Here is a 56,942-nt window from a genome sequence, read left to right on the forward strand (position 1 = left end):
GGATCATCACCCGATCACCGTAGGGCCGCCGAACCTGCCCGGCAACGCTGTTCAGCGGCATCGAAGCACCCTGCAACGCCCCGCCCGGCCAACTCCATCCAGGAGACGATGAACCGCGATCAGACGTTGAAGCGGAACTCGACGACGTCGCCGTCGCGCATCACGTAGTCCTTGCCCTCGATCCGCGCCTTGCCGACGGCGCGCGCGGCGGCGACCGAGCCGGCCTCGACGAGGTCGCCGTACGAGATGACCTCGGCCTTGATGAAGCCGCGCTGGAAGTCGGTGTGGATGACGCCGGCGGCCTCGGGCGCGGTCGCGCCCTTGCGGATCGTCCAGGCGCGGGTCTCCTTCGGGCCCGCCGTGAGGTACGTCTGCAGGCCGAGCGTCTCGAACCCGACCCGGGCGAGCTGCGACAGCCCGGACTCCTCCTGGCCGACCGACTGCAGCAGCTCGAGCGCCTCGTCGTCGGGCAGCTCGACCAGCTCAGACTCGATCTTCGCGTCGAGGAACACGGCCTCGGCGGGCGCGACGAGCGCCGACAGCTTCGCGCGCAGCTCGGTGTCGATCAGCTCGTCGGCGTCGAGGTTGAAGACGTACAGGAACGGCTTGGCCGTGAGCAGGTGCAGCTCGCGCAGGTCGGCGGGGTCGATCCCGGCCCCCTTGGCGCCGGCGTACAGCGTCGTGCCGGTGTCGAGCAGCTTCGCGGCGGCCTCGGCGGCCTCCAGGAGGACCTTGCGGTCCTTGTTGTTCCTGGACTCCTTCTGCAGGCGCGGCAGCGCCTTCTCGATCGTCTGGAGGTCGGCGAGGATCAGCTCGGTGTTGATCGTCTCGATGTCGCGCTCGGGCGAGACGGCGCCGTCGACGTGGGTCACGTCGGGGTCGGAGAACACCCGGATGACCTGGCAGATCGCGTCGGTCTCCCGGATGTTGGCGAGGAACTGGTTGCCCCGGCCCTGCCCCTCGGACGCCCCCTTGACCAGGCCGGCGATGTCGACGAACTCCACCTTCGCGGGGAGGACGCGGGCCGAGCCGTAGATCTCCGCGAGCGTCGCCAGCCGCGCGTCCGGCACGCCGACGATGCCCACGTTCGGCTCGATCGTGGCGAACGGGTAGTTCGCGGCAAGCGCGTTCCCGCTCTTGGTCAGGGCGTTGAAAAGCGTGGACTTGCCCACGTTGGGCAGACCGACGATGCCGATGCTCAGGCTCACGTAGGCCGAGTTTACGGGCCCGGGCGGGTGTAAGGGACATCGGCGGGCGGCCCGGCTCACGTCCCCCGATGAGCGCGCCTCCCCCTGCGCGCGGTGAATGCCTGAAATGATCCGGAGCGTGGATGTGACGGCCCTCGCTCTGTGGCTCGCCGTGGGTCTCGCCGCCGGGATCGTGATCGGTTTCGCCCTGGCCCGGACCCGTACGGCGAGCGACGCGGCGCGGTCCGCCGTCCGCGTGGCGGAGGCCGAGGCGAGGGCGCGGGCGGCCGAGGAGAAGGTCGCCTACATGGAGAACCAGCTGTCGGAGCGGTTCCAGGCCATCTCCGCGCACGCCCTCGACGTCAACAACCTCCGCTTCCTCGAACTCGCCGAGAACCGGCTCAACACCACCCGGGCCGAGGCCGCGGGCGACCTGGAGCAGCGCAGGCAGGCCGTCGAGAACCTGGTCACCCCGCTCAGGGAGACGCTGGCGAAGGTCGAGGCCCAGCTCAGGGAGAGCGAGTCCGGAGCCCGCGCCGCCCGCGCCGAGCTGAGCAAGCAGATGGAGTTCGTCCGGCAGAGCTCGGAACAGCTCAAGGGCCAGACGGCGGCCCTCGTACGGGCCCTGCAGCGGCCCGAGGCCCGCGGACGCTGGGGGGAGCTCCAGCTGCGCCGGGTGGCCGAGATCGCCGGCATGGCCCGCTACTGCGACTTCGACGAGCAGACGACCGCCTTCACCCGCGACGGCCTGGTCCGCCCCGACATGGTGGTGCGGCTGACCGGCGGCAAGAACATCGTCGTCGACTCGAAGGTGTCGCTGGCCGCGTACCTGGAGGCGGCGGAGGCGGGCGACCCCGACTACGGGTCGGCCCGGCTCGACGCGCACGCCCGGCACCTGCGCGAGCACGTCGACCGGTTGGCGGCCAAGGCGTACTGGCAGGCGTTCAGCCCGTCGCCCGAGTTCGTCGTGCTCTTCATTCCCGGCGAGGCGTTCCTCGCCCCGGCTTTGGAGCGCGACCCCGGGCTGCTGGAGTACGCCATGCGCCGGCGCGTCCACATCGCCACGCCGACGACGCTGATCACGATGCTCCGCACCGCGGGGTACGCCTGGCAGCAGGCCGCCCTCAGTGAGAACGCCAAGGCCGTCTTCGACCTCGGCAAGGAGCTGTACGAACGGCTCGGCGGCCTGGGCCGCCACATGGACGGCCTCGGCAAGGCCCTGTCCCGGGCCGTCGCCGCGTACAACCAGACGGTCGGCTCGCTGGAGAGCCGCGTGCTGGTCAGCGCGCGCAAGATGAACGACCTCGGGTTCGTGGACGACCCCCTCGACGGGCCGGACCCCGTCGAGGAGGTCCCCCGGCAGGTGGCGATGCCCGAACTCGAAGGTGAAGAGCAGGTAAGCCCCCCTCCTGTCCATCGTCAGAACGGTAAATTGACGCGAGACTTGTCGTAAGGGGGCTCGATGACAGGCGCGGATCGAGCACAGATCAGGCTGACCGCCCGGGGAGCCATCGTCGTGCTCTTCGCCGTCACGCTGCTGGGGCAGCTGCTCCGCCTCCCCGGCCCGGCGTTCGTCGCCGGATGCCTCGCGGCGGTCCTGCTCGTGCAGCCGCGTGACCTGCTCCCGCTGGTGGTCACGCCCCCGCTGGTCTTCTTCGCCGCCACCCTGCTCGTGGAGGCCGTACGGTCGCTGGGGTCCGGCTCGATGGTGCAGACCCTGGGACTTGGGCTGTTCACGGCGCTGTCGTCCGGCGCGCCGTGGCTGTTCGCCGGGTCGGCGCTGGCGCTGGCCGTCGGCTGGTTCCGGGGGCTGCCGGACAACATCCGCGAGCTGCGGCAGGACACCCCGGGGGACGCTCCCGTACCGGCCGCCGCCGCGCCCGCGTCACGGGGACGGCGGGCCCGCCGGTCGGGCTTCGACCCCGAGCCCGAGGGCTACTTCGAGCCCCGCGTGTACGGCACGACCGCGGACGAGTGACGACAGCCGCCGACCGGGCCGCCTGCCTGCCCGCAGGTCGCGGCCTCAGGCGGCGGCGTCAGGCGGAGTCGGCGGTGCGCAGGTCGCGGCGCAGCTCGTGGGGCAGCGCGAAGCGCATGCTCTCCTTGACCGACTCGACCTCCTGGACGTCGGTGAAGCCACGCTCGGCGAGCGCCCGCAGCACCCCGTCCACCAGTTCCTCGGGCACCGACGCGCCGCTGGTCAGGCCGACCGTCGTCACGCCCTCCAGCCACTCGTCACGGAGGTGCGAGGCGTCGTCGACGAGGTGGGCGTCGTCGGCGCCGTAGTCCTTGGCCACCTCCACCAGCCGCTTGGAGTTGGAGGAGTTCGTCGAGCCGACGACGATGACGAGCTCAGACTCGGCCGCGATCTGCTTGACGGCCGTCTGCCGGTTGGACGTGGCGTAGCAGATGTCGTCGCTCGGCGGGTCGATCAGGTTGGGGAAGCGGGTGCGCAGCCGGGCGACCGTCTCGGTGGTCTCGTCGACCGACAGCGTGGTCTGGGAGAGCCAGACGACCTTGTCCGGGTCGCGCACGGTGACGCCGTCGACGCCCTCGAGGCCGTCCACGAGCTGGATGTGCGCCGGGGCCTCGCCCGCGGTGCCCTCGACCTCCTCGTGGCCCTCGTGGCCGATCAGCAGGATGTCGTAGTCCTTGGCCGCGAACCGCTTGGCCTCGTTGTGCACCTTCGTCACGAGCGGACAGGTCGCGTCGATCGTCCTGAGCCCCCGGGCGGCCGCCTCCTCGTGGACGCTCGGCGCCACGCCGTGCGCCGAGAAGATCACGATGGCGCCCTCGGGCACCTGCTCGGTCTCGTCGACGAATATCGCGCCGCGGGCCTCCAGCCCCTTCACCACGTGGGTGTTGTGCACGATCTGCTTGCGCACGTAGACGGGCGCGCCGTACCGGTCCAGTGCCCGCTCGACCGTCTCGACGGCGCGGTCCACTCCCGCGCAGTAACCGCGCGGCTTGGCGACCAGGACACGGCGAGGCGTCTGGGTGTGCTCGTCCATGTTCCTATGCTATGGGGAACGCCACCTGCCTCTTGACCCCGGTCTTGCGAGACTGGATGTCTGAGAACAGATCTCCCCGGGAGCTGTCATGTCCGTCCTTAGAGCCATTACGAAGCCACTGCGCGACGCCTTGGAGAACCGCGACCAGCTACGGGAGAAGGCCAAGGATCTGCCTGTCTTCGTGCTCCAGACGGCGCTGAACGGGGTCGGGCAGGCACTGCTGCTCGGCGACCGGGTCCGCTCGTCCATCAAGCGCCTCTCGGGCGGCGAGGAGCGGGAGGAGGAGAGCCGGGAGGAGGCCGCCGAGCCGCGCGCCGAGCGCCGTGAGCCCGTCATCTTCGCGCCCCGCCCGTCGGCGAAGGCCGAGGAGCCTCCGGCCGCGAAGGCCGCCGAGACCCCGGCTCCCGCCCCGTCCGACGTCGCGGAGGCCGCCGCCGTCTCCGCGCCCACGGAGAAGGCCGAAAGCGCGGAGAAGGCCGAAAGCGCGGAGAAGGCCGAAAGCGCGGAGAAGCCCGAAGGCGCGGAGGAGGCCGAGGTCGCGGCCCCGGCTGAGACGGAGAAGCTCGACCTGCCCGCCGTGCCGGTCGAGGCCGAGCCGCCGGCCGTCGCCGCGGTCCTGGACCGCCAGGCCGAGCTCCAGGAGGCCGGGGAGCGCGAGCCGCAGGCCGCCGAACCGGTCGCGCCGCAGACGCCCGCCGCGAAGGAGACGCAGCCCGCCGACGAGCCGGCCGCGAAGGAGACACCCGCGGAGACGCCGGCCAAGCCGGCGCGCGCCACCCGTACGACCCGTACGACGCGGACGAGCAGGACGCGCGGGACCACCGCCGCCGCCTCCACCGCTGCCGCCGCCGCGCCCGCCGAGGCGGCCCCCGCCGCAGGCGAGACAGCTACCGAGGCCTCCGCGACCGCGGCTGAGAGCGGCGCGAAGCGTACGAGAAGCACCGCCGGCCGCGGCACGGCCGCGCGCACGACCCGCGCGAAGGCCGCCGCGACGGCCGCGGAGGACAAGGGCGCCGACGCCACGGCCACCGGGACGAAGGACACGGAGACCACGGCCACGCCCACCAAGACGACCCGCAGCCGGAGCGGCACCGCGAAGGGCACCTCGGCCACGCCGTCGAGGAGCCGGGCCAAGGCGGCCGCCGCGGACGACGTCACCGGCACGGCCCCCGCCGCCGCGACGTCCGCGGGGACGGCCGCCGAGGGGCCGGTGACGGACGCGGGCGCCGCCACGCCGTCCGTCTCGGGCGCGAACGGGCAGGGCGAGCCGATGCCGGGCTACGCGGACCTGACCGTGGCCTCGCTGCGCGCGCGGCTGCGCGGCAAGTCCGTGGAGCAGGTGCACGACCTGCTCGACTACGAGCAGACGAACGCCAACCGGCCCGAGGTCGTCCGCCTGTTCCAGAACCGGCTGTCGAAGCTGCGGAGCGAGTCCTGACCTCGACCGGCCCGCGGAATGTCGGCGGCGACGGCTAACCTGCGGATGCGGGACGGCGAGCGGGCGGCGGGCGCCACGCCGCCCGCCGGCGAGGAGGGCCTGTGAGCGCGAAGACGTCCCCCGAGGCGCCGCTGCCGATCCGGTCGGTGCTCCAGCTGGTGGCCCAGTGGATCGGCAAACTGGGCACCGTCTGGGTGGAGGGGCAGATCACCGAGCTGACCGCGCGCGGCGGCACGGTGTTCCTCACCCTGCGCGACCCGGTGGCCAACGTCTCGGCCCGGATCACCTGCTCGCGCGGCGTCTACGAGGCGAGCGTGCCCCGTCCGGTGGACGGCGCGCGCGTGGTCATGCACGTCAAGCCGGACTTCTGGGTCAACAAGGGGTCGTTCGCGTTCACCGCGCTGGAGATACGGCCCGTCGGCGTGGGCGAGCTGCTGGCCCGGCTCGAACGGCTCCGGCAGGTGATGGCCGCCGAGGGCCTGTTCAACGTCGACCGCAAGAGGCGGCTGCCGTTCCTGCCGGGCACGATCGGGCTGATCTGCGGCCGCGACTCGGCCGCCGAGCGCGACGTGCTGGAGAACTCACGCCGCCGCTGGCCGGCCGTCCGGTTCAAGGTGGAGCAGGTGGCCGTCCAGGGGCCGTACGCCGTGGGCGAGGTGACCGAGGCGCTGCGCAGGCTCGACGCCGACCGCGAGGTGGACGTCATCATCGTCGCCAGGGGCGGCGGCTCCCTGGAGGACCTGCTGCCGTTCTCCGACGAGGCGCTGGTCCGGGCCGTCGCGGCCTGCCGCACGCCCGTGGTCAGCGCTATCGGCCACGAGCAGGACACCCCGCTGCTCGACCTCGTCTCCGACGTGCGGGCCTCGACGCCGACCGACGCGGCCAAGAAGGTCGTCCCCGACGTGGGCGAGCAACTGGCCCTCGTCCACCAGCTCAGGGACCGGGGCCGCCGGGTCGTGCGCGGCTGGGTCGAGCGCGAGCTGTCGTGGCTGGAGTCGGTGCGGTCCCGGCCGTCCCTGGCCGACCCGGTGCGCGAGCTCGACCGGCGGGCCGAGCAGATCGACGCCCTGCGTGACCGGTCCCGCAGGTGCCTGACCGCGTCCCTCGACCGTTCGTCCGACTCGCTGGAGCACCTGCGTGCCCGGCTCGTGGCGCTCTCGCCCGCCGCGACGCTGGAGCGCGGCTACGCCATCGCGCAGCGGCCCTCCGGGGAGGTCGTCCGGCTCGCGGCCGACGTCAAGCCCGGCGACGAGCTGACCATCCGCTTCTCCGACGATCGCGTCGGCGTGACGGCCCTCCCCGGCGAACAGCCCCTCTGACACATGCTGGAAACCCGGCTCACGCACACCGCCATGCCGGAGGCCCGGCTCCGGCGCACCGCCCCTCTGGCGCGTGCCGGAGGCCCGGCGCGGTGCCGGGCCTCGGGCGGCGCGGTGATCAGATGGAGACGCGGGCGCCGTAGTTCTCCAGCCAGGCGTTGAGCTGGAGCAGGCCCTCCAGCGAGGTCCGGGCGCCCTGGAAGCTCACGGTGCCGATGGGCTGGTCGAGCATGTCCCGCACCTTGCCCGCGTCCACGAGGCCGGCCGCGGCGAAGTCGCCGCCGTCCAGCAGCCGGGTCACCTCCGCCCGCAGCGCCCGCTCGTACGCCGGGTCCTGGGTGGAGGGGTAGGGCACCTTGCGCCGTTCGACGACCGAGCGCGGCAGCACGTCGGCCGCGGCGGCGCGCAGCAGGCTCTTCTCGTGGCCGTCGAACGTCTTCATGGCCCACGGGGCGTTGAAGACGTACTCGACCAGGCGGTGGTCGCAGAACGGGACGCGGACCTCGAGGCCGACGGCCATGCTCATCCGGTCCTTCCGGTCGAGCAGGATCTGGACGAACCGGGTGAGGTGGAGGTAGCTGATCTCCCTCATCCGGCGTTCCAGCCCGGTCTCGCCCGGCAGGCGCGGCACCTCGGCGAGGGCCCGCTGGTAGCTGTCGGCGCGGTACGCGGGGATGTCCAGCTTGCGCAGCAGGTGTTCCTCCAGGAACTCGCCGCGCGTCGCCAGGCCGGTGACGCCGGGGACGGCGAGCCACGGGAAGGTGTCGCCGTGGACGGCCTCCGGGTCGTGGAACCAGCGGTAGCCGCCGAAGACCTCGTCCGCCGACTCGCCCGACAGCGCCACCGTGGAGTGCCTGCGGATGGCCTTGAACAGCAGGTAGAGCGAGGTGTCCATGTCGCCGATGCCGAGCGGCAGGTCGCGGGCCCGCAGGACGGCCCGCCGGACGCCCGCGTCCATCAGGTCGGCCGAGTCGAGCACGATGTCCGTGTGCTCGGACCCCACGTGGCGGACCACGTCGTGGACGTAGGGGGTGTCGGGCGTGTCGCGGGTGTCGTCGGGCTGGAAGTTCTCGGCGTAGCCGGCGAAGTCGACGGAGAACGACCGGACCCTCCCCTGGCCCTCCAGGGCGCGCGCGGCGAGCGCGGTGACGGCGCTGGAGTCGAGGCCGCCGGACAGCAGCGTGCACAGCGGCACGTCGGAGATGAGCTGCCGGGCCACGATGTCGTCGAGCAGGTCGCGGATCGTCCGCACGGTCGTGCCCAGGTCGTCCGTGTGCTCGTGGGACTCCAGCTTCCAGTAGCGGCGCTTGCTCAGGCCCTCGCGGCGCACCTTCACGATCTGGCCGGGACGGACCTCGTACATGCCGCGGAAGACGGCGTTCTCCGGCGTCTTGACGAACGAGAGGATCTCGCGGAGGCCGTCGGCGTCGACGACGCGCTCGACGAGCGGGTTGGCCAGGATGGCCTTGGGCTCGGAGCCGAACAGGACGCCGTTCGAGGTCGGGTGGTAGTACAGGGGCTTGATGCCCATCCGGTCGCGGACGAGGAGGAGTTCCTCGGTGCGGGCGTCCCAGATGCCGAAGGCGTACATGCCGTTGAGCCGGTCGGCGAAGTCCTCGCCCCATTCCAGGTACGCCTCGAGGACGACCTCGGTGTCGCTCTGCGTGCGGAACCGGTGTCCCCGCTGGGCGAGCTCCGCCCTGAGCTCGCGGAAGTTGTAGACCTCGCCGCTGTAGGTGAGCGCGGCGACGAGGCGGCCGTCGGCCTCCGCGAGCATCGGCTGGCGTCCGCCCTCGATGTCGATGATGGCCAGCCGGCGGTGCCCGAACGCGACGTTCCGGTCGATCCACGCGCCCTCGGCGTCCGGTCCGCGGCACGCCATCGTGTCGGTCATGGCCTGCACGGTCCCCCGCTCCTGCCACAGGTCGCGTCCGTAGTCCACCCAGCCGGTTATGCCGCACATAGAGATGACCCCCCGGTTCATCTGTCGGTCATGGATTGGTACGTGATTAAAACGTTCAAATCACTACATATATGCCCAAATCGGACAGGTGTCGTCGACATCGCGCCGCACGGCTGTCGGGGGCGACCTCTAGGGTGGGGTCGTGGCTGAGGAGAAGCAGGCGCCGTCGTACGAGCAGGCTCGCGAGGAGCTGACCGAGGTGGTCCGGCGGCTGGAGACCGGCGGGCTCACGCTGGAGCAGTCGATCGAGCTGTGGGAGCGGGGCGAGCGGCTGGCCGCCGTCTGCGAGGAGTGGCTGCAGGGCGCCCGGGCCAAGCTGGCGGCCGCGATGGCCCAGCGTCAGGAGCCCCAGGCGGCCGGCTCCGACGAGGCCCCGTTCTGACAGACGACTCCTCGTCGCGCGATCGAGGCATGCGGGCCACCGAGGTCAGCCGGAGGGCGTGGCGGAGGGCTTGGCCTGCGGGGACAGGCTGGCCGCGAGCGCGCTGAGCTCGTCCCAGCCGGCGGTGCCGGTGACGACGACCGTGTGGTCGGGGAGGACCCGCACCAGCGACCGCTGGTTCTTGTCGGGGCGGACGCGCTCCTGCCAGGTGACCCCGCCGATCTGGAGACTGCCGCTGGCCGTCTCGGTGTTGGCCATGCGGTTCGCGAACGCGCCCGGCGGCCGCTCGTCGCTCTGCGCCACCATCGCGTGCTCCCGCTTCGCGGTGGCGAAGCCGAGCCGCCACGTCACGCCGCCGTCCTGGGTCAGCGTCGAGCTGTTCGGCACCCAGTCGGGCGGCACCTGGCGCGGGGCGACGACCTCGTACGGCGCGCTGCGCGCGGCGTTGACCTGGTCGATGGAGTAGTCCACCCGCGGGATGTGCTCCGTGCGGTCCTGCGGGGTGACGAGCAGGAAGAGCCCCACACCGGCGAGGACCACGAGCAGCGCGAACGCGTAGCCGAGAAAGCCCTGGGTGAACCGTCTCACGATCATGAGACTACCGGCCGGAAGGGCAGGTCCCCGACTCGGCCTCCACCGCCTGTGGACAACGTGCGGCCCGGCGGGCGCGCCCGGCCTCGGCTCGGGAGGGCCGTCGGCGGCCGGGGGAAGGCGCCGTCAGGTCCGGTGGATCCGGCCGATGATGGCGAGCGCCTCCTCGGCCATGCGGCGGGCGGCCTCGGGGTCGTCCGAGAGCGTCACCTCCTGGACGACGGCCGCGAGGGCGCCGGTGACCACGACGACCAGGGCGTCCTCGTGCTCGAAGAGGGCCGCGGTCCGCCTGGCCCACTGCCGCAGCCGGTCCCGCATGATGACCTCGAAGCCGGGGGGCGCGTCACCGCGCAGGAACAGCGCCGCGAGATCGCGTTCGGCGAGGCATCCGTCCAGGTAGGCGCCGGCGGCGGCGAGGAACTGCGGCATCGGGTCGGTCTCGCCGGCGGCCCGCGCGTCCTGGACGGCCTGCCGGGTCCGCTGGGTCTGCCGCTTCTGGAACTCCTCGAAGAGGGTGAGGTAGAGGTCGGCCTTGCCGGAGAAGTGATGGTAGAGGCTGCCGACACTGGCGCCGGCCCGCGCCACGACCTCCGTGACGCCCGCCTCGGCGAATCCGCTCGTGACGAAGATCTCCTTCGCCGCGTCGAGGAGCGCCCCACGCGTGGCCGCGCCGCGGTCCGACGTGCGCGCTGTAACCGTTCGCTCGGTGTCGCTGCTCATGCCGCGACGATATCCCCGGCCTGCCCGTCCTGGGGCGTCACGGGGCCAAATGGGCCCCCACCAGGGAGGACAGGTACAGACCAATCGGACAAGAAGCGCCCGGACAACTACGATCAGTGAGGACGGGAACCTTCCAGCTAAGGGGATCGATGTCTGATCACGTGCCGGCCGTGCTGGCCACGGGGGAACACGCGCCCGACCGGAATCTGGCTCTCGAGCTGGTGAGGGTGACGGAGGCGGCGGCGATGGCCGCGGCCCGCTGGGTGGGCCGCGGTGACAAGAACGGGGCGGACGGCGCGGCCGTCAACGCCATGCGCCAGCTGATCAACACCGTCTCCATGCAGGGCGTGGTGGTGATCGGCGAGGGCGAGAAGGACAACGCGCCGATGCTGTACAACGGCGAGGAGGTCGGCGACGGCACCGGTCCGGAGTGCGACGTGGCCGTGGACCCGATCGACGGCACCCGTCTGTGCGCGCTCGGCATGAACAACGCGGTGTCGGTGATCGCGGTGAGCGAGCGGGGCTCGATGTACGACCCCTCGGCGGTCTTCTACATGGAGAAGCTGGTGACCGGCCGGCAGGCCGCGGAGCACGTGGACATCGACGCCCCGGTCGCGGACAACATCAGGGCCGTGGCCAGGGCCAAGGGCGCCAAGCCGTCCGACGTGACGGTGGTCATCCTCGACCGGCCCCGGCACGAGCGGATCGTGAAGGAGATCAGGGAGACCGGCGCCCGGATCCGGTTCATCACGGACGGTGACGTGGCCGGCGCGATCATGGCGGCCCGCCCCGGCACCGGCGTGGATCTGATGCTCGGCATCGGCGGCACGCCGGAGGGCATCGTCGCGGCCTGCGCGATGAAGTGCATGGGCGGCGTCATCCAGGGCAAGCTCTGGCCCCGCGACGAGGACGAGCGCGCCCGCGCGCTCGACGCCGGGCTCGACCTCGGCCGGGTGCTCACCACCGACGACCTCGTCCGCTCCGACGACGTGTTCTTCGCCGCCACGGGGATCACCGACGGCGAGCTCATGTACGGCGTGCGCTTCCAGGGCGGCGCCGCCGTCACGCACTCGCTCGTCATGCGGGGTCGTTCCGGGACCATCCGGAAGATCGAGAGCGAGCACCAGCTCTGGAAGCTCGGCGCCTACAGCGCGATCAACTTCGACACCGCCGTCTGAGCCCGACCGCCGTCTGAGCCCGACCGCCGGGAAAGCCCGCCGCCGGGAAAGCCCCGGACCCGGGGATCAGCCGCGGCGGAACAGCCCCCGCCGGGGCCGCTTCGGCGACCGGGCGACGACCTTGCCGCCGACGACGAACCCGGCCAGCTCGATCACGGGCGCGTCCGGCGCGTGGCCGGTCGCGCCCGGCGGGAGCCGCACCTCGTTCCTGACCGTGCGGACCCGGGCGGAGGGCGCCGTGACGATGCGTACGCCCTCGGGGACGACGAGCGTGACCGTGCCGGCCATGACGGCGAGCTGGACGACCACCCGGCGCGACTGGAGCAGCGCCTCGCACAGGTCCATCGTGACCTTGCCGCCCAGCGAGGTGACGGGCACCTGGGACGGCACCACCCACCGGCCCGTACGGCTCTCGGACCGGAAGAAGGCCGTCACCGGCCGGTTGTCGACGCGGAACGGCTGGCTCTCGGGGGGCAGCAGGTCGGCCGTGAGCGCGGCCAGCTCGCCCAGCGTGCGGGCGGCGCACGCCTGGTCGACGCGCTCCTCGTGTTCGAGCGGGGTGAGCCGTCCGTCCGTGACCGCCTCGGCGAGGACGGCGAGCACGCGCTCCCGGTCGGCGTCGGACGCCCGGAGCAGCGACGGATCGGTGCCGTCCTGGACCCGCGGCGCGAGGAATGCGGAGATCCACTTGTTCGCTGACGACTCGCTGCTCACACATCGAGAGTAAGCGCTGAACGGTGTTCGCGCCGCCTTCCCTTCGGGCGGTTCCCCCGGCCCCGGCCGGGGGTCGCGTCCGGAACCGGCTCCGGGACCGTACGATCGCGCCCGGAACGCACCGGCGCCGAGTCCGTACGGTCGCGCGCGAGGGCGGGCACTCGCCGGGCGGACGCCGCCACGCGACCAAGGTCACCAGGTTTGACCTGGCACTTCGTCTCCGCCTAGCGTGGAAATGTGGCCATTCCGGCGGCGCTGGTCCGTCAGATCGGCAACCTTCCGGCCGACCTGACCAGCTTCGTGGGCCGCAGGCGCGAGCTTGCCGAGATCCGCCGGTTGCTCTCGGTCTCGCGTCTGGTGACCCTCACGGGAGTCGGCGGCGTCGGCAAGACCCGGCTCGCGCTGCGGGCGGCCGCCGAGCAGCACCGGGCGTTCGACGCCGTCTGGCTGGTGGACCTGACCGCCCTCGACGACCCGGCCCTGGTGGCCGAGACGGTCGCGGCGACCCTGGGGGTGCAGTCCGAGATCAACCCGGTCGACGCGCTGGCCAGGGTGCTCACCGGGCGGCGGACCCTGCTCGTCCTCGACAACTGCGAGCACCTGCGGGACGCGTGCGCGTCGTTCGCGAACCGCCTCCTGCGGGCCGTGCCCGACCTGCGCATCCTCGCGACCAGCAGGCAGTCCCTCGGGATCATCGGCGAGCACCAGATGCGGGTGGCACCGCTCGCGCTGCCCGAGCCCGGCCGGCCGCTCACGGGCAGGGCGCTGGAGCTGTACGACGGGGTGAGCCTCTTCCTGGAGCGGGCGTCCGCCGTGGTGCCCGGGTTCCGCCTCACCCCGGACATCGCGGCGGACGTGGTCGAGCTGTGCCGGCGGCTGGACGGCATCCCCCTGGCGATCGAGCTCGCGGCGGTCCGGTTGCGGGCGCTGTCGGTCGGCACGCTGGTCGAGCGCCTCACCGACCGGTACGCCTGCCTGACGAGCGGGAGCCGTACGGTCGCGCCGCGCCAGCGGACCCTGCACGCGCTGGTCGACTGGAGCTACCAGCTGCTGTCACCGGCGGAGCGGACGCTGTGGAGCCGCATGTCGGTCTTCCCCGGCCACTTCGACCTCAAGGCCGTGGAGGACGTCTGCGCCTGCGGCGACGTGGAGCCGGAGGACGTCCTCGACCTGATCGACGCGCTGCTGGACAAGTCGCTGCTGCTGCGCGAGGAGCATCACGGCGAGGTCCGCTTCCGCATGCTGGAGACGCTGCGGGAGTTCGGCCGGCTGCGGCTCGACGGGCCCGACGAGCGGCGGTCGCTGGCGCGCCGCCACCGCGACCACTATCTGGCGCTGCTGGAACGGGCGGCCGGCGAGTGGTTCGGCCCGGCCCAGGCCGGGTGGTTCGCCCGGCTGCGCCTGGAGCAGGCGCACCTGCGCGGCGCTCTGGAGTTCTGCCTGCACGAGCGGGGCGAGGCCGACGTGGGGCTGCTCATGGCGGCCCTGCTGTACGAGACCTACTGGCTGCCCAACGCGTTCTACAGCGAGGGACGCCACTGGTTCGACCTGCTGCTGAAGTCGGCCCCGGCGCCCACCGCCGTACGGGCCGAGGCGCTGTGCGCCGACGCGCAGATGGCGTTCATACAGGGCGACACCGCCGTGGCCGAGCTTCTCGTCGGCGAGGGCCTCGCGCTCGCGGAGAAGCTGGGCCACGCGAAGAGCCTGGCCCTGGGCTCGCTGGTCTCCGGCATCGCCGCCCACCAGCACGGAGACTACGCACGGGCGGCCGTCCTGCTGGAGGAGGCCGTGACCGGCCACACCGCGGCCGGTGACGGTCTGGCCGCCCTCGTCGGCCTGCTGACGCTCGCGGCCACGGCCGGCAGCCTCGGCGAGGAGGACCGAGAGCGGCGGCTGTTCGAGCGGAGCCTCGCGCTGGCCGAAAGCGGCGGGGACAGCTGGATCAGGTCCTGGGTGCTGACGGTGGCCGCCGTCCACGCCTGGCAGCGCGGGGACGCGGAGAGGGCGACGGACCTGGCCCGGGAGAGTCTGGTGGTCGGCCGGGACTTCGACGACCGGCTGGCGCTCGCCACCACCTTCGAGGTGCTCGGCTGGATCTTCGAGACCGGGCGCCGCGACGCCTCCGCGGCACGCATGCTCGGCGTGGCCGAGGAGCTGTGCCGGGCGGCGGGGGCGTCGATACAGCGGGTGGCGAGCTATTCGGAGTCCCACGAACGGTGCGTGATCGCCCTGCGCGAGAGGATGGGCGAGCGGTCCTTCGACCGGGCCCTGCGGCAGGGCGAGCGCCTGACGCTCGACGACGCCGTCGCCGAGGCGCTCGGATCACGGCTGGACGAGAGGCCGGACGAGGGGCCCGGCGCGGAGCCGGACGAGGGGCCGGACGAGATGTTCGGGGAGGGGCGCCCGGGGCGTGGGGAGCGGGCCGGGCCCGAGCCGTCGCCGCTGACCGGGCGGGAGCGGGAGATCGCGGAGCTGATCTCCCAGGGGCTCAGCAACAAGGAGATCTCCTCCGCGCTGGTGATCGCGCAGCGCACCACCGAGGGCCACGTCGAGCACATCCTGACGAAGCTCGGCTTCAGCTCCCGCACGCAGATCGCGGCATGGGTGGCCGCGCGGAAGGCCGCCGGGGGGCACACGCGGGATCACGACGCCATCCCGAGGCGGCCTCGCCGCACTCGGTGAAGCGGCCGCGCGCCGCGACGCCGGGCGGAGGCGTGGGACCCCGCCCGGACGACGCGGTGCGCGACCGGATCACCGGCGCCCTCCGTCCGTACGAGACGACGACCTCGCCGGAGGGCGCGAGTGGAAGGCTGACGACGAAGCGGCTCCCGGGCTCGGCGTCCTGGACGGCGATGCGGCCTCCGTGAGCCTCGGCGACCTCCCGGGCGATGGCGAGCCCGAGTCCGGGGCCGCCGTTGCTCCTGCTCCTGGCCGCGTCCCTACGGTAGAACCGGTCGAAGACCCGCTCGCGCTCCGCCTCGGGGATCGCCTCCCCGTCGTTCGTGACCGCGAGCACGGCCCGCTCGCCCTCCCTGCGCACCTCGACGTGGACGGAGGTGGCGGCGTGCCGTTCGGCGTTGTCGAGCAGGCACGCCACCATGCGGGACAGCAGCGGCCGCAGCCCTCCGACGATCACCCTCGACGTGAGGTGGAGCCGGGTCGGACGGCGGCCGGGCCGGCGGCCCAGCTCCGCGGCGACCAGCTGACCGAGATCGATCTCCTCGCTCTCGGCCAGGGTCGCGGCGCCGATCCCGGCGAGTAGCAGGAGGTCGGCGACGATCGCCTCCAGCCTGGTGGTGGCCCGCAGCGCCCCCTCGATCGCCTCGGACACGTCGTCCGGGTAGAGACGGGCGACCTCCAGTTGCGCGCGTATGCCGGCGATGGGCGTGAGCAGCTCATGGGACGCGTCCGCGGCGAACTGCCGCTGCCGCCCGAGCGCGCGCTCGGCGATGCGCTCGGCGTGTTCCATCCGTTTCACTATGCTGTTCATCGGCGCTTCCTAGTGCACGGCAAGAGGTGGACGCCGGCCCGTTCCCCTCACTGCCGAGGGACCCCGGCGCCTGGATACCAGCCTCCGTGGCGGGCCTTCCCGCTGAAACGGGGAAAACCGTGGTAGCCCTACCTGACCGGCGCACATACGTAGTCACCCGCCGCTGGGTCCCGCGTCCCGTCGCCCGCCGTACGCGAAACCATTGACCCCGGGGGTGCCGCCTCTTAGTCTGACGCGAAATTGAACCCTCCTCATGTTTTGGAGGCCGCGGTGCCCATTCCTCGCGACCGGCAGGCGCGGCTCGCCACCTTCGCCGTGTTCTTCGTGCAGGGACTCACGTTCGCCACGCTGCTGTCCCAGGTCGCGGCCCTGCAGAAGAAGCACGGCCTGTCCGACGACGAGCTCACCGTCCTGCTGCTGGTCGTGCCCGTGATCGCGGGCGTGGGGAGTGTGCTCGCGGGAACACTCGCCTCGCGGTTCGGCAGCCGCCGGGTGCTGCGGCTGGTGCAGCCGCTCGCCTGCGCGGCCGTCGTCCTGGCCGGGCTCGCCCCGAACGTGCCGTCCCTGGTGGCGTCCAACGTGCTGTTCGGCCTCGCCCTCGGCGGGGTCGACGCCGGCATGAACATGCAGGGGGTCGCGGTCGAGCGCCGGTACGGACGGCCGGTGCTGACCGGGTTCCACGCGCTGTGGAGCGCCGCCGCCGTGATCGGCGCCCTGTGGGCGTCCACGGCCGCCGGTCTGGGGCTCGCCCTGTCCACGACGTTCGCGATCGCGCTGGTCCCGGCCGTCGTCATCTCGCTGGCCGCCTCCGCCGGTCTCTACCGGCCCGCCGAGGAGCACGTCGGCGAGGAGGACGGCGCCGCGACGGCATCCGCCGCCGCGGCTCCCCGGTTCCCGTGGCGGCCGATCATCCCGTTGTGCCTCGCCATGGCGTTCCTGTACGTGGGGGACTCGTCGATCTCCAACTACGGGTCCGTCTTCATGGACAAGATCATGCACGGCTCTCCGGCGGTCGTGCCGCTGGCGCTGGGGGCCTACCAGGCCACCACGTTCCTCATCCGGGTGGGCGGCGACTTCGCGGTCCGCCGGTACGGCCCGGCCGCGATCGTCCGCGCCGGGGGCGCCGTCGCCACGCTGGGCTTCGTCGCGATCGTCGCCGCCCCCGGCGTGCCCCTGGCCATCGCCGGCTTCGCCCTGACCGGGGTGGGCCTGTCCGTGGTCGCCCCGCAGTCGTTCTCCGCGGCGGGACGGCTCGACCCCGCGGGCACCGGCGTCGCCATCGCCCGGGTCAACATGTTCAACTACGTCGGGTTCGTGCTCGGCGCCGCCCTGGTCGGCGTGATCGCCGGCACGTCCACGTACCGGGTGGCGTTCGCGGCGCCCCTCGTGCTCTCCGCCGTGATCATCCTGCTCGCCCGGGGGTTCGAGCCCCGTACGGCTTCCGCCTCGGCCTCCCCCGCCCCCGCGGCGCCCTGAGCCGCCCGCGACGAGGCCGGGGCGGTCAGAGGTACGGCCGCTGGGCCCGCTTGGCCTCCTCGTAGCGCTCGCGGATCTCCGGCACGCCCTCCTCGGCCACCGGCACGTCCCACCAGGCGCCCGAGTCGGGCGCCGCGCCGGGCACGGTCTCCACGTACACGACCGTCGTCCGTGTGGCCTCGACGGCCTTGGCGAGGGCGGCGCGCAGCGAGCCGGGGTCGGTCGCCCGGAGCACGTCGGCGCCGAGGCTGGCCGCGTTCGCCGCGAGGTCCACCGGCAGCCTGTCCCCGTCGAGGTCGCCGGAGCCGCCGCGCAGCCGGTAGGCCGTGCCGAGCCGCCGCGCCCCGACGGACTCCGACAGGTTGCCGATCGAGGCGAACCCCTGGTTGTCCACCAGGACGATCGTGAGCTTCACGCCCTCCTGGACGGCGGTCGCGATCTCCTGCGCCATCATGAGGTACGACCCGTCGCCGACCAGCACGAACACCTCGCGCTCCGGCGCCGCGAGCTTCACGCCGAGGCCGCCCGCGATCTCGTAGCCCATGCAGGAGTAGCCGTACTCCACGTGGTAGGCCTCGGGGTCGGGCGCCCGCCACAGCTTGTGCAGGTCGCCCGGCATCGACCCGGCGGCGTTGACCACGACCGAGCCCCCGGCGGCCGCGAGGGCGGCCTCGTTGACGATCCCCAGCACGACCGGCTGGGTGAGGGCCTCCCCGGCGTACGCCCCGGCCACCACGTCCCGCCAGTCGCCGGCCAGCCGGGTGGCCCGCTCGGTCCAGTCGTCGTCCGCGCGCCACCGCCCCCGCAGCGCCTCCTCCAGCGCCTCGATCGCCGCCCGCGCGTCGGCCACGACCGGGACGGCCGCGTGCTTGTACGCGTCGAAGGCCGCCACGTTGACGTTGACGAACGCGTCGGCCGCCCCGAAGAGGGTCCGGGAGGCGGTGGTGAAGTCGCTGTACCGGGTGCCGATCCCGATCACCAGGTCGGCCTCCCGCGCGAGCGCGTCGGCGGCCGCCGTCCCCGTGTGCCCGACGGCCCCCACGGCCAGGGGATGGTCGTGCGGCAGGGCGCCCTTGCCGGCCTGGGTCTCCCCCACCGGGACGCCGTACCGCTCGGCGAAGGCGCGCAGCCCCTCCCACGCCTCGCTGTACCTGACCCCGCCGCCCGCGACGATCAGCGGCCGCCGCGACCGCTCGATCGCCCGGACGGCCCGGGCGAGCGCGGCCGGCTCGGGCACCGGGCGGCCGATGTGCCAGACCCGCTCGGCGAACAGCTCTTCCGGCCAGTCGTACGCCTCGGCCTGGACGTCCTGCGGCAGGGCCAGCGTCACCGCGCCGGTGTCGGCCGGGTCGGTGAGCACGCGCATCGCGGCCAGCAGCGCCGACGGGAGCTGCTCGGGCCGGTTGATCCGGTCCCAGAAGCGGCTGACCGGCTTCAGGCAGTCGTTGACGCTGGCGTCGTACGACCGGGGGTCCTCCAGCTCCTGCAGGACCGGCGAGGCGACCCGGGTGGCGAAGATGTCGCCGGGCAGCAGCAGCACCGGCAGCCGGTTGATCGTGGCGAGCGCCGCCCCGGTGACCATGTTGGTCGCGCCGGGCCCGATCGAGCTCGTGCAGGCGAACGCGGACAGCCGGTTGGCCTGGCGGGCGTACCCGACCGCCGTGTGGACCATCGCCTGCTCGTTGCGGGCGAGGTAGTACGGCAGGGCGGACCCGGTGCCCGCCCCCTCGGACGCCAGGGCCTGCCCGATCCCGGCGACGTTCCCGTGCCCGAAGATGCCCAGGCAGCCCTGGACGAGCCGGCGCTCCACGCCGTCGCGCTCGGTCCGCTGCCGGGACAGGAAGCGCACCAGCGCCTGTGCCACCGTGAGCCGCATCAGTTCTCACCTCGCCCGAACGGGACCCTGGGGTCGATCGGCTGGCCGCTCCACGACGACCGGATCCACGCGTGCCGGGGGTCGTCGCAGAAGGCCATGGTCCGCTTCTCGGCCGGACCGGCCAGCACGTTGAGGTAGTAGAGGTCGTAGCCGGGGGCGGCCATCGACGGGCCGTGGTAGCCGCGCGGCACCAGCACCACGTCTCCGGCCGCCACCTCGGCCAGCACGTCGTGCCCGCCGTACACCCGCTGGTAGCCGGGGCCGCCCTCGAAGTAGTAGATCTCCTCCAGCACGGCCTCGCCCTCGCGGAGCGTGTCGTGCTTGTGCGGAGGGTACGACGACCAGTTGCCGCCGGGCGTGAGGACCTCGACGGCCACCAGCCTGTCGCAGTCGAACGCCTCCGGCGAGCAGAAGTTGTTCACCTGCCGGGTCGACTGCCCCGCCCCCCGGATCTCCACCGGCACGTCGGCGGCCGGACCGTACCGGACCGGCAGGCGCCGCGTCGCCCGGGCGGCCGGCAGCGCGACCCTGCCCCGCCCGGACAGCCGAACGGACGTCCGGATGGGCAGGTAGGCGAAGTCGGACGGCCCGTGGAACACCGACTCCCGCCCGTGGAGCGCCATCCGCAGCCCGTCGGCCACCACCTCGCACGAGCCGGACAGCGGCAGGACCAGCATCTCCTCCGCGCCGGTGGCGAACTCGACCGGCTCGTCCCCGAGGTCCGCGATCCGCAGGCCGCAGTACGTCCAGCCGGCCGACTCGGGGGTGACCTGGACGGCCCAGGGGCCGGCCCCGGCCGTCCCGAACGGGATGTGGCTCATCGCCCCGCCCCTTCCAGCAGCCCGGCGACAGTGTCGACGGCGGCCGCCACGTCGTCGCCCGGCGGGTAGAGCAGCGCCCGGCCCACCACCAGCCCGCGCACCCCGGGAAGGCGCAGCGCCTTGCCCCACGAGGCGTAGACCTCCTCGGGCGCCCCGCTCGGGTCGCCCCCGAGCAGCAGCGTCGGCAGCGTGGTCGCCTCCATCACCCGCTCCATGTCGTCGATGACGGGGATCTTCAGCCAGGTGCGGGCCGAGGAGGCCCCAAGTGCCTGGCCCACGTGGATGGCGTGGATCATGGCATCGGCCGACAGGTCGTGGGTCACCGCCCCGCCCGACCTGCGGGACCAGAACGGCTCGACCATGGCGGTCAGCCCGTTCCTGGCCAGTTCGGTGACGGCGCGGGCGCAGCTTTCCAGCGTCCCGGCCGTCCGGTCGTCCTCCAGCCCGATCCGGCACAGCATCTTGCCGCCGTCGAGCCGCATCGCGACGATCGCCTCGGTGTCGTACGCGGTGAACCGGTCGTCGAACTCGAACACCGCCCCCTGGACGCCGCCCCGGTTCATCGAGCCGATCACGACCTTGTCGTGCAGCGCCCCGAGCAGCAGCAGGTCCTCGATCACGTCGGGCGTGGCGAGCACCCCGTCGACGCCGGGCCGCGACAGGGCGACCAGGAGCCGGTCGAGCATGTCGACCCGGCTGGCCATGGCCATCGGCCGCCCGGACACGCCGAGCGCGCCGCGCGCCGGGTGGTCGGCCGCGATGATCATCAGCTGGTCGCGCTCCTCCAGGAGCGGCCTGCGCCGCCGCACGGCCGCCGCCTCGGCGATGCGCTCGGGATGGCGGGCGCGGTCGTTCAGCAGCCGCCGGTAGTCCTCGTCACGCATGCGCGTCCCCCGCCAGCATCGCCTCGACCTCCTCGGTGGTGGGCATCGCCGGGGCGCAGGCGAGCCGCCCGGCCACGATCGCGCCCGCGGCGTTGGCGAAGCGCAGCGTCCGCTCCAGCGGCCAGCCGGCCAGCAGCGCGTGGCACAGCGCGCCGCCGAACGCGTCGCCCGCGCCCAGGCCGTTCACGACCTCGACCTGCTGGGGGGGCACGGTCACGGTCTCGTCCCTCGTCATGCCCAGCACGCCGTTCGAGCCCTGCTTCACGACCGCCAGGTCGAGCCCGGCGTCCAGCAGGGCCTTCCCCGCGTCGTACGGCTCCCGCGTCCCGGTGGCCACCTCCACCTCGTCGAGGTTCCCCACGGCGACGGTCACGTGCTCCAGGGCCCGCCGTACGAGGGCGGGGGCGTCGGCGGGATCGGGCCACAGCATGGGCCGGTAGTCGAGGTCGAGGACGGTGAGCGGGCGGCGGCCGCGGGCCCGCCACGCCGCGAAGTGGGCCGACCGGGACGGCTCCTGGGACAGCCCGGTGACGGTCGCCCAGAACAGCCCCGCCCCGGCGACCGCGGGCAGGTCCAGCTCCTCCGGACGGATCTCCAGGTCGGGAGCCTTGGGGTAGCGGTAGAAGAAGATCGGGAAGTCCTCGGGCGGCCGTATCTCGCAGAACGTCACGGGGGTCGGCAGGCCCTCGACGGCCGTCACGTAGCGGTCGTCCACCCGGTAGGAGGCCAGCGCGTCGTGCAGGAACTCCCCGAACGGGTCGGCGCCGGTCCGCGTGATCACCGCCGCCGAGCGCCCGTGCCTGGCCGCGGCCACGGCCACGTTGGCCGGGCTGCCGCCGAGATACTTGCCGAACGTCTCGACCTCCCGGAGCGACACCCCCACCTGCAGGGGGTACACGTCCACCCCGATCCGGCCGATCGTCAGCACCTCGGTCATGTGAGGCCCTCGAGGAAGTCCATGCCGGCTCTCACGTCGCGGATCGGCCCCTCCCCCGGCTCGGGGTCGCGGTCGAGGACGACGTCCTGCTCCATGACATACCACCCGTCGTACCCGGCCATGCCGAGGCCGCGGACGACGGCCGCCACGTCCACGTCCCCGGTCCCGAGCGGCCGGTAGATCCCCTTCGCCACGGCCTCGGTGTAGGTCAGCCTGCCGTCCCCGACCTGCCCGGCCAGCCCGGCGTCCACGTCCTTGAGGTGGACGTGCGCCACCCGCTCCGGGGCCTCCCGGACGACGTCCAGCGGGTCGGTGCCGCCGATCAGCAGGTGCCCGGTGTCGAGGCACAGCGGCACGGCGCAGCCGTCGAGCACCCGCCGCACCTCCTCGCGGGTCTCCACCATGGTGCCCACGTGGGGATGCAGGGTGATGAGCGGGCCGCCCGCGTCGGCCGCCTCCTTGAGCACGCGGTCGAGGGCGCCGAGCAGCGCCTCCCAGCCGGCCGGGCCGAGGGCCGGCCGTTCGTCGTAGCCGTCGAGGCCGGTGGCCGCGGCCAGGACCATCACCTCGATCCCGCCCTCGCGGAACGACTCCAGCAGCGGCCGCAGCCCCACGAGCGGATCCCGCCCGGGGTCGTGCAGCACGACGGGGACGAACCCGCCCACGGCCCGCATCCCGTACGCGCCGAGCAGCGCGCGCCGCTCCTCGGGATCGGGCGGCAGGAAACCGTCCGGGCCCAGCTCGGTGGCGGTCAGCCCGAGGTCGCGCATCTCCGCGAGGACGCGGTCGCGGCCGAGCTGGTGTCCCCAGCCGGGGACCTCGCACACGCCCCACGAGATGGGCGCTCCGGCGATCTTCACTTCGTCACCTCCGTGAGGCGGACCGCACGGCCCTCCCTGCGGGACAGGTCGGCGGCCTCGGCGATGTAGAGGGCGGCCAGCGCGTCGTCCACGGTGCAGGGGCTCTCCCGCTCGCCCCGCGCCGCCTCCAGGAAGGCGGCCATCTCCCGGACGTACGCCGGCTCGAACCGGGCCTGGAAGTCCGGCCACGGCTCGCCGCCGGGGCCGGGCCCGTCGGCCGAATGCAGCGGGACGCGGGCGTCGAGGCCCACGGCCCAGGTCGCGCGGCTGCCGGCCAGCTCCATCCGCACGTCGTAGCCGTTGCCGTTGTAGCGGGAGCCCTGCAGGGTCACCAGCGTGCCGTCGTCCATGGTCAGCAGGGCCGCGCTGTTGTCCACGTCGCCGGCCTCGGCGAAGAACGCCTCGCCCCGGTTGGCCCCCGTGGCGTACACGCTGTCGGCCTCGCGGCCGGTGACCCAGCGGAGGATGTCGAAGTCGTGGATGTGGCAGTCGCGGAAGATCCCGCCGGACAGCGGGATGTACCCGGAGGCCGGTGGCCGGGGGTCCGCGGTGATCAGGTGGACGCGGTCGAGCCGGCCGATCTCGCCGGCGCGCAGCGCCTCGCGGGCGGCCGTGTAGCCCGCGTCGAACCGCCGCTGGAACCCGATGTGGACCACGCTTCCGGCCCGCTCGGCGGCCTCCCGCACCTCCAGGGTCTCCCGGGGGGTCGGCGCGGCCGGCTTCTCGCAGAAGACCGGCAGCCTCCGCCGGCAGGCCTCGACCAGCAGCGCGGCGTGCGTGGAGGTCGGAGTCGCGATCACCAGGGCGTCGGCCTCGAAGGGGTCGCCCACAGCGACGCCGAGGCGCCCGGCGACCTCCTCGGCGCGCCCGCCGTCCGCGTCGCCCACGACCAGGCCGTCCACCAGGCCCTCGCGGGCGAGCCCCGCCAGCGTCGCCGCGTGGAAGGCGCCTATCCGGCCGAGACCCAGCACACCGACACGCACGACGCCCTCCTGGACTCCCCGACTACGGCACGGCTCTTTAAGTTGTAGGTGCGGGGCGAGCAAAGAGTCAATACTTTGTCCTGACATTCTGACGATCTATCATGGACGCCAGCTCCCGGACGGCCTGGGCGATCCGGCGGGCGGGAAGGCGGGCGAAGCCGATGACGAGCGCCGCCCGCCCGGCTCGGCGACCGGCGCGATCGGCGCGATCGGCGCCGCCGGGAAGGGATGCGGCCCCGAGCATGGGTGACACCGGCTCCGCGGCCAGCCCGGCCGCCTGCGCGGCCACGACCAGGGCGTTCACGTCCGGCCCCGGGACGTACTCGGCGTAGAGGTGGAGCCCGGCCGAGATGCCGTGCGCCTCGATCCAGGGCAGGTGCTCGGCGAGCGCGAGGACGAGCGCGTCCCTGCGGTCGCGGTACTCCCGGCGCATCCGCCGCAGGTGCCGGTCGTGCCCTCCGGTCCTGATCAGATGGGCCAGCGCGTACTGGTCGATCACGGGGGACCCGAGGTCGAACTCCCCCCGGGCCCGCCGCACGTCGGCCGCCAGGGCACGCGGCGCGACGACCCAGCCGAGCCGCAGGCCGGGGGCGAGCGCCTTGCTCACGCTGCCGGACAGCAGCACCCGGCCGGGCGCGAGGCCCTGAAGGCAGCCGACCGGGTCGCGGTCGAAGCGGAACTCGGCGTCGTAGTCGTCCTCCACCACGAACGCGCCGGTGTCCGCCGCCCAGGCGATCAGCTCGGCCCGGCGGCGCGGCGACAGCACGACGCCCGTCGGGTACTGGTGGGCCGGGGTCACGAGCACCGCCTCCGCCCGGGTGCGCGCGAGCGCCGCGACCACGATGCCCTCGCGGTCGACCGGCACGGGCACCACCTCGGCACCGGCCCTCTGGAGCAGCGGAAGCTGGCGCACGCTGGTCGGGTCCTCCACCGCCAGGACGAGCCGCCGCCCCCGGGCCGCCGACAGTGTGTGGACGGCCAGGCTGAGCCCCTGCGCGACGCCCGTGACGACCACGATGTCCTCGGGCCGGGCCGCGGCCGCCCGTACCCTGCCGAGGTAGGCGGCCAGCTCCGCGCGCAGGTCGGGCACGCCGCCGGGGTCGCCGTAGTCGAGCGCGTCGTTCGGCAGCGTCGTCAGCACGTGGCGGACCGCCGCGAGCCACGCCTGCCGGGGGAAGGCACCCAGGTCGGGCGAGGTGGGACGGTGCCCGTAGTACGGTCCGCAGGGCTCCTGCCGCTCGCCGTCCGCCTCGCCGTCCGGCTCGGCGTCCGGCTCGGTCTCCGTAAAGGACGGAGGCTCGGGGGCGCGGGGCGCGACGGCCGCCACGCGGGTGCCGGCGCCGGTCCTGGCCTCCAGGAAGCCCTCGGCCACGAGCTGCTCGTACGCCTCGACCACGACGCCCCGCGAGACCCCGAGATCACGGGCCAGGTCGCGACTGGCGGGCAGCCTGCTGCCCGGGGCGAGCCGCCCGGAGCGGATCGCCTCCCTGAGCTCACGGGCGATCTGCGCGGCGAGCCCGCCGCCGGTCCGGTCGATCACGAGGTGGAGATCCGCCATTGGACCACGATACGTGCGCCGGATTGGACCGGTTCCGGGAACCAATGGCTTCCTACGATCTCATCGCATGACGACAGACACCCTCACCTCTCCACCCGCGGCCGCACGGCCGGGCCATGTCGCGGGGGCCGCGGCGGCCATGTTCCTGGTCGGGACGCTGGCGGCGGTCTCCGGCGTGATCGCCGACTACCCCGTCTACGGCGGCCAGGCCGTCCGGTACGCGGCCGCCGCCGTGATCCTGTCCGTCGTGGCCCGCGCCGCGGACCGCGGCCGGCCCCCCGTACGGCTCGGCGCGCGCGGATGGGCGCTGCTCGCCGCGCTGTCGCTGACCGGTCTCGTGATCTTCAACGTGTGCGTGATCGAGGGGACGCGCGCCTCGGGGCCGTCCCTGGTGGGGATCGTGCTCGGGACCGTGCCGCTCGCCCTCGCCGTCCTCGGCCCGCTGGCCTCGGGCGGCGCGAGGAGGGCGCCCTCCGCGCGCCTCGTGGCCGCCGCGCTGGTGGTCGTGGCCGGGGCCACGCTCGCCACCGGGCTCGGCAGCGGCAGCCTGGCCGGGCTCGCCTGGTCGCTCGGCGCGCTGGCCTGCGAGGTGTGCTTCTCGCTGCTCGCGCTGCCGCTGCTTCCGGCGCTCGGGCCGATCCGGCTGTCGGCAAGGGCCGCGGCGGCGGCGGTGCCGTTCCTGCTCGTCATGGGGGCCGTGACGGACGGGACGGGGATGCTGCGCGCGCCGACCTCCGCCGAGGCGCTCGGCCTGGGCTACCTGACCGTCGTGGTGACCGTGGTGGCGTTCTTCCTCTGGTACCGGTCGCTGCCGCGGCTCGGCCCCGGCCGGGCGGGGCTGTTCGCCGGGATGATCCCCGTGGGCGCGATGGCCACGGCCGCCGTCCTGGGACGCGGCGTCCCGTCCGCCGCCGACGTCGCCGGGGCGGTGATCGTCATCGCCGGGATCCTGATCGGCCTGTCCGCGCCCCCGGCGCGCGCCGCTAGCGGGACCACCACCGGATCTCGTCGTCGCGCACCTGACGCAGCACGATCGTGACCAGCGAGATCGCCAGGGCGACGAAGATGGCCACACCGAAGAAGATCATTACCAGGACTCCGCCATCCATGAGCCCTCCTCCATATACCGCTCGCCCTAATCCTCCCCCTTTGTAGGCATATGCGGTTATAAATCCCGTCTAAATGGGCGAAAGGGGGAGGGACCGGTATCGCACCCGGAGAGCCGTACGCTTTGGGGGGACCGCGGAGCGGGCCAGCTGACCACGAGGCAGACGCACGAAGGACCGAGGACGATGCCGGAGTTCGACTACACCGACCTGCTGCCGCTGGGGGCGGACGAGACCGAGTACCGCCTGATCACCTCGGAGGGGGTGCGCGTGGTCGAGGCGGCCGGGCGGCGGTTCCTGGAGGTCGACCCGGAGGCCCTGCGGCTGCTGACCGAGACGGCGATCCACGACATCTCGCACTACCTGCGCTCCTCCCACCTCGCCCAGCTCCGCAAGATCGTCGAAGACCCGGAGTCGAGCGGCAACGACCGCTTCGTCGCCCTCGACCTGCTGAAGAACGCGAGCATCTCGGCCGGCGGCGTCCTGCCGATGTGCCAGGACACCGGCACGGCCATCGTCATGGGCAAGCGCGGGCGGCACGTGCTGACCGACGGGCGCGACGCCGAGCACGTCAGCCGGGGGGTGTACGACGCCTACACGCGGCTCAACCTGCGCTACTCGCAGATGGCCCCGCTGACGATGTGGGACGAGAAGAACACCGGCTCCAACCTGCCGGCACAGATCGAGCTGTACGCCGAGGACCCGAACGGCCATCCGGACGAGTACAAGTTCCTGTTCATGGCCAAGGGCGGCGGCTCGGCCAACAAGTCGTTCCTCTACCAGGAGACCAAGGCCGTCCTGAACGAGAAGCGGATGCTCGCCTTCCTGGAGGAGAAGATCCGCTCGCTCGGCACGGCCGCCTGCCCGCCGTACCATCTGGCGGTCGTGGTGGGCGGCACCAGCGCCGAGTTCGCGCTGAAGACGGCCAAGTACGCCTCGGCCCGCTACCTCGACTCGATCCCCACCGAGGGCTCCACCAGCGGCAACGGCTTCCGCGACCTGGAGATGGAGAAGAAGGTCTTCGAGCTGACCCAGAGGCTCGGGATCGGCGCGCAGTTCGGCGGCAAGTACTTCTGCCACGACGTGCGGGTGATCCGGCTGCCCCGGCACGGCGCCTCGTGCCCGGTGGCCATCGCCGTCAGCTGCAGCGCCGACCGGCAGGCCCTGGCGAAGATCACCCCCGAGGGCGTCTTCCTGGAGCAGCTGGAGACCGACCCGGCGCGGTTCCTGCCCGACACCACCGACGAGCACCTGTCCGGCGACGTGGTGAGCGTGGACCTCAACCGGCCGATGCGGGAGATCCTCGCCGAGCTCACGAAGTACCCGGTCAAGACCAGGCTCTCGCTCACCGGGCCGCTCGTCGTGGCCCGCGACATCGCCCACGCGAAGATCGCCGAGCTGCTCGACGAGGGCGGCGAGATGCCGCAGTACCTCAAGGACCACGCGGTCTACTACGCCGGGCCCGCCAAGACCCCCGAGGGGTACGCCTCCGGCTCGTTCGGCCCGACCACGGCCGGCCGCATGGACTCCTACGTCGAGCGCTTCCAGGCCGCAGGGGGCTCGATGGTCATGCTGGCCAAGGGCAACCGGTCCAAGCAGGTGACGGAGGCGTGCCAGACGCACGGCGGCTTCTACCTCGGCTCCATCGGCGGCCCGGCCGCCCGCCTCGCCCAGGACTGCATCAAGAAGGTGGAGGTCCTGGAATATCCAGAGCTGGGCATGGAGGCGGTCTGGAAGATCGAGGTGGTGGACTTCCCGGCGTTCATCGTCGTCGACGACAAGGGGAACGACTTCTTCCAGGACACCACCGGCCCCGTCCTTACCATTGGCCGCCGCTGAACCTGCGCCCGGGTTGTCAGGAGATTTGACAGAAGATCTCAACAATTTCCCGGCATGGTCTCTACAGGTCGCTCGACACAAATCGGTAAGCTGCCACCCATGCGTGCGCCGTCCGGATACCTGTTAGCCGCGCGCTACCGGCTTGTGGAGCCGGTCGGCCGCGGCGGGATGGGCACCGTTTGGCGCGCCCGCGACGAGCTTCTCGACCGCTACGTGGCTGTCAAGGAGGTGCGCCTCCCTCTGGTCCTGGACGAGGAGCTGCGGGCGGAGCTGTGCGCCAGGACCGAGCGCGAGGGCCGGGCGACCGCCATGGTCGCCCATCCGTCGGTCATCACGGTGTTCGACGTCATCACCGAGGACGAGCGGCCCTGGATCGTGATGGAGCTCCTCAAGGCCCGGTCCCTCGAGGAGCTCATCAAGCAGGAGGGGCCGCTCGAACCCCGCCGGGTCGCCGAGATCGGCCGTCAGGTGCTCGGCGCGCTGCGCGCCGTCCACGCCAAGGGCATCCTCCACCGCGACGTGAAGCCCAGCAACGTGCTGGTGACCGAGGACAGGGCCGTCCTGACCGACTTCGGGCTGGCCGCCCTGGAGGGCGACGTCTCGATCACCCAGGCCGGCATCGTGCTCGGCTCGGCCGGCTACATCGCGCCCGAGCGGGTGCTGGGCGACAAGGCGAGCCCGGCCGCCGACCTCTGGTCGCTCGGCGCGACCCTCTACACCGCCGTCGAGGGACGCGGCCTGCACGGCCGCCGCACGGCCGCCGCCGCGCTGGCGGCGCTGACCAGCGGGGCGCCGATCCCGATGGACAAGGCGGGCCCGCTCGCGCCGGTCCTGCGCGGGCTGCTGCAGATCGACCCCGCCGCCCGGCTCGACGGGGTGCGCGCGGCGCTCTACCTGGCCCGGATCGCCGCCGGGGGGACTGCGGAGGACGTGCCGCCCGTGCCCCACCGGCCCGCCCGGCCCTCACCGCCGCCCGTCGTCCCGCTGCCCAGCCGCAAGCCGTCGCACCGGGGGCAGCACCGCGCCGAGTCGCGGCCCACGCCCAAGGTCACCCCGCATCCCCGCGACTCGGGCCCGCACAGCCAGGCGCCGTACGGCATGCAGCACCTGTACGGCCAGGCCGGGCACCCGTACGGGCAGAACGCGTACGGCGGGCCGGTCACCCACTCGGGCCCGCACCGGCAGGTCGGGCACGACATCCGGGCGCCGCGCGAGATGAGCGTGCCCTCGCAGCGGCGGCGGCCGGCCGAGGGACTGCACCGCAAGCCCTCCGAGCCCGCCTTCCACCAGGTCGCCCGCGCCCCCGTCATGCGGCGGCTGGCCAGGGTCGTCATGCTGGTGCTCCCCCGGCGCTACTGGCCGAAGTTTTTTCTCAAGTAACAGGAAAGCGACTCTCAACCCAGAATCGCTATCTTCTTCTCATGCCGGAACAGCAACCGCGGCTGCTCGCGGACCGCTACGAGCTGCGCACCCGCATCGGCCGGGGCACGATGGGCACCGTATGGCGGGCCTTCGACCGCTCCCTCGGGCGCGAGGTGGCCGTGAAGGAGATCCGGCATGATCCGTCGCTGAACCCCGCCCAGCGGCGCGAGCTGCGCGAACGCATGGTCCGCGAGGGGCGGATGGCCGCCCGGGTCAGCCATCCCTCGGTCGCCACGATCCACGACGTCGTCGAGTCCGACGGCAGCCCGTGGATCATCATGGAGCTGGTCGAGGGCCGCTCGCTGGAGCAGGTGATCGACGAGGAGGGCCCCCTCCCGCCCCGGCTCGTCGCCGAGATCGGCTGCGAGCTGCTCGGCGCGCTGCGCGCCGCGCACGCCCAGGGCATCCTGCACCGCGACGTGAAGCCCAGCAACGTGCTGGTGACCGAGACCGGCCGGGTGGTGCTGACCGACTTCGGCATCGCCAAGGCCCTGGGCGACAGCGCGCTCACGCAGACCGGCATGGTGATCGGGTCGCCCGGCTACACCGCTCCGGAGCGGGCGCGCGGGGAGCACACCGGCCCCGAGTCCGACCTGTGGTCGCTCGGCGCGACGCTGTACTTCGCGGTCGAGGGACGTCCCGCGTACGAGCGCGCCACGGTCGGGGAGACCCTGGCGGCGCTCATGACCGAGACGGCCGACCCGCCCACGCAGGCCGGTCCGCTGCGGCCCGTGCTCGAACGGCTGCTGGACAAGGACCACCGGACCCGGCTCACGCCGGAGAAGGCGGCGGCCATGCTGCGGATCGTCGCCGACACCCCCGCGGGCGCGGTTCCCGCGGCCGTCCCGGCCGTGGACGCGGCCGCCGCCCCGGCCGGTACGGCACCCGAGGACGGCGAGGACCGCGAGGACGACGGCGGGGGCTCCGCGCTGCCGGTGGCCGACCTCGACGAGGACGGCGACGCCTGGCGGGAGGAGGACGCCGACCGCACGATGGTCATCATCCGCCCGAAGGGCGGCCTGCGGATCCCGCCTCCGTCCGCCCGTCCCGGCGTGCCCGGCGGGAAAGCCGCTCCCGGCCGTCCCGTCCCCGGCGGCAGGACCTCGTCCCCGCCCGCGCCCGGGACGACCGGCGCCGGGCGGAACGGCGGCACCCCAGAGGCCGCCTCCGGGGTGCCGGAGGCCGACGCCGAGTCCGAGGGGACGACGACCGTGCCGGGCCGGCTGCCGTCGAGGCCCGCGAACGGCGACACGAGCGGCGGCACGACCCACGCCGCGGCGGGCGACGCGGCGAGTGACGCGGCGGGCGCGACCCGGCGGGTGACCGACCTGCCCGCCGCCCTCCCGCTCGCCGAGCGGCCCGCGCCGGCGGTCGGACGGAAGCCCGGGCAGGCCGGCGAGGGGGATGCCGGTGACGACGCGGGGTCGTCGCCGGCCGCAGAAACCGGGGCGAAGCCGGAGGCCGGGCCGCGCAGGCGCTCCCTGGGCGCGTTCGGGGACGTCCCGTCGTCCGCCCGTCCGGATGTCGCCGTGCGTGGTGCCGGCGCCTTCGCCGCTGTCCCACCGGACACCGACGCCCGACCGGCCCGCGCGGCGGCAGCCGACCCCGCCGACGCCGCGGCCCCCGGCCGGACCGCCTCCCAGACCGGGACCGCAGGCGAGGCCGAGCACGAGGCCGCCGACCGCGTCGTCCCGGGGACCGAGCACGAGGCCACCGACCGCGTCGTCCCGGAGATCGAGGACGAGAGCGGGGACGACGCGGTCGGCGGCGAGCGGGACACCGGAGCCGCCGCGCTACCCGACGAGCGGAACGACCCGGACGAGCCCGACGAGCCCGACGACGCCGTCCCTGACCACCTCCACGACGCCGTCCACGACGCGGTCCTCGACGCGGAGCCCTGGGATCGTCCCGGAGGTGCGCCGCTCACGAGCACGGCGGCCGAGGCCGTCCCCGGCTTCGAGGACGGGCCGGCCGACTCCTCCCTGGACCTGATCCCGGGCCTGCGGGCCGAGGCCGGCGCCCGGGCCGCCGCGCTTGCCGGCCCCGAACTGTTCCCCGGCCCCGGGGGCGAGGTGGTCGCGGCCCCGATACCGGCCGGCGGCTCCCTCCGGCCGTCCCCCCGCCAGGAGGCGGGCAGCCCAGGCGGTCTCGGCACCGACCTGTTCGCGATGCAGACCCCGGCGCCGCCCGACACGGCCGGCCGCCTGCGCGTGCTGGTGCTGATGGGCATCGCGCTCGCCGGCTTCCTCGTGCTCGTCGTCCTCGCGATGGCGGCCTTCGGCGCGGCCGGGACCTCCGCCGCGGGCCGGACCGAGCCCGTCGTCAGCGTCAGCCTGCCCGGCATCCCGTCGGCGCGGGCGGCCGCCGGCGCCGGCGCCACCCCGGCCGCGGGCCTGCGCCGCCACCAGGACGCCAAGGGCTTCACGATCGACGTGCCGAGCCCGCTCAAGGCCTCGCTCCGCGGCCAGGACATCGTGTTCCGGGCGTCCGGCGACCCCCGCTACGTCCGGGTGACGGTGGGCACCCGCCCCGCCAAGGACCTCCTGGCGGCGGTCCGGAGCGCGGCGGACCGCGCCACGTACGCGTCGTACAGGCTCGTCGCGCTCGGCCGGGTGCAGCCCTCGCCGTACGCCGGGGCGGAGGCCGTGGACTGGGAGTTCACCTACGTCTCGGGCGGCACCCCGATGCACGCCGTCTCGCGCTGGGTGGCGGCGCCGGGCGGCGCGCCGTACGCGATCTACTGGGTGGTCCCGGACGCCGACTGGACGGCGAGGGCGGGCCAGCGGGACGCCGTGCTGGCGTCGTTCACGCCGGGCAGGCGCGATCTCGCCGGGAGTTCTTGATAGGACTGGGTCCATGGACGATTTCCGCATCGAGCACGACTCCATGGGCGAGGTGCGGGTGCCGGCCCGCGCGAAGTGGCGTGCGCAGACCCAGCGGGCGGTGGAGAACTTCCCCGTGTCGGGCCGCGGCCTCGAACCCGCGCACATCGCCGCGCTCGCCCGGATCAAGGCGGCCTGCGCGAAGGTCAACGCCGATCGGGGCGTCATCGACAAGGACCTGGCCGAGGCCGTGCAGGACGCGGCGGCCGAGGTGGCCGAGGGACGGTGGAACGGCGAGTTCCCCGTCGACGTGTTCCAGACCGGCTCCGGCACCTCCTCCAACATGAACATGAACGAGGTCGTCGCGACGCTCGCCCAGGAGCGGCTGGGACGTCCGGTCCACCCGAACGACCACGTCAACGCGGCCCAGTCCTCCAACGACGTGTTCCCCTCCTCGATCCACGTGGCCGCGACGCACGCCGTGGCGCACGACCTGACCCCCGCGCTGGAACACCTGGCCACCGCGCTCGAGGAGAAGGCGACCGAGTTCGCCGACGTGGTCAAGTCGGGCAGGACCCACCTCATGGACGCCACCCCGGTCACCCTGGGCCAGGAGTTCGGCGGCTACTCCACGCAGATCGAGCTGGGGATCGAGCGGCTGCAGGCGGCGCTCCCCCGGGTGGCCGAGCTGCCGCTGGGCGGCACGGCCGTGGGCACCGGGGTCAACGTCCCCGACCTCGCCTGGGCGGGCGACGTCATCGCCGAGCTGAGCCGCCTGACCGGCCTGCCGTTCACCGAGGCCCGCGACCACTTCGAGGCGCAGGGCGCGCGGGACGCGCTGGTCGAGCTGTCGGGCGTGCTGAAGGTCGTCGCGGTGTCGCTCAACAAGATCGCCAACGATCTGCGCTGGATGGGGTCGGGCCCGCGGACCGGGCTGGGCGAGATCAACCTGCCGGACCTGCAGCCGGGATCGTCGATCATGCCGGGCAAGGTCAACCCGGTGATCCCGGAGGCCGTGACGATGGTGGCCGCCCAGGTGGTCGGCAACGACGCGACGATCACGATGGCCGGGGCGTCGGGGACGTTCGAGCTCAACGTCATGCTGCCGGTGATCGCCCGCAACCTGCTGGAGTCGATCCGGCTGCTGGCCGGCGTCTCGCGGCTGCTGGCCGACCGGTGCGTCCGCGGGATCACCGCCAACGTCGAACGGCTGCGCGAGTACGCGGAGTCGTCCCCGTCGATCGTGACCCCGCTCAACCGGTACGTCGGCTACGAGGAGGCCGCCAGGATCGCCAAGCAGGCGCTCCGGGAGCGCAAGACGATCCGGCAGGTCGTCGTCGAGCGGGGCCACGTGGCCGACGGCACGCTGACCGAGGAGCAACTCGACGAGATCCTCGACGTCCTGTCCATGACCCGCCCCACATAGCCGTGCGGAGATCTATGTCGGCCGCCGCCATGTGCCGGACGGGTCGCGGTTCCTATGGTGAGGCGTCATGAGCCTTGAAGGGCGGACGGCCGTGGTGACGGGCGCGGGCAGCGGCATCGGGCGGGCGTGCGCCCGCCGCCTGGCCGCCGATGGCGCGCACGTCGTGGTCGCCGACATCAACGCCGAGGCCGCCGCCGCGGTGGCCGCGGAGATCGGCGGCACCCCCGTGGCCGTCGACCTGTCCGATCCGGAGTTCCTGGTGGCCTGGCGGGGGCAGCTCCCGCCGTCGCCCGACACCCGGCTGACCGCCGACATCGTGGTGAACAACGCCGGCTTCCAGCACGTCGCGCCGATCGAGGAGTTCCCCCCGGAGATCTTCGCGAAGATCCTGCGGGTGATGGTCGAGGCGCCGTTCCTGCTGGCCAGGGCCGTCCTGCCCGGCATGTACGAGCGGGGGTGGGGCCGGATCGTCAACATCTCGTCGGTCCACGGCCTGCGGGCCTCGCCGTACAAGTCGGCGTACGTGACGGCCAAGCACGCGCTGGAGGGCCTGTCGAAGGTCATCGCGCTGGAGGGGGCGCCCCACGGCGTGACCTCCACCTGCGTCAACCCGGCGTACGTGCGCACGCCCCTGGTCGAGAACCAGATCGCCGACCAGGCCCAGGCCCACGACATCGGCCCCGACGAGGTCGTGGAGCAGATCATGCTGGCCCCCGCGGCCATCAAGCGGCTCATCGAGCCCGACGAGGTCGCCGACATGGTCGCGTACCTGTGCGGCCCGCAGGGCTCGTTCATCACCGGGGTGTCGATCCCGATCGACGGAGGCTGGAGCGCCCGCTGACATGAACGTGTACCTCGAACTCCTGGCGCGGGAGGCCTCGGCCGTGGAGTTCGAGGGCCCGATCCTGCAGGCCAGAGCAGCCGGGGCGGACGCCGCGACGCTGGAGGAGCTGGAGCAGGCGAAGGTCGCGGCGCTCCGGGTGAGGGGCATGCTGCGCCGCCGGGCCCGGCGCGAGGCAGAGCTGTCGGCGCTGTTCGACACCGCGAGCGACCTGGCCGGGCTGCGCGACCTCGACGCGGTCCTGGAGGCCATCGTCCGGCGGGCCCGGCAGCTGCTCGCCACCGACATCGCGTACATGACGCTGAACGACCCCGAGCGCGGGGACACGTTCATGCGGGTGACCGACGGCTCGATATCGGCGCACTTCCGGCGGGTGCGGCTGGGCATGGGAGCCGGCCTCGGCGGCCTGGTGGCCCAGACGGGCACGCCGTACAACACGGCCGACTACTTCGCCGACCCCCGCTTCCGCCACACCACCACGATCGACGAGGCCGTGGCCGAGGAGGGCCTGGTCGCGATCCTCGGCGTGCCGCTGCGCCTGGGCACCCAGGTGATCGGGGTGCTGTTCGCGGCCAACCGCAGCGCCCGGCCGTTCGCGCAGGAGGAGGTCGCGCTGCTGTGCTCGCTCGCCGCGCACGCCGCGGTGGCCATCGACACGGCCCGCCTGCTCCAGGAGACCCGGGCCGCGCTGGCCGAGCTCAGCGAGGCGAACACGGTCATCAGCGCGCACAGCGAGGCGATCGAGCGGGCCGCGGACGCCCACGACAGGATGACCGGGCTCGTGCTGCGCGGCGGCGGCGTGGAGGACGTGGCCGCGGTCGTGACCGAGGTGCTCGGCGGCAGCCTGACGGTCCTCGACGACGAGGGCGCCCCGCTGGTGGGCCAGAGCGGCGACCTGGACGCCGGCGTGTTCGACGCCGCCCAGTCGTCCCGGGCCCTCGGCCGCACGGTCAAGCGGGGGGGCGCGTACGTCGCCTCGGTCGACGTGGGGGCCGCGCCGCTGTGCACGCTCGTCCTGCGGACCGACCACACCGTCTCCGACACCGACCAGCGCATCCTGGAGCGGGCCGCGCTCGTCACCGCGCTGCTGCTGCTGTTCCGCAGGAGCGTGGCCGAGGCCGAGGGCCGGGTGCGCGGCGAGCTGCTCGACGACCTCATCTCCCGGCCGGAGCTCGACGGCCTGCACGACCGGGCCCGCCGGCTCGGCATCGACCTGCACGCCCCCCACGTGCTCGTCGTCGCCCGGCACGAGGGGCAGCGGGAGCGGGCCGCGTTCTGGGCGTCCTCGCAGGCCACGCTGGCCCACGGGCTGGCCGCGGCGCGGGGCGACGAGGTCGTCCTGCTGCTGCCGGGCGACAAGCCGGGGATGGCGGCCCGCCGGGTCGCCGCCGAGCTGAGCGCCTCGCTGGGCCGTCCCGCGACCGCCGGGGCCGCGGTCTCGGGCGGGCCAGGCCCGTCGGTGGCCGCCGCCTACCGGGAGGCCCACCGCTGCGCCGACGCGCTGGCCGCCCTCGGCCGTACGGGCGACGGCGCGAGCGCCGAGGAGCTGGGCTTCGTCGGCCTGCTGATCGGCGAGCGGCGCGAGGTCTCCGGATTCCTCGACGCGGCGCTCGGCCCGGTGCTCGACTACGACGCCCGCCGCGGGACGGCCCTGGTCAAGACGCTGGCCGCCTACTTCGGGTGCGGCGGGTCGCTGTCCCGGACGGCCGAGGCCCTCCACATCCACGTGAACACGGTCACCCAGCGGCTCGACCGGGTGGGGCAGCTCCTCGGCGGCGACTGGCAGGAGCCCGAACGGGCCCTGGAGATCCAGCTCGCCCTGCGGCTGCACCGGCTGCGGACCCACATGCCGCAGGCCTGAGGTGTGTGTGGACACCCCATAGGAGTGATCCGCGTCACTGCGTACCGTGGCGGAACCCCCCATGCGAGGAGTTCCCATGGCAAACACCCCACCCGCCCGTATCGGCAAGGTCGTCGGGGCCAGCCTCGTCGGCACCACCATCGAGTGGTACGACTTCTTCCTGTACGGCTCCGCCGCCGCCCTCGTCTTCAACAAGCTCTTCTTCCCCACCGAGGACGCGCTCACCGGCACGCTCCTCGCCTTCCTCACCTATGCCATCGGCTTCGTGGCCCGGCCGCTCGGGGGGCTGGTCTTCGGCCACTACGGCGACCGGCTCGGCCGCAAGCGGCTGCTCGTGGTCAGCCTGCTGATGATGGGCGGCGCGACGTTCCTCATCGGCTGCCTCCCGACGTACGCCACACTCGGCGTCGGCGCACCCCTGCTGCTGACCCTGCTGCGGCTGGTGCAGGGCTTCGCGCTCGGCGGCGAGTGGGGCGGCGCCGTGCTGCTGGTCTCGGAGCACGGCGAGCCCCGCAACCGCGGCTTCTGGGCGTCGTGGCCGCAGGCCGGCGCCCCCGGCGGCAACCTGATCGCCACCGGCGTGCTGGCGCTTCTGGCGGCCGTCCAGTCGGACGAGGCCTTCCTCTCCTGGGGCTGGCGGATCGCGTTCCTGCTGTCCGGCGTGCTCGTGCTGATCGGCCTGTGGATCCGGCTCACCGTGACCGAGTCGCCGGTGTTCCAGGAGGCCCTGGCGAAGCAGGAGGCCGCGCCGAAGGCCCCCATCCTCGGCGTGCTGCGCCACCACTGGCAGGACGTGCTCATCGCGATCGGCGCCCGCCTCGCGGAGAACATCTCCTACTACGTCATCACCGCGTTCGTCCTGGTGTACGGCACCGAGGCGGCGGGCCTGCCCAAGGGCACCGTGCTCAACGCGGTGCTCATCGCCTCGGCCGTCCACTTCGTCACGATCCCGCTGTGGGGCGCGCTGTCCGACCGGCTCGGCCGCCGTCCGGTGTACCTCATCGGCGCCGCCGGCACCGGTCTGTGGGCGTTCGCGTTCTTCCCGCTGATCGACACCAAGTCGTTCGGGCTCGTGGTGCTGGCCATCACCGTCGGCCTGCTGTTCCACGGCGCCATGTACGGCCCGCAGGCGGCGTTCTTCTCCGAGCTGTTCGCCACCCGGATGCGCTACTCCGGCGTGTCGATCGGCTACCAGCTCGCCTCGATCGTCGCCGGCGCGCTCGCCCCGATCATCGCGGTCGCCCTGCTCGGCTCGTACGACTCGGGCCTGCCGATCTCCGTCTACGTGGCCGCGGCCGCCGTGCTCACGCTGATCGCGGTGTTCGTGGCGAGGGAGACCCGCGACCGCGACCTGACGGCCATCGCGCCCACGTCCGGCGAGGTCGAGGTGGCCGCCGCCCGCACCCCGAAGGAGGCCTGATGGCACCGCGTCCCGGGGGCGCCTCCCCGCGCCTGCGCGGCCTGGCCGCGGCCGTCCTGATCGCGGCGGCCGGCCTCCCGGCCGTGACGACCACCGCGGCCGCGGCGGCGTCCTGCCCCTCGATCACGGTGCCCGGCGCGGAACGGCAGGTGGTCGCCTGCCTCGACGACCTCACCACCAAGGGCACACTGGTCTCCGGCCACACCGACCAGTCCGACTGGTCGGGGCTCAACGCGCCCGGCGCGGTGAACCCGAGCGGCGTGCCGGGCGTGCAGATCGACGGCTACTTCCCCGACACCTCGACCGGCGACACCAACCACGGCTGGAACCACGACTCCCAGTTCGTGATCCGCCTGCCCGAGAAGTGGAACGGCGGCCTGGTGGTGGCCGGGTCCCCCGGCAACCGGGAGACCTACGCCAACGACTTCACGATCTCCGACTGGGCGCTGGCCAAGGGCTACGCGTACGCCGCGACCGACAAGGGCAACAGCGGCACGACGTTCTACACGGACGGGACCCGCCCGGGCGACGCCGTGGCCGAGTGGAACCGGCGGGTCAGCGAGCTCGCCGCGGCCGCGAAGTCGGTGGTGCGGCAGCGCTACGGACGGGCGCCGAAGCGGACCGTCGCGGCCGGCCAGTCCAACGGCGGCTACCTGGTCCGGTGGCAGCTGGAGAACCGGCCCGACCTGTTCGACGGCGGCGTCGACTGGGAGGGCGTGCTGTGGACGGCCACCGGCCCCAACGTGCTGACGTTCCTGCCGCCCGCGCTGCGGGCCTACCCCAAGGGCGACACCGCGGGCATGGCGGCCGCCGGCTTCGCCCCTGAGACGTCGTTCCTGTGGCCGTTCCACTACCAGTACTACTGGGACCTCACCCAGCGGATCTACCGCGAGGAGTTCGACCCGTCCTTCGACGGGGACGCCCAGGCCGGCACGCCGTTCTGCGCCTCCGGCACCCCCGCCTGCGACACCGACTACGACTACGCCTCCCGGCCGAAGGCCGTCCACCAGGCGGTGGCGCGGGTGTCGCTCACCGGGAGGATCAAGCGCCCGCTGATCACCGTCCACGGCACGCTCGACACCCTGCTTCCCATCGGCCAGGACTCCGACGTCTACGCCAAGATGATCGCCGACCGGCACCGGAGCCCGCTGTTCCGCTACTACCGGATCGAGGGCGGCAACCACGTCGACGGGCTCTACCCGTCGTACCCTGACAAGCTGCGGCCGCTGCTGCCCTGCTTCCGGAGCGCCTTCACGGCCCTGGAGGCGTGGATCGGGACGGGGACGGCCCCGCCCTCCAGCACGACCGTGCCCCGCCCGGCGTCGGGCGACCTCGACAACACCTGCTCGCTTGGAGCCGCACCATGACCCCGTACATCTCCGCGGAACGTGTCGGAACGCCCCGCCTGACCCTCAACGTCCTGTCGGTGCCCGGCTCGTCGGGCGACCCGGTGCTGTTCGTGCACGGCAACGTCTCGTCCAGCGCGTTCTGGCGCTCGACCATGCTCGCCGTCGCCGACCGGTACCGGCCGTACGCGGTCGACCTGCGCGGGTTCGGCGACTCCGACCCCGCGCCCGTCGACGCGAGCCGGGGGGTGCGCGACTACTCCGACGACGTCCTCGGCCTGCTCGACGCGATCGGGCCGGCCCACCTGGTCGGCTGGAGCCTCGGCGGCGGCGTGGTCATGCAGGCCCTGCGCGACCGTCCCGAGCGGGTCAGGAGCCTCACGCTGGTCAACCCCGTCTCGCCGTACGGCTTCGGCGGCACGCAGGGCGCGGACGGCACGCTCACCCACGCCGACGGCACGGGCTCCGGCGGCGGCGCGGCCAACCCCGACTTCGTCGCGGCGCTGCGGGCCGGCGACCGCTCGGCCGACTCCCCCGTCTCGCCGCGCACCGTGCTGCGCACCGCGTACGTCGTCCCGGGCGCCGGCTTCGGCGACGAGGAGGACGCGTTCGTGGAGTCGATGCTGACCACGCGGATCGGGGACGACCACTACCCCGGCGACTCGGCGCCCTCAGACGCCTGGCCGGGGCTGGCGCCGGGCAAGCGGGGCGTGCTGAACACGCTCGCGCCGACCAACTTCAGGATCGACGACCTGCACGAGATCGCCTCCCGCCCGCCGATCCTGTGGATCAGGGGCGCCGACGACGTGATCGTGTCGGACACGTCGCTGTTCGACCTCGCCCACCTGGGCGCCATCGGCGCCGTCCCCGGCTGGGACGGCACCCCCGCCCAGCCCATGGTCACCCAGACCCGGGCCGCGCTGGAGCGGTACGGCGCCTACCGCGAGGTGGTCGTCTCCGGCTGCGGGCACAGCCCCCACGTGGAGAAGCCGGCCGAGTTTCGCGAGGCCCTGCTCGCCCACCTGGCGGACGCCGCCTCCTGACGTCACCGTGCGGCCCCCGCCGGCACCCGGCGGCGGCCGCACGGCGGGACGTCTCTCAGACCCGGCGGCGGGCGCGCACGGCCTTGGCGGCCCGCGCGGAGCGGCGGTCGCCGAGCACGCGCACGGCGAGCCTCCTGAGCCTGGACGGCGCGGGCCGCGCGCCGGCCGGCATGACCCTGGCCTGCCCGCCACGGCCCACGACGAGGCCGAACAGCAGGTCCACATCCTTCTGGTCGACCCGCAGGCCCGGCCGCCAGGAGCCCGGGCCGAGGCACTCCTCCCCGCCGATCCTGCTGACCGGCACGCGGGCGACGAGCTGGCCCGCCACCCGGCCGGGGACGCCCGGCTCGACCAGCGCCGGCACCACCATGGTCCGGCCGCGGCCCTCCTCCTCGCGCAGCACCAGCTCGGCCGCCGGCCCGCCGCTCGGCGGCACGTACGGCACGGGCACGACCACGAAGACGTGCCCCTCCTGGTGGGCCACGGTGGTCTGCGACGAGACGAGTGCCACCGACTCGGAGAACGACCTCGGCTCGACGCACACCCCGAACTCGCCGCGCTCCGACCAGCAGGGCACGACCAGGCGGCGGGGGGCGTCCGACAGCGCGCCCGCGCAGTTCGTCGGCACGCCGGGCCGCGCGAGACGGGCGCGCCCGGGATGGACGCCCCGCATCCGCACGTGGACCTCCCACAGGCCGGAGGGCAGCGGGCGGCCCAGCGCCGCCGTGGACGCGTCGAGGCGGGCCCGCCCGGTCGCCCACACGCGCACCTGCCCGCCCACCACGGCCCGGTCCACGGTCGTGGTCACCGGCAGCGCGTACATGACGCCCGTCTCCGCCTCGCGTACGTACACGTCGATCCTGGCCCTCGCCACGGCGTCCGTCACGTCGGCCGCCTCGCGCGGCAGGGACATCGGGGCGGGCGGGTTCCACAGCAGGCGGTCGCCCTCGGCCGTGAGCCACAGAGGGCTCCCGTCGCCCGCCAGGACCTCCACGCCGAGGTCGAGGGCGAGCACCCCCCGCTCCCAGCGCACGTCCCGCAGCTCCGCGCTCAGGCGCGTGCCGCGCGACGCCTGGGCGAGCCCCACGAGCGTCTCGGGGCGGTCCTGGCGCAGCAGCGCCGCCCGGGCCCGCAGGTGCACCGGCAGGTGGACGTCCAGGTCCTCGGGGAAGCGGTCGAGCGTCAGCCTCCGCAGGAACGAGAACAGCACGGCCCGCTCCTCGGGCGAGGCCGCGAGGAACCGCGCGCCCCCGAGGCGGCGCAGGCCGAGGACGCGGTACCAGTGGGCCAGCACGCGGTCGCGCTGGCCGCCGGGCTCGGTGTAGGCATCCACCACGTCGAAGACGGCGTTGAGGCCGTCGAACAGCGCCTCACCGTCGGGCCACTCCTCCTCGGCCGGTCCGAGGTGGCAGCAGATCTCGTCCCCGAGCACGGCGACGACCTTCGCGGCGAGGTACGCCTTGGTCACGAAGGCCGCCTCCGACAGCGGCCGGTCGGCGAACCTGAGCTGGTGGGCCTCCAGGAACTCCCGGCTGTACAGCTGGTGGGGCGTCGCCACGCCGAGGAGGTGGTCGCGCACGATGTCGGCGCGGTCGCGGTTCTCCGCGAAGGCCGCCTGGGGCGGTCCCCCGTCGGCCAGCCGCCCGACCAGCACGTCGGCGTCGGCGTCCACGGCCGTCGCGTACATCCGCTCAAGGGCCCACGGCTCCAGCCGGTCGTACTGGTTGAGCAGGTAGACGTACTCGCCCCGGGCGACCGACACGCCGACGTTGCGGCCGCGGGCCGCCGACCCGGTGTGGTCCAGATGCAGGACGCGGACGTTCCGCCGGTGCCCGGCGATGGCGTCCAGCCTCCTGCGGGTCCCGTCAGTGGAGCCGTCGTCGGCGAAGACGACCTCGTACTCCTCCTGCGGCAGCGACTGCTCCAGCACCGAGCGCACGCACGCGCCGAACGCCTCGTTGGTCAGCCCGGGGTTGGACACGGGCATAACCACGCTGACCTTCACACCCATGCGGCCAAGGGTGCATTGAGGACCCCCGGCGACCGGCCGCACTTGCCGAAAGGTCGAACAAAGCTGACCAGACTTTCGACCCGGCCGCCCGATCAGTACCAGCCGGTGGCCTGGGAGTGCGCCCAGGCGCCGCACGGCGTCTTGTACCGCCCGGCGATGTAGCCGAGACCCCACTTGATCTGCGTCGCCGGGTTGGTCTGCCAGTCGGAGCCGGCGCTGGCCATCTTGCTGCCGGGGAGGGCCTGCGGGATGCCGTAGGCGCCGCTGTAGCGGTTCATGGCCCGCTCGTTCCAGTGGCTTTCCCGGTCCCAGAGCTTCTCCAGGCAGCCCCACTCGCCGCCCCACCCGCGGGACTCGGCCATCTCCTTGCCGACCGCCTTGTTGCTGCCCGGGTCGGGGGTGGAGCCGGGCGGGAAGGCGGCCGGGCTGAACCCGGCGCCTCCGGGCGCCTTGGGCACGATCTTCACCGGGTCGAGGACTTTCCGGTGGTCGCGGACGGCCTTGAGCCTGGCCTCCCGCAGCGCCTGCACGGCATGCTCCTTCAGCGCGTCCTCGTCGGGGTTCGGCGCGTTGGGGTCGAGCGCCAGCAGGCTCGGCAGCTCGATCGGCGTCCGCGGCGTGTTGGCGTTGTCGATCGCGGTCCGCACCACGTACGCCGTGCCTCCGGCGAGGACGGCCACGGTCAGCCCGATGACGGCGACGCGCTTGGGGGTGAGCCAGCCCGGGCTCGACGACCGCCGGTCGTTACCGCGACGGTTGCGCGAACGGGACGAGGACGTACGATCCTTCAGCTGCTGACCAGGGCTCACGGCCTATGAGCTTGCCCTGAGTTGGGGGGTGGTGCGCAACCCAAACGAGGGAGACGGTTGGTGATTTCTTGACCAACCGGCCGGTCACTTGGACTTATCCGACATTGTGACTTTGCTCACACCTGGCCCATGAGAGGCGGCCGCGGGGGGCCTGTCCATGGTGCTCCATGTTCGTCCGAATGGCGTGTTCATGGTGTCACGGTCTTGTGACCGATAGGGGAAATGGACATGTACGACCCATAATGACCGGGTGGCAGGCATCCTCCTGGTCGAAGACGACCCCTCGGTCCGCACCGGGCTCGAGCTCGCGCTCACCCGGCAGGGGCACTCGGTGACCGCCTACGGCACGGGCGAGGAGGCCCTCGACCACATCCGGGCGCGCCGCCCGGAGATCGTGATCCTCGACGTCATGCTCCCCGGCATCGACGGCGTGGAGGTCTGCCGCCGCATCCGCAAGCTCGACTCGCTGCCGATCATCCTGCTGACCGCCCGCGGCGACGACCTCGACGTGGTCGTCGGGCTGGAGGCCGGCGCGGACGACTACGTGGTCAAGCCGGTCGAGCCGCGCGTCCTCGACGCCCGCATCCGAGCCGTCCTGCGCCGCCTGGAGTCGGCCTCGGCCGACCGGGTGACCTTCGGCGACCTGGTCATCGACCGCGGCGCGCTGAAGGTGAGCCTGGCCGGCCGGGAGATCCACCTGACCCCGACCGAGCTGCGGCTGCTGCTGGAGCTGGTCCGCCACCCCGGCCAGGTGCTCAACCGGCGCTACCTCCTGCGGGCCGTCTGGGACCACACCCACGTGGCCGACTCGCGCCTCGTGGACGCCTGCGTCCAGCGGATCCGGGCCAAGATCGAGCCGGTGCCCGCCGACCCCGTCTACATCCACACCGTGCGCGGCTTCGGGTACCGCTTCAGCCCGCCATGATGAGGGGACTGCCCACCGGGCTCCGCGCCCGGCTGGTGATCACCTTCACGCTGGTGGCGGTGACCGCCTCGGCCATGGTGGCCGGGCTGGGATACCAGCTCGTCCGGCGCGAGCTGCTCGACCGCACCGAGCGCAGCGAGGTCGCCGACGTCCGCGACACGCTGTCGAAGATCACGCTGCCCGTCGGGGTCAGCGACGTCGTGTGGCCGAGCGACTCGACCGTCACCGACGAGGACCTGGGCAGCCTCGTGAGCGCGCTGGAGGCCCCCGAGCGGGTGATCATCGTCACGTACGGCGACCACCGGCGCAGCAGCCCCGGCGCCCGCTTCACGATGTCGGACGTCCCCGACCAGCTCCGGTGGCAGTCGGCCCGGCGGCTCGTCTACCAGCGGCTCCGGCTGCGGGACGAGCCCTGGCTGCTCGTGGCCACCCAGATCCAGCGGGCCAACCAGGACGGGATCCCCCGGCCCACCGGCCTCACGGCGTACGTGTTCCTCCCGCTGCACGAGGAGGAGGGCGTGCTGCTGCGGCTGCTGACCGCCCTCGCCCAGGCCGGGGGGATCACGCTCACGATCGCGCTGACCGTGGCCCTGCTGTCGGCCCGCAGCGTGCTGCTTCCCGTGCGCCGCCTCGGCGCGGCGGCCCGCGCGCTCGGCACCGGCGACCTGCACGTCCGGCTGCCCGTACGGGGACGCGACGAGCTGGCCGCGCTCACGGCGACCTTCAACGAGACGGCGGCGGCGCTGGAGGACACGGTCTCCGAACTGCGCACGCTGGAGTCGATGTCGCGCCGGTTCGTGGCCGACGTCTCCCACGAGCTGCGCACGCCGCTGACCGCGATGACGGCGGTCACCGACATGCTCTCCGAGGACGCGAAGGACCTGCCGGACGACGCGGGTGAGGCCGTGCGCATCGTGGTCCGCGAGATCGACCGGCTCAGGGTGCTGGTCGAGCACCTCATCGAGATCAGCCGCTTCGACGCCGGGGCCGCCGTGCTGCGCCGCGAGACGGTGGACGTGGGAGACACCCTGGCCGACTGCCTGGAGGTGCGGGGCTGGGCCGACCGGGTCAAGCTCACCGTGCCCGTCGGGCTCACGTTCTCCCTGGACGCGCGGCGGTTCGACGTCATCGTGGCCAACCTGGTCGGCAACGCCCTCAACCACGGCGCCCCGCCCGTCCTGGTCGGCGCCCGGCAGGACCGTACGGGCCTGGAGGTGATCGTCCGCGACCACGGGACCGGCATTCCCGACCACGCGCTCCCCCACGTCTTCGACCGCTTCTTCAAGGCCGGCTCCGACCGCGCGCGGAGCGTCGGCAGCGGGCTCGGCCTGGCCATCGCCAAGGCCAACGCCGAACTGCACGGCGGCGACATCACCGTCGAGCGATGCGACCCGGGCACGCTCTTCCGCCTCTGGATCCCCCGCCCGTGACCGGCGGCGGCGCGGGGGCCGCGTGGAGGACGGCCCTTCTGAGGACGCGGCTGCGGGCTGCGGTGGCGGCGCTGCTGGTGGTCGCGACCGCGGCCTGCGGGGTCGAGCCGACCGGCGTGGTGGACATGGGCCCGGCGCCGGTCATCACCGGGACGCCGGCGCTGGTGCGGATCTACCTCGTCCGGAACGGCCGGCTGGAGCCGATCACGGTGGCGGCCCGCTCACCCCACGTCAACGACATCATGGCGGCGCTGTTCAAGGCGAGGGCCCGGCCCGGCAGCGGGCTCACCACGGCGCTGGCCGGGCTCACCCCCGCGCAGATCCAGCTCGTCAGGTACGCCCCCGACGCGGGCAGCCGCAACGACCCCGACAACACGCTCAGCCTGCGCATGCGGCTGTTCGTGAGCGGCTGGCGGGTCTCCCGGCTGGCGATGGCCCAGGTCACCTGCACGGCACGGCTGCGCCCCGAGGTGTGGGCCGTCGAGATCGCCCAGTCGACTCCCGACAGGACGGGATCCCTGAAGATCCACACCTGCCGGGAGTACTGGGATCTGGCTCCCAAGGACGGCCATCTGCCCCCGTGAGGGATCAGATGGTGATGTCCTCCAGCATCTCGGTCACCAGGGCGGCGATCGGCGACCGCTCGGACCTGGTCAGCGTGATGTGCGCGAACAGCGGGTGGCCCTTGAGCTTCTCCACCACGGCGACCACGCCGTCGTGGCGGCCCACCCGCAGGTTGTCGCGCTGGGCGATGTCGTGGGTGAGGACGACCCGGGAGTTGGCCCCGATCCGGGACAGCACGGTGAGCAGCACCCCGCGCTCCAGCGACTGCGCCTCGTCCACGATCACGAACGCGTCGTGGAGCGAGCGGCCCCGGATGTGCGTCAGCGGCAGCACCTCCAGCATGCCGCGGTCGATGACCTCCTCGATGACCTCGGGGGTGGTCACCGCGCCCAGCGTGTCGTAGACCGCCTGGGCCCACGGGCCCATCTTGTCGTTCTCCGTGCCCGGCAGGTAGCCGAGCTCCTGGCCGCCCACGGCGTACAGGGGGCGGAAGACGATGATCTTGCGGTGCTGGCGGCGCTCCAGGACGGCCTCAAGTCCTGCGCACAGCGCGAGGGCCGACTTGCCGGTGCCGGCGCGGCCGCCCATCGAGACGATGCCGACGTCGGGGTCCATCAGCAGGTCGAGGGCGATCCGCTGCTCGGCCGACCGGCCGTGCAGGCCGAAGACCTCGCGGTCGCCGCGGACCAGCCGTACGGACTTGTCCGGCATGACGCGTCCCAGCGCGGAGCCGCGGGCCGACAGGAGCCGCAGGCCCGTGTGGCAGGGCAGGTCGCGGGCCTCGTCCAGCTCGGCCGTGCCGCCTTCGAAGAGCGCCTCCATGTCCTCTGTGGTCACCTGAAGCTCCGCCATGCCGGTCCAGCCGGACTCGACGACCATGCCGGCGCGGTACTCCTCCGCGCTCAGCCCGATCGAGGCGGCCTTGACGCGCATCGGGAGGTCCTTCGACACGAGCACCACGTCACGGCCCTCGGCGGCGAGGTTCTGCGCGACGGTCAGGATGCGGGTGTCGTTGTCGCCCAGCCGGAAGCCCGCTGGGAGGACCGACGGATCACTATGGTTGAGCTCGACCCGGACGGTCCCGTCGCCGATCGGCATCGGGTCGTCCAGCCGTCCGTACCGCACCCGCAGGTCGTCGAGGAATCGCAGGGCCTCGCGCGCGAAATACCCCAGCTCGGGGTGGTGGCGCTTGGCCTCCAACTCGGTGACGACCACGATCGGGATGACGACCTCGTGCTCGTCGAAGCGGCTCATCGCCGCCGGGTCGGCAAGCAGGACCGAGGTGTCCAGAACGTAGGTGCGGGATGCGGACGGGTTGCTCGAGGACACTGCCACGCGTTCTCCCCCGGGCGCCTGAGGACGGCGCCCTGCCTTGACTGGTGGTGAACGGACCGGGCCCGTGACCTGCCGAAGCGGGCCGGGGTTCCGGCCCTCCTCGCACAACGGTGACGCAAGGACGGGCCCTCTCCCGAGGTAAGAGCCATCGATCGGCTCGATGGCCGCTCACTTACCACGGTACGTAACGAATCCCCCAGGCCCAAGAGGTGAACGATGACCGAAAGGGGCTGTTCGCGAACCGTGTCAGGAGCCGTACCGGCGGTGACGTGCGGCGTACGAGCGGAGCGCCCGCAAGAAGTCCACCCTGCGGAAGTCAGGCCAGTAGGCCTCGCAGAAGTAGAACTCGGAGTGGGCGCTCTGCCAGAGCAGGAATCCGGAGAGCCGCTGCTCTCCCGAGGTCCGGATGACGAGGTCCGGATCGGGCAGGCCGCGCGTGTAGAGATGCTCCGCGATGTGCTCCACGTCGAGGACCTCCACGAGGTCCTCGATGCTCGCGCCCTTGCTGGCGTGCTCCTGGAGGAGGGAGCGCACCGCATCAGCGATCTCACGCCTTCCTCCATACCCAACCGCAACGTTCACAATCAGGCCGGGACGATGCGATGTGGTTTCTTTGGCGTGTTTGAGGACACGAGCCGTGTGATCGGGCAGGAGATCGAGCGATCCCATTGGTTTCACGTGCCAGCCCTGGTCGACCAGGTCCTGCACGAGCCCCTCGATGACCTGCAGCAACGGCTCCAGCTCGGCCTTGTCCCTGGCCAGGTTGTCGGTGGAGAGCAGCCACAGCGTCACGTATTCGACCCCGGCCTCGCGGCACCACACGAGCAGCTCGGAGATCTTGTCGGCGCCCTTCTGGTGGCCGCGGCTCACGTCGCGCAGGCCCATCGCGCGCGCCCAACGGCGGTTGCCGTCGACGATGACCCCGACGTGCCGGGGGATCTGGTCGGAGGACATCGTCCGCTCGAGCCGGCGCTCGTACAGCTTGTACACGAGATCGCGCACGCCCATGCAGTCCTCTTCCTCGCGACCGGTTGAGCTCGATCAGCCAATTATCGCGGTCCTGACGGCGTGCCCGGCCCTCGCGGAGGCGTCCGGAGGGAAAGCCGCGGTTGATCGCGGGTGGATTCGCCCCTTCCCCGGCTCACGGAGAGCCGCCGGTTGCGGCCGGCCCGAAATGCGCGCCCGGCCGGCCTCCCCGAGCGTCCCTGGGCCTTCCCGGAAAGCCCTCTAAATGCCGCCCGCGTCGCGCGCGGCCAGCCAGTCGGCGAACGCCCCGGCGTCGGCGCGGGAGCCTCCGCCCGGTTTGGGACGGGTCGCGGCGTACTCGGCGAACAGGCGCCCGAACTCGGCGCCGAGCCGCCCGGCCAGGGCGGGCGCGACCCGGGCCACCGAGCCGCTCCGCTTGGCCACCAGGCTCCGCGCCTGCACACGCACCCGCTCGGCGTCGAAGCCCTCGGGCACCGGGCCGCCGGCGACGAGGGCGGCCAGCAGGTCCGCCTGGCCCGCCGCGAGCGAGGCGCGGGCGCCGTCTCCGGCCTGCTCAGGCACGCGACATCGCCCCCCGGATCCGGCCCAGCTCGCCCGCGAGGACCGCGTCGCTCGGGTACGCGTCGTCCCACTCGAGCAGCACCCCCGGCGGCGAGGCCCGTCCGCACAGCTCGGTCAGCAGGTCGAGCACCTCCCGCGGCGGCGAGGCCGTGTGGGTGTCGTGCCAGATCCCGCCGTGGGCGTGACCGCCCGCCACGTGCACGTACGCCACTTCGTCGAGCGGGAGCGCGTCGAGGGCGGCCCGCGCGTCCAGGCCGAGGTTGACCTCGTTGGTGTACAGGTTGGCCACGTCGACCAGCAGCTTCACGCCGGTCCGCTCGACCAGCTCCCCCAGGAACTGGGCCTCGGTCAGCTCGTCGTCCGGCCAGCCGAACAGCGCCGCGACGTTCTCCAGCGCGAGCGGCACCGGGAGCGACTCCTGCGCGATCCGGACGTTCTCCACGATCACCGACAGCGCGTCGCGGGTGCGGGGCACGGGCAGCAGGTGACCCGCCTCCATGCCGCCGCTCCGCACGAACGCCAGGTGCTCGCTCACGATCGGCGACCCGAGCGCCCCGGCGCAGGCCGCGAGGTGCCCGAGCCGGTCCGGGTCCGGCCGGTCGGCGCCGCCGACCCCGAGGGCCACGCCGTGGGGCACCACGGGGACGCCGCGCCCGCGCAGCACGGCCAGCGACTCCGGCAGCCGCGCGGGCTCGACGTTCTCCGCGATCACCTCGACGAAGCCGACCCCGTCCAGCCGCTCGACCGTGAGGTCGATCTCCGGCCGCCATCCGATGCCCACACCGAGATCACCCACCGCCGCCTCCGCAACCTCCGCCGCCGCACCCGCTCGACCCGCATCCGCTCGATCCGCAGCCGCTCGACCCGCACGAGTGGCCGCCGGAGCCGCAGGAGTGCCCGCCCGAGTGCCCGCCCGAGTGGCCTCCCGAATGCCCGCCGGAGTCCCAGCCCCAGTCTCCCGAATGCGAGGCGGAGTCCCCCGAGCCGTTTCCGGCCACCGGTCCGCCGCCGCAGGAGCCGGAGGCGCACGCCGCCTGCTCGCCGTGCCGCCGGATCTCCTCCCTGGCGATCTCGGCGGCCACGCTCTGGTCGCCGTACTCGCCGAGGCCGTACAGCGCCAAGGCTCCGGTCAAGCCGGCGAAGGCGGCGTCGTCCCCGCCGGTCGCGGCGACGGCGGCCCGCGGCTGCCGGATCCGGGCCCGCTGGAGCACGTCCGCGCCGGGCCCGGTCAGCGGGCTGCGCAGCGACCTCTGGTGGCGCGCCCGGGTGCGTAAGCCGTACACCCCGGCGACGGCGGCGACCAGCACCGCCCCCACGGACACCGGGCTCCACGGGACGACGCCGGCGGCCGGGACCACGAGCAGGGTGGCCTCGACGGCGAAGCAGAGCGCCACGAGCGCGCCCAGCCGCGCGACGAGCCGCCGGGGCCCCTCCAGGGAGCCGTCGGGGAGCAGGAAACCCTGCCCGATGAGGCGGTTCTTCAGCCCGGCCACCGCGATCCCGTCCCCGATCTCGTGTCGGATCTCCCCCGCCGTACGTCCTCCTGGGACGGCGGCCAGGTCGAGGACGGCCTGCTCGACGGGGTGGGGCGTGACCGGGGACGCCCCGGCGACGGCGGTGACCCGCCCGCCGCGCGAGACGCGGATCCAGTCCCGGGCGGCCAGGGCGGCGATGGCTGTGTTGACGGTCCGGCGCGGGCCGCCCGCGAGGTACGCCAGCTCGTAGTGGTCGAGATCGCCCCGGCCGACGGCCGTCACCGAACGGATTCTGCGGTGCTCGCGGCGCAGTGCCGACGCGGCCGATCCGACGAGCGCGGCCGCGGCCAGCGCGGCGAGGAGAAGCACGAACTCCATGTCCGCCCTCCTGGGGGGAAGGAGGGGGGCGCCCCGCTGCCGGCCGGTCTCGTACGGCTCGCGCCCCGTCTACTCGGTAGACGAAGCCCCCGCGGCGAAGGTTCCTCGCGGGGTGGCACGTTCCCACGACGGCCTCCGCGCGCACGGGCCCGCACCCGGAAGGGGGGGCGGGCCCTGCGCGAGGCGCGTCGGCCGAAGCGGTTCACAAGGCCCCGATGCTCGTGCCACAGCTCCCTCGGCATGTGCTCCCCGATGGCCGTTCTCACGGCGCGCCGGGGTCAGGAAGGGCGGCAGGGGCCGGGCGACGAGACGGGGCCCGGGGCGCCCGGACGGTCCTGCGTGGGGCCGACCAGCAGGAGCGCCGCGTCGGGCGCCGACATGACGCCGTCGTGCGCGATCCACGAGCCCGGCACCTGCTCCCGGGCGCCCTCCGCCGTGGCGAACCGGACGTTCGTCACGCCACGCACCCGGAGCAGTGCGCGCACCTCGTCGACCGTCTTCCCGGCGTACCCGGTGCAGTGCAGCGGCTCGCCGGGGGCGTCGATGGGGGCGATGAGCACGTACTTCTCCCCGGGCCGTGCCTTGCGCGCGAGCCTGATGGTGGCCTGTCCGCGGAAGTCCCTGGGGACCTTCAGCCCGATCGTGCACGGGTCACGCCGCAGGCAGTCTCCGGTCCCCTCGATGGTCGTGATTCCCCCGCCGATCGGGCCGGGACCCACAGCCGTGCCCCACATGGCCGGCGTCGCCGGCACGAGCTCGAGGGTGATGTCGAGCCCGAGGCGCCGGAGCTGGGCCTGGTACCGCGCCGGGTCGGCGTACATGTCCTCGACCGTGACCAGGTAGTAGCCGCCCTTCGTCGTGACGTCTAGGGCCGCGGCCGGGCCGGCGCCGAGGCCGAGGGAGCGGGAGTCGCCGGGGAGCGCCCAGGTCACGGCCAGGACGACGGCGGCGAGCGCCGCCGTGACCGGCAGGGCCACCCGCAGTCGCCGCCAGGAGGACGTCCCGGCGACGGGCTCCGCCCGGACCGCCGTGATCTCGTCGAGCAGCTCACGTCCTCCGGGGGTCATCCCCGGGCCGGGGTCGGGGGCGATCCGCGCCACCAGCCCGTCGATGTCAGCCTTCACGATCGTCCTCCTCCCAGCGCCGCGGCGCGTGATCCGTATCGGGACAGGTCGAGTCCGCCGGCGCCGAGTTCCCTCGCGAGGCGCTTCCTGGCGCGGTGCAGGCGGATCCGGGCGGTTCCCGGGGAGCACCCGAGCACCGTCGCGGCCTGGGAGACGCTCAGGCCCTCCCAGCCCACGAGCGACAGCAGTTCCCTGTCGTCGTCCTTCAGCCGCGCGAACGCCTGCCGTACCGCGTCGAGCTCCGGATCGGGGGGCGGCGCGGTCCAGGTCGCCAGCTCGGCGCGCAGCCGTACGGCGAGACCTTCCTGGCGCCTGGCGCTCCGGCGGCCTCCCGCGAGCACCTTGCGGGCGACGCCGTACAGCCACAGGCGGGCCTCCTGCCCGGCGGGCATCTGGTCGATCCGGCGCCAGGCCGTGAGGAACGTCTCCGCCAGGGCGTCGGCCGCGTCGTCGGGACCGTCCACGCGCCGCCGTACGTAGGCCATCAGGGCCGGGTAGTAGGCCAGGTAGATCTCTTCGAAGCGCTTCCGGGGGTCGTCGGGCGGGCCCATGCGTTCCCTTTCGCTTGGGGGCTTCCGACTCACCACATGACCGGTCGCGCGCGAGCGTTACGACCTGATTGCAACCGGAACCTGATCGGACCGCGACGGCCCGCGCGCCTCGGTGGGACGCGCGGGCCGTGCGTGAGAGGCGTCAGCCGAGGCGGTTCACGAGGGCGTGGTACTCGTCCCACAGCTCCTTCGGCATGTGGTCGCCGAAGGCCTCGAAGTGGGGCGGGATCAGCGCGGCCTCCTCGCGCCACACCTCGGGGTCGACGCCGAGCAGGAGCTCCATGTCCTCGGGCGCGATGTCGAGGCCCTCGGTGTCGATCGACGCGGGCAGGTTGCCGATCGGGGACGGCACGGCCTCCGCCGCCCCGTTGAGCCGCTCGACGATCCACTTGAGCACGCGGCTGTTCTCGCCGAAGCCGGGCCACAGGAAGCGGCCGTCCGCGCCCTTGCGGAACCAGTTGACGTAGTAGATCCGCGGCAGCTTCTCCGGGTCGGCCGACCTGCCGACCTCGATCCAGTGGGCGAAGTAGTCGCCCATGTTGTAGCCGCAGAACGGCAGCATGGCGAACGGGTCGCGGCGCAGCTCGCCGACCCTGCCCTCGGCGGCGGCCGTCTTCTCCGACGCCACGTTGGCCCCCAGGAAGACGCCGTGCTGCCAGCTCAGCGACTCGATGACGAGGGGCACGGCGGTGGCCCTGCGGCCGCCGAACAGGATGGCCGAGATCGGCACGCCCGCCGGGTCCTGCCACTCCGGCGCGATGGTCGGGCACTGCTCGGCAGGCGTGGTGAACCTGGCGTTCGGGTGGGCGGCGGGCTCACCGGACTCCGGCGTCCACGAGCGGCCCTTCCAGTCGGTCAGGTGGGCGGGGGGCTCGTCGGTGAGGCCCTCCCACCACACGTCGCCGTCGTCCGTCAGCGCGACGTTCGTGAAGATGCTGTTGCCCCAGAGCGTCTCGATCGCGTTGGCGTTGGTCGAGGCGCCCGTCCCGGGGGCGACGCCGAAGAACCCGGCCTCCGGGTTGATCGCGTACAGGCGGCCGTCCTGGCCGAACCGCATCCAGGCGATGTCGTCGCCGATCGTCTCGACCTTCCAGCCGGGGATCGTGGGCCGGAGCATGGCGAGGTTGGTCTTGCCGCACGCCGACGGGAAGGCCGCCGCCACGTACCGCGGCTCCCCCTGGGGAGGCGTGAGCTTCAGGATCAGCATGTGCTCGGCCAGCCAGCCCTCGTCGCGCGCCATCACGCTGGCGATCCGCAGGGCGTAGCACTTCTTGCCCAGCAGCGCGTTGCCGCCGTATCCCGACCCGTACGACCAGATCTCGCGGGTCTCCGGGAAGTGGCTGATGTACTTCGTCCGGCTGCACGGCCAGGGTACGTCCGCCTGGCCGGGCTCGAGCGGCGCGCCCACGGAGTGGACGGCCCTGACGAAGTCGCCCCGCTCCTCGATCAGGCGCAGCGCCTCCTCGCCCATCCGCGTCATGATCCGCATCGACACGACGACGTACGGCGAGTCGGTGATCTCCACCCCGAGCTGGGAGATCGTGCCGCCGAGGGGGCCCATGCAGAAGGGCACGACGTACATCGTGCGGCCGCGCATGCACCCCCGGAAGAGCGTGGAGAACGTCCGGCGCATCTCGCCGGGCGCGATCCAGTTGTTGGTCGGACCGGCGTCCTCCTCCCGCTCCGAGCAGATGAACGTGCGGTCCTCCACGCGGGCGACGTCGCTCGGGTCGGACGCCGCGTAGAAGCTGTTGGGTCGCTTGACCAGGCGTCTGAACGTGCCCTGCTCGACGAGCAGGTTGGTCAGCCGAGTCCATTCGGCCTCGGAACCGTCGCACCATTCGACCCTGTCGGGCTGCGTGAGCTCCGCGACCCGCGCCACCCAGGCGCCCAGATCGCGGTGTGCGGTGGGAAGCGGTACCTCTACGGAAACGGACACGGGGGCGGCTCCTTAATCTCTCAGGGCCAGGTCATCATCAGCGATGAATAGCCGCCGAATCCAATTGGCGTAGACCACCGAGTTTCCACTCCGTTAATTCGGCGACATTCGTCGCTCACGGCCTCCTGGTGGGCATCAGCCCAGGCAGGGACCGTCAAGTGCGTGGGAGCTTACCCACATCGGCCCGTTCTGAAGAAACATCCCCTTTCCCTTACCCGCCTCCCGTGGCTTACACATTGGTATAGGCCAATGCGAATGGTCCAGACCATTCACAAGAATGGTTCAGTCCACCAGGCCGGGCCCCTCCGCCCGTACGCGGTCGACGTGCTGGAGGGCATCGCGCAGGTCAGCGAGCCACGAATCGGTGTGCTTGCCGACGAGCCGGACGCACCAGGCCAGCGCGTCGCTGCGGCTGCGGGCCACGCCCGCCGCGACCAGGGTGTCCAGCACCTGCCGCTCCGGCTGCCGCAGACGGGTCATCACCGGGACGGACAGAGTGGTGAACATCACTGTCTCTCCGCCCGCGACGACCCCCCAGGACACCTTCCGGCGGAACCGGTGCTCGGCCTCCCTGGCGATCTCCACCCGGCGCTCGCGGGTCTCCTCGCGGAACCGCTCGACGTAGCCCTCGACGGCGGCCTCGCGTTCCAGGTCCGGCAGGCCCTCGGCCACCGTGAGCGGCGCAAGCGTGCCGATGACCGTGATCTCCTCGCGGTCCAGGACGATCTCGGGCCGGTCGGCGAACCAGCCTTCGGGAAGGCGGCCGGCGAACCAGCCTCGCAACTGTTCTTCTGCATCCATGTAATCAAGATTACACCGCTTCGCCCGGCAGACAACGGGCGCAGATATTGACAGTCACTATGTTTTGATAGTTACTTTCAAAACATGGTTACTTCCACTTCTCGGTGGTGGGCGCTCGGCGCCCTCGTGCTCAGCGTCCTGGTCATCGGCATGGACGCGACCGTGCTCAACGTCGCCCTCCCCACGCTCGCGACGGACCTCCACGCGACCACCGGCGACCTGCAGTGGATCGTGGACGCGTACATGGTCCCGTTCGCGGCGCTCATGCTCCCGGCCGGCGCCTTCGGCGACCGCTTCGGCAGGAAGCGACTGCTGCTGGCCGGGCTCGCGGCCTTCGCCGTGGCGTCCGTGATCGCCATGGTCGCCTCCGGAACCGGCCCGCTGATCGCCGCGCGGGCGCTCATGGGGGCCGGCGGCGCGCTGATCATGCCGCTGTCGACGTCGATCCTGCCGGTGATCTTCAGGCCCGCGGAGCGGGGCCGGGCGATCGCGGCCTGGACGGCGGCGATGGCCCTCGGCCTGCCGCTCGGCCCGATCGTCGGCGGCTACCTGCTCGACCACTTCTGGTGGGGCTCGATCTTCCTCGTCAACATCCCCGTCGTGGCGGCCGCGATGCTGGTCACAGCCGTGTCCGTGCCCGAGTCCCGCGACCCGTCGGCGCCCCGGCTGGACCTGATCGGCGCCCTGCTGTCGGTGAGCGGCCTCGCCGCCCTGGTGTACGGGGTCATCGAGGCCCCCTCGCGGGGGTGGGGCGACCCGGCCGTGCTGGCCGGGCTCGGCGCGGGCCTGGTGCTCCTGATCGCGTTCGTCGTGGCGGAGACCCGGCGGTCGCCGGCGATGACGGACCTCGGCCTGTTCCGCAGCCGGGTGTTCGCCTGGGGCGCCGTCGGGGCGACGTTCGTCAGCCTCGGCATGACGGGCGTGCTGTTCGTCGTCCCGCAGTACCTGCAGGCCGTCCTCGGCCACGACGCGTTCGGCACCGGAGTGCGGGTGATCCCCATGGTCGCCGGGCTCATGGCGGGAGGGCTCGTGGGCGAGCGCCTCACGGCCCGGCTCGGCCTGCGCGCGCTGATGACCGCCGGGCTGGTCGTCCTCGCCGCCGGGTTCGGCCTGGGCGCGACCACGGGCGCGGGATCGGGCTACGGCCTGACGGCGGCGTGGCTGGCGGTCCTGGGCGCGGGCGTCGGCCTCGCCATGGTCCCGGCCATGGACGGCGTGCTCGCCACGCTTCCCGAGGAGCGGACCGGGTCGGGCTCGGCGACGCTGCAGACGGTGCGGCAGGTCGGCGGCACGCTCGGCGTGGCGGTGCTGGGCAGCCTGCTGTCGGCCGTCTACGTCGCCGGGCTCCCGTCCGGCGCCCCCGCGGCGGCCGCCGACTCGATCACGGCCGCGGTCGGCGTCGCGGCGCGCACCGGGGACGGCGCCCTGCTGCGGACGGCCAGGGAGGCGTTCGTGAGCGCGATGGACCAGGTCCTGCTCGTGTGCGGCGGCGTGTCGCTGGTCGCCGCCGTCCTGGTCGCCGCGTTCCTACCGAGGAG

The 56,942-nt window shown here is 73.3% G+C and carries 48 protein-coding genes (1 of these 48 running past the window's edge); 22 read left to right on the plus strand and 26 right to left on the minus strand.

Translation table 11 applies throughout. From position 1 onward, the window contains the following. Nucleotides 1-119: 119 nt before the first annotated feature. Entirely contained in the window at nucleotides 120-1,208 is a 1,089-nt protein-coding gene (ychF, locus tag MPTA5024_RS35290) for a redox-regulated ATPase YchF (RefSeq protein WP_036332318.1), read from the minus strand. A gap of 118 nt (nucleotides 1,209-1,326) precedes the next feature. Between ychF and MPTA5024_RS35295 the strand changes: the two genes are divergently transcribed. After that, nucleotides 1,327-2,640: a DNA recombination protein RmuC gene (locus tag MPTA5024_RS35295; RefSeq protein WP_084370296.1), complete on the plus strand. Its 1,314-nt coding sequence runs from the start codon at nucleotides 1,327-1,329 to the stop codon at nucleotides 2,638-2,640. Nucleotides 2,641-2,649: 9 nt separating this feature from the next. Continuing rightward, nucleotides 2,650-3,165, plus strand: coding sequence for a DUF6542 domain-containing protein (locus tag MPTA5024_RS35300; RefSeq protein ID WP_036332320.1), 516 nt, complete (start codon nucleotides 2,650-2,652; stop codon nucleotides 3,163-3,165). 58 nt (nucleotides 3,166-3,223) lie between these two features. On the opposite strand, the gene MPTA5024_RS35305 is transcribed toward MPTA5024_RS35300, so the two are convergent. Beyond that, nucleotides 3,224-4,198, minus strand: a complete 975-nt coding sequence (locus MPTA5024_RS35305; protein WP_036332322.1) for a 4-hydroxy-3-methylbut-2-enyl diphosphate reductase — start codon at nucleotides 4,196-4,198, stop codon at nucleotides 3,224-3,226. Between the two features lie 88 nt (nucleotides 4,199-4,286). Between MPTA5024_RS35305 and MPTA5024_RS35310 the strand changes: the two genes are divergently transcribed. Both MPTA5024_RS35310 and xseA read left to right on the plus strand, forming a co-directional pair. Continuing rightward, on the plus strand, nucleotides 4,287-5,636 hold the full coding sequence (locus tag MPTA5024_RS35310) for a hypothetical protein (RefSeq protein ID WP_157099900.1): 1,350 nt from the start codon (nucleotides 4,287-4,289) through the stop codon (nucleotides 5,634-5,636). Nucleotides 5,637-5,737: 101 nt separating this feature from the next. Next, nucleotides 5,738-6,955 (plus strand): exodeoxyribonuclease VII large subunit, encoded by a 1,218-nt coding sequence (xseA, locus tag MPTA5024_RS35315; protein WP_036332327.1) that lies wholly within the window; start codon nucleotides 5,738-5,740, stop codon nucleotides 6,953-6,955. A 118-nt stretch (nucleotides 6,956-7,073) separates the two neighbouring features. Here the strand turns inward: xseA and asnB are convergent, their stop codons facing one another. After that, nucleotides 7,074-8,939 carry an asparagine synthase (glutamine-hydrolyzing) gene (asnB, locus tag MPTA5024_RS35320; RefSeq protein WP_332310663.1) on the minus strand — a complete coding sequence of 622 codons (1,866 nt, stop codon included), beginning with the start codon at nucleotides 8,937-8,939 and terminating at the stop codon, nucleotides 7,074-7,076. A gap of 121 nt (nucleotides 8,940-9,060) precedes the next feature. On the opposite strand from asnB, the gene MPTA5024_RS35325 reads away from it, so the two are divergent. After that, a complete protein-coding gene (locus tag MPTA5024_RS35325) occupies nucleotides 9,061-9,300 on the plus strand; it encodes an exodeoxyribonuclease VII small subunit (RefSeq protein ID WP_036332331.1) in 240 nt (79 codons plus the stop codon). Between the two features lie 45 nt (nucleotides 9,301-9,345). Here the strand turns inward: MPTA5024_RS35325 and MPTA5024_RS35330 are convergent, their stop codons facing one another. Beyond that, nucleotides 9,346-9,888 carry a DUF4245 domain-containing protein gene (locus tag MPTA5024_RS35330; RefSeq protein WP_036332874.1) on the minus strand — a complete coding sequence of 181 codons (543 nt, stop codon included), beginning with the start codon at nucleotides 9,886-9,888 and terminating at the stop codon, nucleotides 9,346-9,348. A 129-nt stretch (nucleotides 9,889-10,017) separates the two neighbouring features. Further along, nucleotides 10,018-10,611, minus strand: a complete 594-nt coding sequence (locus MPTA5024_RS35335; protein ID WP_036332333.1) for a TetR/AcrR family transcriptional regulator — start codon at nucleotides 10,609-10,611, stop codon at nucleotides 10,018-10,020. Between the two features lie 149 nt (nucleotides 10,612-10,760). Between MPTA5024_RS35335 and glpX the strand changes: the two genes are divergently transcribed. Next, nucleotides 10,761-11,789 carry a class II fructose-bisphosphatase gene (glpX, locus tag MPTA5024_RS35340; protein ID WP_036332335.1) on the plus strand — a complete coding sequence of 343 codons (1,029 nt, stop codon included), beginning with the start codon at nucleotides 10,761-10,763 and terminating at the stop codon, nucleotides 11,787-11,789. A gap of 66 nt (nucleotides 11,790-11,855) precedes the next feature. Here glpX and MPTA5024_RS35345 read toward each other — a convergent pair whose 3' ends face one another. Then, nucleotides 11,856-12,503: a DUF1707 SHOCT-like domain-containing protein gene (locus tag MPTA5024_RS35345; protein WP_084370259.1), complete on the minus strand. Its 648-nt coding sequence runs from the start codon at nucleotides 12,501-12,503 to the stop codon at nucleotides 11,856-11,858. A 237-nt stretch (nucleotides 12,504-12,740) separates the two neighbouring features. Between MPTA5024_RS35345 and MPTA5024_RS35350 the strand changes: the two genes are divergently transcribed. After that, entirely contained in the window at nucleotides 12,741-15,185 is a 2,445-nt protein-coding gene (locus MPTA5024_RS35350; RefSeq protein WP_051459071.1) for a LuxR C-terminal-related transcriptional regulator, read from the plus strand. On the opposite strand, the gene MPTA5024_RS35355 is transcribed toward MPTA5024_RS35350, so the two are convergent. Beyond that, nucleotides 15,079-15,993, minus strand: a complete 915-nt coding sequence (locus MPTA5024_RS35355; protein ID WP_084370260.1) for a sensor histidine kinase — start codon at nucleotides 15,991-15,993, stop codon at nucleotides 15,079-15,081. The two genes, MPTA5024_RS35350 and MPTA5024_RS35355, sit on opposite strands and share 107 nt — an antisense overlap. A 270-nt stretch (nucleotides 15,994-16,263) precedes the next feature. Between MPTA5024_RS35355 and MPTA5024_RS35360 the strand changes: the two genes are divergently transcribed. Further along, a complete protein-coding gene (locus MPTA5024_RS35360; protein ID WP_036332879.1) occupies nucleotides 16,264-17,469 on the plus strand; it encodes an MFS transporter in 1,206 nt (401 codons plus the stop codon). 25 nt (nucleotides 17,470-17,494) lie between these two features. On the opposite strand, the gene iolD is transcribed toward MPTA5024_RS35360, so the two are convergent. The 7 genes from iolD to pdxR form a co-directional block, all read right to left on the minus strand. Continuing rightward, nucleotides 17,495-19,345, minus strand: a complete 1,851-nt coding sequence (gene iolD, locus MPTA5024_RS35365; RefSeq protein ID WP_036332337.1) for a 3D-(3,5/4)-trihydroxycyclohexane-1,2-dione acylhydrolase (decyclizing) — start codon at nucleotides 19,343-19,345, stop codon at nucleotides 17,495-17,497. Beyond that, nucleotides 19,345-20,166, minus strand: a complete 822-nt coding sequence (gene iolB / locus MPTA5024_RS35370; RefSeq protein ID WP_036332339.1) for a 5-deoxy-glucuronate isomerase — start codon at nucleotides 20,164-20,166, stop codon at nucleotides 19,345-19,347. Before iolB ends, iolD begins: the two co-directional genes overlap by 1 nt. Further along, nucleotides 20,163-21,050, minus strand: coding sequence for a class I fructose-bisphosphate aldolase (locus tag MPTA5024_RS35375; protein ID WP_036332342.1), 888 nt, complete (start codon nucleotides 21,048-21,050; stop codon nucleotides 20,163-20,165). The genes iolB and MPTA5024_RS35375 overlap by 4 nt, the downstream gene beginning before the upstream one ends. Continuing rightward, nucleotides 21,043-21,987 (minus strand): 5-dehydro-2-deoxygluconokinase, encoded by a 945-nt coding sequence (gene iolC, locus MPTA5024_RS35380; RefSeq protein ID WP_036332344.1) that lies wholly within the window; start codon nucleotides 21,985-21,987, stop codon nucleotides 21,043-21,045. Before iolC ends, MPTA5024_RS35375 begins: the two co-directional genes overlap by 8 nt. Then, nucleotides 21,984-22,847 (minus strand): TIM barrel protein, encoded by an 864-nt coding sequence (locus MPTA5024_RS35385; protein WP_036332346.1) that lies wholly within the window; start codon nucleotides 22,845-22,847, stop codon nucleotides 21,984-21,986. The genes iolC and MPTA5024_RS35385 overlap by 4 nt, the downstream gene beginning before the upstream one ends. After that, on the minus strand, nucleotides 22,844-23,830 hold the full coding sequence (locus MPTA5024_RS35390) for a Gfo/Idh/MocA family protein (protein ID WP_036332348.1): 987 nt from the start codon (nucleotides 23,828-23,830) through the stop codon (nucleotides 22,844-22,846). Before MPTA5024_RS35390 ends, MPTA5024_RS35385 begins: the two co-directional genes overlap by 4 nt. Nucleotides 23,831-23,897: 67 nt before the next feature. Beyond that, entirely contained in the window at nucleotides 23,898-25,388 is a 1,491-nt protein-coding gene (gene pdxR, locus MPTA5024_RS35395) for a MocR-like pyridoxine biosynthesis transcription factor PdxR (protein WP_036332350.1), read from the minus strand. 67 nt (nucleotides 25,389-25,455) lie between these two features. Here pdxR and MPTA5024_RS35400 point away from each other — a divergent pair, with 67 nt between their 5' ends. After that, nucleotides 25,456-26,427: a DMT family transporter gene (locus MPTA5024_RS35400; protein ID WP_063794842.1), complete on the plus strand. Its 972-nt coding sequence runs from the start codon at nucleotides 25,456-25,458 to the stop codon at nucleotides 26,425-26,427. Here the strand turns inward: MPTA5024_RS35400 and MPTA5024_RS44455 are convergent. After that, the gene (locus MPTA5024_RS44455; protein ID WP_269750662.1) at nucleotides 26,372-26,497 is read right to left on the minus strand and encodes a hypothetical protein; all 126 of its coding nucleotides are present in this window, start codon (nucleotides 26,495-26,497) and stop codon (nucleotides 26,372-26,374) included. The two genes, MPTA5024_RS35400 and MPTA5024_RS44455, sit on opposite strands and share 56 nt — an antisense overlap. 183 nt (nucleotides 26,498-26,680) lie before the next feature. Between MPTA5024_RS44455 and MPTA5024_RS35405 the strand changes: the two genes are divergently transcribed. The 9 genes from MPTA5024_RS35405 (at nucleotide 26,681) to MPTA5024_RS35445 (ending at nucleotide 40,514) form a co-directional block, all read left to right on the plus strand. Continuing rightward, nucleotides 26,681-28,333, plus strand: coding sequence for a fumarate hydratase (locus MPTA5024_RS35405; protein ID WP_036332352.1), 1,653 nt, complete (start codon nucleotides 26,681-26,683; stop codon nucleotides 28,331-28,333). Between the two features lie 99 nt (nucleotides 28,334-28,432). Then, nucleotides 28,433-29,713, plus strand: coding sequence for a serine/threonine-protein kinase (locus MPTA5024_RS35410; protein ID WP_036332354.1), 1,281 nt, complete (start codon nucleotides 28,433-28,435; stop codon nucleotides 29,711-29,713). A gap of 41 nt (nucleotides 29,714-29,754) precedes the next feature. Beyond that, nucleotides 29,755-32,598: a serine/threonine-protein kinase gene (locus tag MPTA5024_RS43000; RefSeq protein ID WP_051459074.1), complete on the plus strand. Its 2,844-nt coding sequence runs from the start codon at nucleotides 29,755-29,757 to the stop codon at nucleotides 32,596-32,598. 13 nt (nucleotides 32,599-32,611) lie between these two features. Then, nucleotides 32,612-34,003, plus strand: coding sequence for a class II fumarate hydratase (locus MPTA5024_RS35420; protein WP_036332356.1), 1,392 nt, complete (start codon nucleotides 32,612-32,614; stop codon nucleotides 34,001-34,003). 67 nt (nucleotides 34,004-34,070) lie between these two features. Further along, nucleotides 34,071-34,844 carry a 3-hydroxybutyrate dehydrogenase gene (locus tag MPTA5024_RS35425; protein WP_036332358.1) on the plus strand — a complete coding sequence of 258 codons (774 nt, stop codon included), beginning with the start codon at nucleotides 34,071-34,073 and terminating at the stop codon, nucleotides 34,842-34,844. 1 nt (nucleotide 34,845) lies between these two features. Then, a complete protein-coding gene (locus MPTA5024_RS35430; protein ID WP_036332360.1) occupies nucleotides 34,846-36,705 on the plus strand; it encodes a helix-turn-helix domain-containing protein in 1,860 nt (619 codons plus the stop codon). Nucleotides 36,706-36,781: 76 nt separating this feature from the next. Next, nucleotides 36,782-38,125 carry an MFS transporter gene (locus MPTA5024_RS35435; RefSeq protein WP_198167589.1) on the plus strand — a complete coding sequence of 448 codons (1,344 nt, stop codon included), beginning with the start codon at nucleotides 36,782-36,784 and terminating at the stop codon, nucleotides 38,123-38,125. Next, complete coding sequence (locus tag MPTA5024_RS35440) at nucleotides 38,125-39,492, plus strand: tannase/feruloyl esterase family alpha/beta hydrolase (RefSeq protein ID WP_084370261.1); 1,368 nt, start codon at nucleotides 38,125-38,127, stop codon at nucleotides 39,490-39,492. The genes MPTA5024_RS35435 and MPTA5024_RS35440 overlap by 1 nt, the downstream gene beginning before the upstream one ends. Beyond that, complete coding sequence (locus MPTA5024_RS35445) at nucleotides 39,489-40,514, plus strand: alpha/beta hydrolase (protein WP_036332364.1); 1,026 nt, start codon at nucleotides 39,489-39,491, stop codon at nucleotides 40,512-40,514. The genes MPTA5024_RS35440 and MPTA5024_RS35445 overlap by 4 nt, the downstream gene beginning before the upstream one ends. A gap of 55 nt (nucleotides 40,515-40,569) precedes the next feature. Here MPTA5024_RS35445 and MPTA5024_RS35450 read toward each other — a convergent pair whose 3' ends face one another. Together MPTA5024_RS35450 and MPTA5024_RS35455 are read right to left on the minus strand one after the other, a co-directional pair. Further along, a complete protein-coding gene (locus MPTA5024_RS35450) occupies nucleotides 40,570-42,525 on the minus strand; it encodes a glycosyltransferase family 2 protein (protein ID WP_084370262.1) in 1,956 nt (651 codons plus the stop codon). Nucleotides 42,526-42,617: 92 nt separating this feature from the next. After that, nucleotides 42,618-43,334, minus strand: a complete 717-nt coding sequence (locus MPTA5024_RS35455) for a lytic transglycosylase domain-containing protein (RefSeq protein WP_036332368.1) — start codon at nucleotides 43,332-43,334, stop codon at nucleotides 42,618-42,620. 250 nt (nucleotides 43,335-43,584) lie between these two features. Here MPTA5024_RS35455 and MPTA5024_RS35460 point away from each other — a divergent pair, with 250 nt between their 5' ends. The 3 genes from MPTA5024_RS35460 to MPTA5024_RS35470 are packed head-to-tail and all read left to right on the plus strand — an operon-like array spanning nucleotide 43,585 to nucleotide 46,273. Further along, entirely contained in the window at nucleotides 43,585-44,259 is a 675-nt protein-coding gene (locus MPTA5024_RS35460; protein WP_036332370.1) for a response regulator transcription factor, read from the plus strand. Then, nucleotides 44,259-45,689, plus strand: coding sequence for a sensor histidine kinase (locus MPTA5024_RS35465; RefSeq protein WP_036332372.1), 1,431 nt, complete (start codon nucleotides 44,259-44,261; stop codon nucleotides 45,687-45,689). Before MPTA5024_RS35460 ends, MPTA5024_RS35465 begins: the two co-directional genes overlap by 1 nt. Next, complete coding sequence (locus MPTA5024_RS35470; protein WP_036332374.1) at nucleotides 45,686-46,273, plus strand: hypothetical protein; 588 nt, start codon at nucleotides 45,686-45,688, stop codon at nucleotides 46,271-46,273. The genes MPTA5024_RS35465 and MPTA5024_RS35470 overlap by 4 nt, the downstream gene beginning before the upstream one ends. A 4-nt stretch (nucleotides 46,274-46,277) precedes the next feature. On the opposite strand, the gene MPTA5024_RS35475 is transcribed toward MPTA5024_RS35470, so the two are convergent. From MPTA5024_RS35475 to MPTA5024_RS35515, 9 genes are all read right to left on the minus strand, one after another. After that, nucleotides 46,278-47,588, minus strand: coding sequence for a PhoH family protein (locus MPTA5024_RS35475; protein ID WP_036332376.1), 1,311 nt, complete (start codon nucleotides 47,586-47,588; stop codon nucleotides 46,278-46,280). A 246-nt stretch (nucleotides 47,589-47,834) separates the two neighbouring features. Then, nucleotides 47,835-48,596: an isoprenyl transferase gene (locus MPTA5024_RS35480; RefSeq protein ID WP_036332378.1), complete on the minus strand. Its 762-nt coding sequence runs from the start codon at nucleotides 48,594-48,596 to the stop codon at nucleotides 47,835-47,837. Nucleotides 48,597-48,815: 219 nt separating this feature from the next. Beyond that, nucleotides 48,816-49,136: a hypothetical protein gene (locus MPTA5024_RS43005; protein ID WP_036332380.1), complete on the minus strand. Its 321-nt coding sequence runs from the start codon at nucleotides 49,134-49,136 to the stop codon at nucleotides 48,816-48,818. Then, nucleotides 49,129-49,932, minus strand: coding sequence for a DUF692 domain-containing protein (locus tag MPTA5024_RS35490; protein WP_036332382.1), 804 nt, complete (start codon nucleotides 49,930-49,932; stop codon nucleotides 49,129-49,131). Before MPTA5024_RS35490 ends, MPTA5024_RS43005 begins: the two co-directional genes overlap by 8 nt. Next, nucleotides 49,925-50,989: a TIGR04222 domain-containing membrane protein gene (locus MPTA5024_RS44075; protein ID WP_036332384.1), complete on the minus strand. Its 1,065-nt coding sequence runs from the start codon at nucleotides 50,987-50,989 to the stop codon at nucleotides 49,925-49,927. Before MPTA5024_RS44075 ends, MPTA5024_RS35490 begins: the two co-directional genes overlap by 8 nt. Before the next feature lie 278 nt (nucleotides 50,990-51,267). Further along, nucleotides 51,268-52,113: a hypothetical protein gene (locus MPTA5024_RS35500; RefSeq protein WP_036332386.1), complete on the minus strand. Its 846-nt coding sequence runs from the start codon at nucleotides 52,111-52,113 to the stop codon at nucleotides 51,268-51,270. Further along, nucleotides 52,110-52,664: an RNA polymerase sigma factor gene (locus tag MPTA5024_RS35505; protein WP_036332387.1), complete on the minus strand. Its 555-nt coding sequence runs from the start codon at nucleotides 52,662-52,664 to the stop codon at nucleotides 52,110-52,112. Before MPTA5024_RS35505 ends, MPTA5024_RS35500 begins: the two co-directional genes overlap by 4 nt. 142 nt (nucleotides 52,665-52,806) lie before the next feature. After that, nucleotides 52,807-54,603 (minus strand): phosphoenolpyruvate carboxykinase (GTP), encoded by a 1,797-nt coding sequence (locus tag MPTA5024_RS35510; RefSeq protein WP_036332389.1) that lies wholly within the window; start codon nucleotides 54,601-54,603, stop codon nucleotides 52,807-52,809. A 282-nt stretch (nucleotides 54,604-54,885) separates the two neighbouring features. Then, complete coding sequence (locus MPTA5024_RS35515; RefSeq protein ID WP_036332391.1) at nucleotides 54,886-55,404, minus strand: hypothetical protein; 519 nt, start codon at nucleotides 55,402-55,404, stop codon at nucleotides 54,886-54,888. An 84-nt stretch (nucleotides 55,405-55,488) separates the two neighbouring features. Here MPTA5024_RS35515 and MPTA5024_RS35520 point away from each other — a divergent pair, with 84 nt between their 5' ends. Next, nucleotides 55,489-56,942, plus strand: partial view of a DHA2 family efflux MFS transporter permease subunit gene (locus MPTA5024_RS35520; protein ID WP_036332393.1) — the 5' portion only. The gene runs 58 nt beyond the window's last position; the window shows 1,454 of its 1,512 coding nt (coding positions 1-1,454); the start codon lies at nucleotides 55,489-55,491; the stop codon falls past the right edge of the window.

The organism is Microbispora sp. ATCC PTA-5024, from assembly GCF_000511135.2.
Taxonomy (GTDB): domain Bacteria; phylum Actinomycetota; class Actinomycetes; order Streptosporangiales; family Streptosporangiaceae; genus Microbispora; species Microbispora corallina.

Excerpts from the sequence above, each read along its gene's own strand:
- MPTA5024_RS35480 (WP_036332378.1), bottom strand. The coding sequence starts at position 48,596 with ATGGGCGTGCGCGATCTCGTGTACAAGCTGTACGAGCGCCGGCTCGAG.
- MPTA5024_RS44455 (WP_269750662.1), bottom strand. The coding sequence starts at position 26,497 with ATGGATGGCGGAGTCCTGGTAATGATCTTCTTCGGTGTGGCCATCTTC.
- MPTA5024_RS35515 (WP_036332391.1), bottom strand. The coding sequence starts at position 55,404 with ATGGATGCAGAAGAACAGTTGCGAGGCTGGTTCGCCGGCCGCCTTCCC.
- MPTA5024_RS35300 (WP_036332320.1), top strand. The coding sequence starts at position 2,650 with ATGACAGGCGCGGATCGAGCACAGATCAGGCTGACCGCCCGGGGAGCC.
- MPTA5024_RS35435 (WP_198167589.1), top strand. The coding sequence starts at position 36,782 with ATGGCAAACACCCCACCCGCCCGTATCGGCAAGGTCGTCGGGGCCAGC.
- MPTA5024_RS35375 (WP_036332342.1), bottom strand. The coding sequence starts at position 21,050 with ATGCGTGACGAGGACTACCGGCGGCTGCTGAACGACCGCGCCCGCCAT.
- MPTA5024_RS35505 (WP_036332387.1), bottom strand. The coding sequence starts at position 52,664 with ATGGGCCCGCCCGACGACCCCCGGAAGCGCTTCGAAGAGATCTACCTG.
- MPTA5024_RS35400 (WP_063794842.1), top strand. The coding sequence starts at position 25,456 with ATGACGACAGACACCCTCACCTCTCCACCCGCGGCCGCACGGCCGGGC.
- MPTA5024_RS35420 (WP_036332356.1), top strand. The coding sequence starts at position 32,612 with ATGGACGATTTCCGCATCGAGCACGACTCCATGGGCGAGGTGCGGGTG.
- MPTA5024_RS35355 (WP_084370260.1), bottom strand. The coding sequence starts at position 15,993 with ATGAACAGCATAGTGAAACGGATGGAACACGCCGAGCGCATCGCCGAG.
- glpX (WP_036332335.1), top strand. The coding sequence starts at position 10,761 with ATGTCTGATCACGTGCCGGCCGTGCTGGCCACGGGGGAACACGCGCCC.
- MPTA5024_RS35465 (WP_036332372.1), top strand. The coding sequence starts at position 44,259 with ATGAGGGGACTGCCCACCGGGCTCCGCGCCCGGCTGGTGATCACCTTC.
- asnB (WP_332310663.1), bottom strand. The coding sequence starts at position 8,939 with ATGAACCGGGGGGTCATCTCTATGTGCGGCATAACCGGCTGGGTGGAC.
- MPTA5024_RS35410 (WP_036332354.1), top strand. The coding sequence starts at position 28,433 with ATGCGTGCGCCGTCCGGATACCTGTTAGCCGCGCGCTACCGGCTTGTG.
- MPTA5024_RS35440 (WP_084370261.1), top strand. The coding sequence starts at position 38,125 with ATGGCACCGCGTCCCGGGGGCGCCTCCCCGCGCCTGCGCGGCCTGGCC.
- MPTA5024_RS35310 (WP_157099900.1), top strand. The coding sequence starts at position 4,287 with ATGTCCGTCCTTAGAGCCATTACGAAGCCACTGCGCGACGCCTTGGAG.
- MPTA5024_RS35305 (WP_036332322.1), bottom strand. The coding sequence starts at position 4,198 with ATGGACGAGCACACCCAGACGCCTCGCCGTGTCCTGGTCGCCAAGCCG.
- MPTA5024_RS35445 (WP_036332364.1), top strand. The coding sequence starts at position 39,489 with ATGACCCCGTACATCTCCGCGGAACGTGTCGGAACGCCCCGCCTGACC.
- MPTA5024_RS35405 (WP_036332352.1), top strand. The coding sequence starts at position 26,681 with ATGCCGGAGTTCGACTACACCGACCTGCTGCCGCTGGGGGCGGACGAG.
- iolD (WP_036332337.1), bottom strand. The coding sequence starts at position 19,345 with ATGCGGCTCACGGTGGCACAGGCGCTGGTGCGCTTCCTGTCCCGGCAG.
- MPTA5024_RS35335 (WP_036332333.1), bottom strand. The coding sequence starts at position 10,611 with ATGAGCAGCGACACCGAGCGAACGGTTACAGCGCGCACGTCGGACCGC.
- MPTA5024_RS35430 (WP_036332360.1), top strand. The coding sequence starts at position 34,846 with ATGAACGTGTACCTCGAACTCCTGGCGCGGGAGGCCTCGGCCGTGGAG.
- MPTA5024_RS35425 (WP_036332358.1), top strand. The coding sequence starts at position 34,071 with ATGAGCCTTGAAGGGCGGACGGCCGTGGTGACGGGCGCGGGCAGCGGC.
- MPTA5024_RS35450 (WP_084370262.1), bottom strand. The coding sequence starts at position 42,525 with ATGGGTGTGAAGGTCAGCGTGGTTATGCCCGTGTCCAACCCCGGGCTG.
- MPTA5024_RS43000 (WP_051459074.1), top strand. The coding sequence starts at position 29,755 with ATGCCGGAACAGCAACCGCGGCTGCTCGCGGACCGCTACGAGCTGCGC.
- MPTA5024_RS44075 (WP_036332384.1), bottom strand. The coding sequence starts at position 50,989 with ATGGAGTTCGTGCTTCTCCTCGCCGCGCTGGCCGCGGCCGCGCTCGTC.
- pdxR (WP_036332350.1), bottom strand. The coding sequence starts at position 25,388 with ATGGCGGATCTCCACCTCGTGATCGACCGGACCGGCGGCGGGCTCGCC.
- iolB (WP_036332339.1), bottom strand. The coding sequence starts at position 20,166 with ATGAGCCACATCCCGTTCGGGACGGCCGGGGCCGGCCCCTGGGCCGTC.
- iolC (WP_036332344.1), bottom strand. The coding sequence starts at position 21,987 with ATGACCGAGGTGCTGACGATCGGCCGGATCGGGGTGGACGTGTACCCC.